Source organism: Pseudomonas sp. PAGU 2196 (assembly GCF_022179005.1).
Lineage (GTDB): Bacteria > Pseudomonadota > Gammaproteobacteria > Pseudomonadales > Pseudomonadaceae > Aquipseudomonas > Aquipseudomonas kermanshahensis.
Genome location: NZ_BNTL01000006.1, coordinates 44289 through 101959 on the forward strand (window position 1 = coordinate 44289; position 57671 = coordinate 101959).

At 63.6% G+C, this 57671-nt stretch carries 45 protein-coding genes (1 of these 45 only partly in view); 25 read left to right on the forward strand and 20 right to left on the reverse strand.

Annotation, left to right across the window (positions count from 1 at the left end; all coding sequences use genetic code 11):
• Nucleotides 1–241: 241 nt before the first annotated feature.
• The 8 genes from MFF34_RS06480 (at nt 242) to MFF34_RS06515 (ending at nt 9734) form a co-directional block, all read left to right on the forward strand.
• Nucleotides 242–1507, forward strand: coding sequence for a cystathionine gamma-synthase family protein (locus tag MFF34_RS06480; RefSeq protein WP_238211390.1), 1266 nt, complete (start codon nt 242–244; stop codon nt 1505–1507).
• Between the two features lie 124 nt (nt 1508–1631).
• A complete protein-coding gene (locus MFF34_RS06485; protein WP_099454475.1) occupies nt 1632–3071 on the forward strand; it encodes an amino acid permease in 1440 nt (479 codons plus the stop codon).
• Nucleotides 3072–3120: 49 nt separating this feature from the next.
• A complete protein-coding gene (locus tag MFF34_RS06490) occupies nt 3121–4011 on the forward strand; it encodes a LysR substrate-binding domain-containing protein (protein WP_027596347.1) in 891 nt (296 codons plus the stop codon).
• A gap of 15 nt (nt 4012–4026) precedes the next feature.
• Nucleotides 4027–5415, forward strand: a complete 1389-nt coding sequence (thrC, locus tag MFF34_RS06495; protein ID WP_238211392.1) for a threonine synthase — start codon at nt 4027–4029, stop codon at nt 5413–5415.
• Nucleotides 5412–5849 carry an Lrp/AsnC family transcriptional regulator gene (locus MFF34_RS06500; protein WP_027596349.1) on the forward strand — a complete coding sequence of 146 codons (438 nt, stop codon included), beginning with the start codon at nt 5412–5414 and terminating at the stop codon, nt 5847–5849. Before thrC ends, MFF34_RS06500 begins: the two co-directional genes overlap by 4 nt.
• A gap of 296 nt (nt 5850–6145) precedes the next feature.
• Complete coding sequence (locus tag MFF34_RS06505) at nt 6146–7186, forward strand: homoserine dehydrogenase (RefSeq protein ID WP_238211395.1); 1041 nt, start codon at nt 6146–6148, stop codon at nt 7184–7186.
• 10 nt (nt 7187–7196) lie between these two features.
• Nucleotides 7197–8615 (forward strand): aldehyde dehydrogenase family protein, encoded by a 1419-nt coding sequence (locus MFF34_RS06510; protein WP_238211397.1) that lies wholly within the window; start codon nt 7197–7199, stop codon nt 8613–8615.
• Nucleotides 8616–8738: 123 nt separating this feature from the next.
• Entirely contained in the window at nt 8739–9734 is a 996-nt protein-coding gene (locus tag MFF34_RS06515) for an Abi family protein (protein WP_238211412.1), read from the forward strand.
• Nucleotides 9735–9758: 24 nt separating this feature from the next.
• Here MFF34_RS06515 and MFF34_RS06520 read toward each other — a convergent pair whose 3' ends face one another.
• A complete protein-coding gene (locus MFF34_RS06520) occupies nt 9759–10166 on the reverse strand; it encodes a cytochrome c (protein ID WP_238211609.1) in 408 nt (135 codons plus the stop codon).
• 142 nt (nt 10167–10308) lie between these two features.
• Nucleotides 10309–10557 carry a CsbD family protein gene (locus MFF34_RS06525; RefSeq protein ID WP_027596354.1) on the reverse strand — a complete coding sequence of 83 codons (249 nt, stop codon included), beginning with the start codon at nt 10555–10557 and terminating at the stop codon, nt 10309–10311.
• Between the two features lie 393 nt (nt 10558–10950).
• Here MFF34_RS06525 and MFF34_RS06530 point away from each other — a divergent pair, with 393 nt between their 5' ends.
• Together MFF34_RS06530 and MFF34_RS06535 are read left to right on the forward strand one after the other, a co-directional pair.
• On the forward strand, nt 10951–12342 hold the full coding sequence (locus tag MFF34_RS06530) for an FAD-dependent oxidoreductase (RefSeq protein WP_308445336.1): 1392 nt from the start codon (nt 10951–10953) through the stop codon (nt 12340–12342).
• 81 nt (nt 12343–12423) lie between these two features.
• Nucleotides 12424–12921 (forward strand): RidA family protein, encoded by a 498-nt coding sequence (locus MFF34_RS06535; RefSeq protein ID WP_033694339.1) that lies wholly within the window; start codon nt 12424–12426, stop codon nt 12919–12921.
• 57 nt (nt 12922–12978) lie between these two features.
• Here the strand turns inward: MFF34_RS06535 and MFF34_RS06540 are convergent, their stop codons facing one another.
• From MFF34_RS06540 to MFF34_RS06555, 4 genes are read right to left on the reverse strand one after another with little or no spacing between them, the layout of a single operon-like run.
• A complete protein-coding gene (locus MFF34_RS06540; RefSeq protein ID WP_238211416.1) occupies nt 12979–14280 on the reverse strand; it encodes an MFS transporter in 1302 nt (433 codons plus the stop codon).
• 32 nt (nt 14281–14312) lie between these two features.
• Nucleotides 14313–15563, reverse strand: a complete 1251-nt coding sequence (locus tag MFF34_RS06545; RefSeq protein ID WP_238211418.1) for an OprD family porin — start codon at nt 15561–15563, stop codon at nt 14313–14315.
• Between the two features lie 46 nt (nt 15564–15609).
• A complete protein-coding gene (locus MFF34_RS06550) occupies nt 15610–16719 on the reverse strand; it encodes an aromatic ring-hydroxylating dioxygenase subunit alpha (protein ID WP_238211427.1) in 1110 nt (369 codons plus the stop codon).
• Between the two features lie 31 nt (nt 16720–16750).
• A complete protein-coding gene (locus MFF34_RS06555; protein ID WP_238211429.1) occupies nt 16751–17701 on the reverse strand; it encodes a PDR/VanB family oxidoreductase in 951 nt (316 codons plus the stop codon).
• Between the two features lie 174 nt (nt 17702–17875).
• Here MFF34_RS06555 and MFF34_RS06560 point away from each other — a divergent pair, with 174 nt between their 5' ends.
• Complete coding sequence (locus MFF34_RS06560) at nt 17876–18637, forward strand: LuxR C-terminal-related transcriptional regulator (RefSeq protein ID WP_099429662.1); 762 nt, start codon at nt 17876–17878, stop codon at nt 18635–18637.
• Nucleotides 18638–18678: 41 nt separating this feature from the next.
• Here MFF34_RS06560 and MFF34_RS06565 read toward each other — a convergent pair whose 3' ends face one another.
• Nucleotides 18679–20370, reverse strand: coding sequence for an NAD(P)H dependent flavin oxidoreductase family protein (locus MFF34_RS06565; RefSeq protein ID WP_238211431.1), 1692 nt, complete (start codon nt 20368–20370; stop codon nt 18679–18681).
• Nucleotides 20371–20461: 91 nt separating this feature from the next.
• On the opposite strand from MFF34_RS06565, the gene MFF34_RS06570 reads away from it, so the two are divergent.
• Nucleotides 20462–21943, forward strand: a complete 1482-nt coding sequence (locus MFF34_RS06570; RefSeq protein WP_238211440.1) for a PLP-dependent aminotransferase family protein — start codon at nt 20462–20464, stop codon at nt 21941–21943.
• Between the two features lie 6 nt (nt 21944–21949).
• Here MFF34_RS06570 and MFF34_RS06575 read toward each other — a convergent pair whose 3' ends face one another.
• Both MFF34_RS06575 and MFF34_RS06580 read right to left on the reverse strand, forming a co-directional pair.
• A complete protein-coding gene (locus MFF34_RS06575) occupies nt 21950–22987 on the reverse strand; it encodes a formylglycine-generating enzyme family protein (protein ID WP_238211443.1) in 1038 nt (345 codons plus the stop codon).
• The gene (locus MFF34_RS06580; protein ID WP_238211445.1) at nt 22984–24648 is read right to left on the reverse strand and encodes an arylsulfatase; all 1665 of its coding nucleotides are present in this window, start codon (nt 24646–24648) and stop codon (nt 22984–22986) included. Before MFF34_RS06580 ends, MFF34_RS06575 begins: the two co-directional genes overlap by 4 nt.
• 283 nt (nt 24649–24931) lie before the next feature.
• Here MFF34_RS06580 and MFF34_RS06585 point away from each other — a divergent pair, with 283 nt between their 5' ends.
• From MFF34_RS06585 to MFF34_RS06640, 12 genes are all read left to right on the forward strand, one after another.
• The gene (locus MFF34_RS06585) at nt 24932–26323 is read left to right on the forward strand and encodes an alginate export family protein (protein WP_238211447.1); all 1392 of its coding nucleotides are present in this window, start codon (nt 24932–24934) and stop codon (nt 26321–26323) included.
• 32 nt (nt 26324–26355) lie between these two features.
• Nucleotides 26356–27588 carry a 3-(3-hydroxy-phenyl)propionate transporter MhpT gene (gene mhpT / locus MFF34_RS06590; protein WP_027596362.1) on the forward strand — a complete coding sequence of 411 codons (1233 nt, stop codon included), beginning with the start codon at nt 26356–26358 and terminating at the stop codon, nt 27586–27588.
• Complete coding sequence (locus MFF34_RS06595; protein ID WP_238211455.1) at nt 27585–28124, forward strand: DUF3237 domain-containing protein; 540 nt, start codon at nt 27585–27587, stop codon at nt 28122–28124. Before mhpT ends, MFF34_RS06595 begins: the two co-directional genes overlap by 4 nt.
• Before the next feature lie 89 nt (nt 28125–28213).
• Nucleotides 28214–29044: a p-hydroxycinnamoyl CoA hydratase/lyase gene (locus MFF34_RS06600; RefSeq protein ID WP_033698578.1), complete on the forward strand. Its 831-nt coding sequence runs from the start codon at nt 28214–28216 to the stop codon at nt 29042–29044.
• A gap of 47 nt (nt 29045–29091) precedes the next feature.
• A complete protein-coding gene (locus MFF34_RS06605; RefSeq protein ID WP_238211463.1) occupies nt 29092–30540 on the forward strand; it encodes an aldehyde dehydrogenase in 1449 nt (482 codons plus the stop codon).
• Nucleotides 30541–30620: 80 nt separating this feature from the next.
• Nucleotides 30621–32480 (forward strand): feruloyl-CoA synthase, encoded by a 1860-nt coding sequence (locus tag MFF34_RS06610; RefSeq protein WP_238211466.1) that lies wholly within the window; start codon nt 30621–30623, stop codon nt 32478–32480.
• On the forward strand, nt 32477–33724 hold the full coding sequence (locus MFF34_RS06615) for a thiolase family protein (RefSeq protein ID WP_238211467.1): 1248 nt from the start codon (nt 32477–32479) through the stop codon (nt 33722–33724). Before MFF34_RS06610 ends, MFF34_RS06615 begins: the two co-directional genes overlap by 4 nt.
• 13 nt (nt 33725–33737) lie before the next feature.
• Entirely contained in the window at nt 33738–35486 is a 1749-nt protein-coding gene (locus tag MFF34_RS06620) for an acyl-CoA dehydrogenase (RefSeq protein WP_238211468.1), read from the forward strand.
• Between the two features lie 334 nt (nt 35487–35820).
• Nucleotides 35821–36840, forward strand: a complete 1020-nt coding sequence (locus tag MFF34_RS06625; protein WP_238211470.1) for a hypothetical protein — start codon at nt 35821–35823, stop codon at nt 36838–36840.
• Nucleotides 36841–36946: 106 nt separating this feature from the next.
• Nucleotides 36947–38452 (forward strand): hypothetical protein, encoded by a 1506-nt coding sequence (locus tag MFF34_RS06630; RefSeq protein ID WP_238211472.1) that lies wholly within the window; start codon nt 36947–36949, stop codon nt 38450–38452.
• A gap of 479 nt (nt 38453–38931) precedes the next feature.
• The gene (locus MFF34_RS06635) at nt 38932–39177 is read left to right on the forward strand and encodes a hypothetical protein (protein WP_099429651.1); all 246 of its coding nucleotides are present in this window, start codon (nt 38932–38934) and stop codon (nt 39175–39177) included.
• Nucleotides 39178–39332: 155 nt separating this feature from the next.
• Nucleotides 39333–39599 (forward strand): DUF3077 domain-containing protein, encoded by a 267-nt coding sequence (locus MFF34_RS06640; protein WP_238211473.1) that lies wholly within the window; start codon nt 39333–39335, stop codon nt 39597–39599.
• Nucleotides 39600–39617: 18 nt separating this feature from the next.
• Here the strand turns inward: MFF34_RS06640 and MFF34_RS06645 are convergent, their stop codons facing one another.
• The 11 genes from MFF34_RS06645 to MFF34_RS28085 form a co-directional block, all read right to left on the reverse strand.
• Entirely contained in the window at nt 39618–40082 is a 465-nt protein-coding gene (locus MFF34_RS06645; protein WP_050580787.1) for a MarR family winged helix-turn-helix transcriptional regulator, read from the reverse strand.
• A 119-nt stretch (nt 40083–40201) separates the two neighbouring features.
• Complete coding sequence (locus tag MFF34_RS06650; RefSeq protein ID WP_099453798.1) at nt 40202–42055, reverse strand: ABC transporter ATP-binding protein; 1854 nt, start codon at nt 42053–42055, stop codon at nt 40202–40204.
• A 127-nt stretch (nt 42056–42182) separates the two neighbouring features.
• Nucleotides 42183–43448 (reverse strand): MFS transporter, encoded by a 1266-nt coding sequence (locus tag MFF34_RS06655; protein WP_238211475.1) that lies wholly within the window; start codon nt 43446–43448, stop codon nt 42183–42185.
• Nucleotides 43449–43481: 33 nt separating this feature from the next.
• Complete coding sequence (locus MFF34_RS06660) at nt 43482–44543, reverse strand: sugar phosphate isomerase/epimerase (RefSeq protein WP_238211477.1); 1062 nt, start codon at nt 44541–44543, stop codon at nt 43482–43484.
• Between the two features lie 113 nt (nt 44544–44656).
• A complete protein-coding gene (locus MFF34_RS06665) occupies nt 44657–46162 on the reverse strand; it encodes a PLP-dependent aminotransferase family protein (RefSeq protein ID WP_238211479.1) in 1506 nt (501 codons plus the stop codon).
• Between the two features lie 83 nt (nt 46163–46245).
• On the reverse strand, nt 46246–47835 hold the full coding sequence (locus MFF34_RS06670; protein WP_238211489.1) for a sigma 54-interacting transcriptional regulator: 1590 nt from the start codon (nt 47833–47835) through the stop codon (nt 46246–46248).
• A 12-nt stretch (nt 47836–47847) separates the two neighbouring features.
• A complete protein-coding gene (locus MFF34_RS06675; protein WP_238211491.1) occupies nt 47848–48621 on the reverse strand; it encodes an SDR family NAD(P)-dependent oxidoreductase in 774 nt (257 codons plus the stop codon).
• A gap of 61 nt (nt 48622–48682) precedes the next feature.
• Nucleotides 48683–49867, reverse strand: coding sequence for an acetyl-CoA C-acyltransferase (locus tag MFF34_RS06680; RefSeq protein WP_238211500.1), 1185 nt, complete (start codon nt 49865–49867; stop codon nt 48683–48685).
• Between the two features lie 34 nt (nt 49868–49901).
• Nucleotides 49902–51995: a 3-hydroxyacyl-CoA dehydrogenase NAD-binding domain-containing protein gene (locus MFF34_RS06685; protein ID WP_238211509.1), complete on the reverse strand. Its 2094-nt coding sequence runs from the start codon at nt 51993–51995 to the stop codon at nt 49902–49904.
• Between the two features lie 114 nt (nt 51996–52109).
• On the reverse strand, nt 52110–53897 hold the full coding sequence (locus MFF34_RS06690) for an acyl-CoA dehydrogenase C-terminal domain-containing protein (protein ID WP_238211512.1): 1788 nt from the start codon (nt 53895–53897) through the stop codon (nt 52110–52112).
• A gap of 112 nt (nt 53898–54009) precedes the next feature.
• Nucleotides 54010–56667 carry a LuxR C-terminal-related transcriptional regulator gene (locus MFF34_RS28085; protein WP_283236614.1) on the reverse strand — a complete coding sequence of 886 codons (2658 nt, stop codon included), beginning with the start codon at nt 56665–56667 and terminating at the stop codon, nt 54010–54012.
• A 315-nt stretch (nt 56668–56982) separates the two neighbouring features.
• On the opposite strand from MFF34_RS28085, the gene MFF34_RS06705 reads away from it, so the two are divergent.
• On the forward strand, nt 56983–57671 hold the 5' portion of the coding sequence (locus MFF34_RS06705; protein WP_238211521.1) for a phosphotransferase family protein. Its footprint extends 361 nt past the window's final position; the window shows 689 of its 1050 coding nt (coding positions 1–689); its start codon is at nt 56983–56985; the stop codon falls past the right edge of the window.

The following is a 57671-nucleotide window of genomic DNA, read 5'->3' on the forward strand; positions in this document are numbered from 1 at the left end:
GAAGAGGCCGGTGCAGGCACAATCAATCTTCGCTGCTATCACTGGCCTCTTCGCAGCACAAGGCTGCTCCGGGTAATGCGTAAAACCCGGATGGCTTGCCCGACGCAGGCGGCTTGGTAAGCCATTAAAATAAGCGCCCCTTAGGGCCCAATTGCATCGTTTTTCATGGGCGCAGGTGCGCTCTATAGTCCTCGCAGACCAGTCGAAACACCGCCGTGTTTCATCGATGCGAGACAATGACATGAATAACCAAGCAAAGGTCGCTAACGGCGTGCAGCCGGGTATCGGGACGCGGGTGGTATGGGAGGGGGAACAAGTCGAGCACCCCTTCAATGCCACCCAAACCCCGATCATCGCCAGTGCCGCCTATGGCTATCAGGATATCGACGCCTGGTACGACATCGCGCTGGGCAAGCAACCGGGCTTCATCTACAGCCGCATGAGCAACCCGACGGTTGCGGTCCTCGAGGACAAGCTCTGCGCACTGGAACACGCCGAGTCAGCCGTGGCCTTCAGCACCGGGATGGCGGCCATCAGCGGTGTGCTGCATACCTTCCTGTGCAATGGCAAACGCGTGGTCTCGACCCGCGACAGCTACGGCGGCACCAACAAGATTTTCGAAGAATTCCTGCCCCGTCAGGGCGTCGAGGTGACGCTGTGCGACACCCTCGACACCGACGCCATGGAGCGTGAAATCGCCCGGGGTTGCGATGTGGTCTACCTGGAGACCCCGAGCAACCCGACGCTGAAAATCCTCGACATCCGCCGCTTGGTGGCCGCAGCAAAGCGTGTGGGCGCCTTGGTCGTTGCCGACAACACTTTCGCCACGCCGCTGAACCAGAACCCGCTGCTGCTGGGTGTCGATGTGGTGGTGCACAGTGCGACCAAGTTCCTTTCCGGTCATGGCGATGTGCTGGGCGGGGTGGTCTGCGGCAGCGAAGCCTTGATGGCGCAGGTGCGTCACTACCGCGAAATCAACGGCGCTTCACTGGACCCGTTTTCCGCGTACCTGATCATCCGCGGCATCAAGACCCTGGCGCTGCGCCTGCGCCAGCAGCAGGCCAGCGCCCAGACCCTGGCTGAGTACCTGTGCAGCGAGCCGTTGGTCGAGTCGGTCAACTACCCCGGGTTGCCTGGGCACCCAGGCCACGCGATCGCCAGTGCGCAGATGCGCGGCTTTGGCGCCATCGTCAGTTTCGTGCTGGTGGGTGGGATGGGCACTGTCGTCAAGTTGCTGCCCAAGCTGCGCTACGCCCACCGCGCCGGCAACCTAGGTGCTGTGGAAACCATCTACGGGCCGGCACGGACAACCAGCCACGTGGAAAACACCCTGGAAGAGCGCCAGGCACTAGGCATCTCAGAAGGCCTGGTGCGGGTGTCGGTCGGCATCGAGGATACCGCCGACCTGCTGGAAGACCTGCGCCAGGCGTTCGCCGCTGTGCAGGTCGAACGCGCGCAGGGGCAGGGCAGCGACACCTGTGGCCGGCACGTCGAAGTGTCCACCTGAGGCGTCGGGCACGCCCTTCATGATTCATGAAAGCCATAACAATAACAGCCGCTGACACAGCGACGGTGGCGGCCTCAGGGTCGCCTGCCGGCTGCTGTGCCAGCCACTTCATGAGAACTCAACTATGTCCACCGAACACTCAAACGCGGCGTCGGGCCACCCGGCCGGGTACAAGAAAGAGATGCACACGCGCCATATCGTCATGCTGGCGCTGGGCGGCGTGATCGGCACTGGCCTGTTTCTGACGTCAGGCTACACGGTCAACCAGGCCGGGCCCTTGGGCGCGGTCATCGCCTATATCGTCGGCGCGGTCATGGTCTACCTGGTGATGGTCTGCCTGGGTGAACTGGCGGTGCAGATGCCCGAAACCGGCTCGTTCAGCAGTTATGCAACCCGCTATTTGGGGCCTGGCACCGGGTACACGGTGGCCTGGCTGTACTGGTTGACCTGGACGGTGGCGATCGGCTCGGAGTTCACCGCGGCGGGTATCCTGATGGTGCGCTGGTTCCCCGACACGCCGGTGTGGATCTGGAGCGCGTTGTTCGCGATCACGGTACTGGTCAGCAACGTGGTGTCGGTACGCCTGTTCGCCGAGACCGAATTCTGGCTGTCGCTGGTCAAGGTGCTGACGGTGATCGCCTTCATCGCCATCGGTGGGGCGGCGATTTTTGGCCTGTTCGATGTGCAGCACGTGCAGGGCATCGGGCTGTCCAACTTCACCCGTGAAGGCTTGTTCCCGACTGGCTTGCTGCCGATCGCGATGACGTTGCTGGCGGTGTCGTTCGCCTTCTCCGGCACCGAACTCATCGGCATTGCCGCCGGTGAGGCAAAAGACCCACAGGACAGCGTGCCCAAGGCGATACGTACTACGGTAGTACGGTTGGCGCTGTTCTTCGTCGGCACCATCATCGTCCTGGCCACTTTGCTGCCACGTGAACAGGCAGGCCTGGTCGAAAGCCCGTTCGTCATGGTCTTCGACCTGATCGGCATTCCGTACTCGGCAGACATCATGAACTTCGTGATCCTCACCGCGCTGCTGTCGGCCGCCAACTCCGGGTTGTACGCGGCCTCGCGGATGCTGTGGACGCTCAGTGATCAGGGCCATATGCCCAAGTGCTTCGCCCGCCTGTCGCCACGCGGCACGCCGGTCAACGCCATCATGCTGAGCATGGCCGGCGCCGCGGCGTCGTTGCTCAGCAGCGTGCTGGCGCCAGACACGGTGTACTTGGCGCTGGTGTCGATTTCCGGCCTGGCGGTGGTGGTGGTGTGGATGAGCATCGCCGCCAGCCAGATGGCCTTCCGCCGACACTATGTGGCCAATGGCGGCCGGGTCGAAGACCTGCACTTCAGGGTGCGCGGCTACCCGTGGGTGCCGCTGGGCGCGATTGCCTGCTGCGTGCTGGCGTGTGTCGGCATTGCCTTCGACCCGGAGCAGCGTGTTGCCCTGTATTTCGGCATTCCGTTCATTGCCTGGTGCTACTTCGTCTACTGGGTAACCCGCAACAAACGTGCACAGCGCCTGGCGGCTGCGGCATCGGCAGGCGCGGGTGTTGGCGCGACCTGAACAAACCGGTTCATGATGCACGGATTCAACTGTGAACGAGGTCGTGTCGATGAAGCAAAAATCCCTGCCGCCGCTCAACTGGCTGCGGTCGTTCGAAGTGTCGGCACGCGCCTTGAACTTTACCCACGCGGCGGAGGAACTGCACCTTACCCAAGGTGCGGTAAGCCAGCAGATTCGGCAACTCGAAAGCCACCTGGGCGTGGCCTTGTTCAAGCGCTTGCCCAGGGGCCTGGGCCTGACCGAAGAAGGGCAGTCATACCTGCCGGTGGTGCAGGATGCGATCAGCCGCCTGGCGGTGGGCACCAACGAGATTTTCGGCCAGCACAAGCGCGGCCCCGTGAAGGTGCGTGGCAGCCTGTCGTTTCTGCAGTACTGGCTTGCCCCGCGGCTGCCGGACTTCAGCCGCCAGCACCCGCACATCGATATCCGCTACATCAGCAACCTCTGGGTCAAGGCGCCCGATGGCGAGGACGACCTGGAAGTGCGCTGGGGCAATGGCGAATGGCCCGGCCTGCATGCCCAACGCTTGACCTGGGACGTGTTGGTGCCGGTGTGTTCGCCGGCACTGATGGCGCGCTCGGCCATTCGCGAACCACGCGACCTCAGGCACCATCCGCTGCTGCATGTGTTGGGCTATGAGGAGGGCTGGGGGTATTGGCTCAAGCGGGTGGGCGCGGACGATGTCGATTATTCGCGCGGGCTGCAGTTCGACACCTTGGTGTCCACCATCCGCATGGCCGAGCTGGGGCAGGGGGTGGCGCTGGCGCGGTCCTCGGTGGTCGAGGACCTGCTCAGGGACGGCCAGTTGGTCGCGCCGTTCAGCCAGCGCATCGAAGCGAGCGAGTCGTTTTACCTGGTACGCGAGCAGGGCCGCCCATTGCCGCCCGATGCCGCGTTGTTTTCTTCCTGGCTGGTGGCACACGCGCACCGGCCTTTGTAACCCTGTGGAGTTTTCATGCACTACGTAAGTACCCGCAACGGTGATGTACGGGCGGACTTCCGTGAGGTGGTGCTGTCGGGGCCTGCCGCTGATGGCGGGCTGTATGTGCCAGCACACTTGCCGGTGATCAGCCCGGAGGAGATCGCCAGTTGGTCATGGCTGCCGTTCGATGAGCTGGTCTGGCGGGTGATCGCGCCTTTTGTCGGCGATGCCATCGATGATCAAGCCTTGCGTGCGCTGCTCAGCGACAGCTACAAGGCCTTCAGCCATCGTGCCATCACGCCACTGCAGCAGATTGGCCATAACGAATGGATCCTGCAGCTGTTTCATGGCCCTACCCACACCTCGAAAGACTTTGCCGCACAGCTTCAGGCGCGGCTGGTCAGCCACTTTCTCGAGCGATCGGGCGAAGCGGCGCTGGTGGTCGGGGCCACCAATGGCGATACCGGTATTGCCGCCATCGAAGCCTTCGCCTCCAGGCCGAAGGTGCGCCTGGCGATTCTCTACCCCCGCAACGAGATCCCGCCAGACCGCCTGGCCGCCTTGCAGGCGGGTGACCCCGCCAGTGTTCAGCTGATACCCGTCGATGGCAGTTTCGATGACTGCCAGACCCTAGTGGCGCGGCTGTTCCGTGCCTGGCCCCTGGAAGGGTTGATACCGGTGTGTTTCAACTCCACCAACTGGGTCGGGGTACTTGCCCAGATCGTGTTCTACTTCCACGCGGCGCTGCAACTGGGGGGCGGCACCCGCCCGGTCGGGTTCAGTGTGCCCGCAGCGAGTTTCGCAGAGATCTACGCCGGCTTCATTGCGCAGAAAATGGGCCTGCCGATCAACCAGGTGATCGTGTCGACCAACAGCAACGATGCCCTCCACCGGTTTCTGCACCGCAATCGCTACGCGCCGCACGCCAGCCAGCGCACATTGTCGCCGGCCATGGACTTCTCGCTCTATTCGAACCTGGAGCGCTTCATCTGGGAGCTGTACGGGCGCAGTGGCAGCAGTGTCGCGTCGCTGATGGCGCAGTTCGAGGCTTGCGGTGAATTAAGCATCGGCAATGCGCAATGGCTTCAGGCGCGGGTGTTGTTCGACTCTTATGCGGTGGATGAGGCCGAGGTGCGCCGCGAAGTCATCAAGCTGCGCACGCAAGCCGCAGCGCTGGTCGACCCGCACACGGCTGTCGGTGCGCTGGCCGGCCGCATGCATCGACGCAGCCTGGGCGCACCGATGGTGACCCTGGGCCAGATCGCGCCGGCCAAGTCGGCTGCGCTGTTGGCGCAGTTGGGCGTGTGGGAGGGTGAGCGTGCACCGCAGCCCGTGGTGCAGGACGGGCCGCCAGCCCTGTGTAGAGGGGACCTTGATGGCTTGTGCAAGGCCCTGCTGGCAGCGCAGTCGAGGCCGGCATGAAACGCATCCTCGACCCGCTGGACGAGCGCATTCTCGCCGAATTGACTGCCAATGCGCGGATCGCCCATGCCGAACTCGGGGCCAAGGTGAACCTCTCGCGCAATGCGGTGCGCCAGCGTATCGAGCGGCTTGAGCGCGATGGCGCGATACAGGGCTACACCGTTCGGCTGGGGGATTCCCGCCGCCCTTCATCGTTGATTAGCGCGGCGATTTTCGTCTATCGCTACGACCGCATGCGCGGGGACGACGTGCTGGCCAAATTGCGCACCCTCCCTGAAGTGATCCAGTGCGAAGTGCTCAGCGGCGAGTTCGACCTGATGCTGAGGGTTGCTGCGGCGACCCCAGAACGGGTCCACGCCGTCTGGAAAGAAATCGCCGGCATGCCGGGTGTTGAAAACACCGTTACCTCGTTTGTGCTCTCCGCTGTCTTCTAACCCCCCATTCTCCCCTGCGCGTGCCCCTTTCTGTAGGAGTGGCCTTGTGTCGCGAAAGGGCTGCAGAGCAGCCCCCACAGTTCAGGCGGCGATGCTGAAACCTGGGGGTCGCTCTGCGACACTTTCGCGACACAAGGCCGCTGCTACAGGGAACGCGAGCTGCCTGTGGCATCCGTAAAGTGGCCATTTCGCGTGTGGGCAGAACGCCCAATAAATACGGCACTTTGGCCTATTCAACTGCCCGGAGCCGGCTCGTACGCTAGGCCCATCAAACAACAGCAAAAAGGAATGCCTTCGTGACTGAATACAACATTACCCTGGTCGGTTTTGGCGGTGTCAACAGAGGCCTGGCCCAGTTGATCGCAACGCATAATGACAGCTGGCAGGCCACCCTCGGCTTCAGCCTGAAGATCGTCGGCGTCACCGACCTGTTCCTCGGTTCGGTGGTCGACCGCAATGGCCTGGACGCTGCCACGCTGGCAGCCTTGCCCGCCGAAAAGGGCGCGCTCGCCCTGATTGCAGGGGGCACTGCCGAGGCGTTCAACGAGACCGTCATCAAGCAGTCCGGCGCCGATATCATCGCCGAGGCTACCTTCACCAACCCGGTCGATGGCGAGCCAGCGGCCACCTTCTGCCGCTGGGCGCTGGAGACCGGCATCCATGTGGTGACCACCAACAAGGGGCCGATTGCATTGCACGGTGCCGAGCTGAAAGCGCTGGCGCGCCGCCACAATGTCGCGTTCGAATACGAAGGCGCGGTCATGAGCGGCACCCCGGTGATCCGCCTGGCCAAGCAGGCCCTGGCAGGTTCGCAAATTCAAGGCTTCGAAGGCATTCTGAACGGCACCTCCAACTACGTGCTGACCCGCATGAAAGACGGCATGTCGTTCGCGGATGCGGTGGCCCAGGCGCAGCAACTGGGGTACGCAGAGGCCGACCCGACGGCGGACGTCGAAGGTTATGACGTGCGCCTGAAGGTGGTGATCCTGGCCAACGAGTTGCTGGATGCGCGCTTGAGCGTCAGCGACGTGATGTGCTCGGGCATCAGCGGCATCAGTGCGTCGGATATCGTCAAGGCGCAGGCCACGGGGCAGTGCTGGAAACTGATCGGCGCTGCCAGCAAGGGTGCTGACGGCACGGTGTCCGCGAGTGTCGAAGCGCGTCTGTTGCCGCTCGATCATCCGCTTGCCGGCATCAACGGCGCGGTCAATGCGGTGTCGTTCAATAGCGCGCTGCTGGGGGCGGTCACGGTGTCCGGGCCGGGCGCAGGGCGTATCGAAACCGCCTATGCCTTGCTCTCTGACATCATCGCCCTGCACACCACCCCGCGCCAGTAACGGAGCCTTTATGAGCGTATCTCGCATGGCCAGTGTTCACGCTGTAGCGCCGAGCCACATCGACGTATTCAGCCCCTTCGACGGCCGTCTGGTGGGGCGTGTGCCCAATCTGGACGCCACGGCCGTGCCCGCCTTGCTGGCACGCGCACGGGCGGGGTGCCTTGAAAGTGCAGCGATGCCACGGCACCGTCGCGCGCGCATTCTTGAAGAAGCTGCGCGGTTGGTCGAAGCCGATGCGGCTGCGTTCGCCAACTTGATCGTGGCCGAAGCCGGTAAAACCCTGCGTCAGGCCCAGAAGGAAGTGAAGCGCTGTGTGAACACGCTGAAGCTGTCCGCCGAAGAAGCCCGGCGCAATGCCGGGGAGGTGGTGCCGTTCGAAGCCTATGAAGGGTCCGAAGCCCGCCAAGGCTGGTTCAGCCGCGAACCGCTGGGCCTGATTGTCGCGATCACGCCCTACAACGACCCGCTGAACCTGGTGGCGCACAAGCTGGGCCCGGCGATTGCCGGGGGCAATGCGGTGATCCTAAAACCGTCCGAGCTGGCGCCGTTGTCGGCGTTGAAGCTGGTCGATTGCCTGGTGCAGGCCGGGCTTGGCGACAACGTGGTGACCACGGCAACCGGTGGTGTCGAACTGGGCAAGGCGCTGGTCGAGCTGCGTGAGGTGCGCATGATTTCGTTCACCGGCGGTTTTGCCACCGGCGAATCGATCGCCCGCAGCGCAGGGCTCAAAAAGCTCGCCATGGACCTGGGCGGCAATGCGCCTGTACTGGTGCTGGAGGACTGTGACCTGGGGCCGACCGTGGAGTCCTGTGTCTCTGGGGCCTTCTGGGCGGCGGGGCAGAACTGCATCGGCACGCAACGGATTCTGGTGCAGCGCGCGGTGTACGAAGCCTTCCGCGAGCAGTTCGTCGCGCAATCCAAGGCTTTGCAGCTGGGTGACCCCGCCAGCCCGGAGACGGATGTCGGCCCGATGGTTACCGAGCAGGCGGCCCGCCGTACCGAGCAACTGGTGGAAGAAGCGCTGGGGCAGGGGGCGACGCTGCTTTGCGGTCATCGCCGGCAAGGTGCTCTGTACGCACCTACGGTACTGGAAACGGTCAGCCACGACAGCCGTATTTGGCTGCAGGAAGTGTTCGCCCCCGTAGTAATCCTGGAGCCGTTCGACACCCTCGACCAGGCCGTTGCCCTGGCCAATGCCCCGGAATACAGCCTGCATGCAGGGGTATTCACCCGAGACCTGTCGACGGCGCTGAAGTTGGCGCGGCGGATCGAGGCCGGTGGCGTGATGATCAACGACTCCTCCGATTACCGCTTCGACGCCATGCCGTTTGGGGGCTTCAAGTACGGCAGCCTGGGCCGCGAAGGGGTGCGGTTTGCCTATGAGGACATGACCCAGCCCAAGGTGGTGTGCATCAACCACCTGGATTGATGGGCGGGTCTGCCTTGACAAAACAGGCGGTGTGGCCGAGTATTTGTAGCAATCGCGCCCAATCCTCTGGTGCTGGCAAGTCCGGCTCTATGGTTGGGCCTTCTCATTTCTGGGACATGGAAGTTGCGACAACTCGCTCCGCCCAAGCCATTTCAGTCCTACAGCAACCTGGCCAAGCTCTTGGTCAGCCGTGGGATGATAGTTGCGTGCCCCCTACGGGCTGAGCGCAAGCTTGCTCAAGTGGGGTACTACCGGCTGAGTGGGTTCTGGTTTCCTGCGCGAGAGTTTGTGCGGGACCAGCGCGGCCAAGTCACCCTCTGCAACATCACCCAAAAGCCGCTTCGCCAAGACACCTTCACGGCGGGCACGTGCTTCGATTCGGCATTCAGTCTGTATCTATTCGACAAAAAGCTTCGCCAGTTGATGCTTGATGCCATCGAGCGCATCGAAATTCATATGCGCTCGATAGTTGCTCATGAGGTTGGCTATCACGATCCGCTGGCTTATCTGGACCCTCGTTTCATCAACCCCAGGCAAACTGCCAACTGGCAGGATCGGCGTGGGAGACAGCGCAACACCTGGAACGAGTGGAAAACTCGGCAAACCGAGCAAATCAACCGCAGCCGCGAAGACTGCATCGAATGGCACAGGCAGAACCATAAAGCCATGCCCTTTTGGGTTGTCGTCGAAGCCTGGGACTTCGGGACGCTCTCCAAATACTTTGAGATCCTGAAGGGAAGCCATCAAAACCGCATTGCAGCTCGACTGGGTATCAGCAATGCCAAGGTCCTGAAGGACTGGCTGCAGGAGATCAACACGCTGCGCAACCGCAGCGCTCACCATACGCGCATTTGGAACCAGGTCGCATCCAACCCGTTACCTGTACTGCCTGCGGAGGCATACTTTAGAAACGTGGCGCTCGATCAGAACGCACTCAGCCGTCTCTACGGGCTGATCGCTGTAATCTGGTACCTGCTACGCAAGATCGGGCCAGGTTCACACTGGCTCCACCAAGTGGCGGACGTGATAGACACGAAGCCCGATTTGCCTGGCTGCCTCTTTGCATCGCTTGGCCTGCCATCCGAGAGTAGATTCCCACGACAGCTGTTCGGTTTCTAAGCCGCTGAGTTCGTCGTCTCGAGATCAACGTGCTCTTGAAATGATACCCGTCATGTATTGATTCAGATCGCGAAAATCCTGAACGCTCCAGGCGTGCGGCGGGATTTTCACACCGTTCTCCTGTAGCGTCTTTGGAATCAAGTTTCCATTTGGCCTAAGTATCACTGACGCCACAATAACGCCTGGATAATCGCTCAGGCGTTTCTTGAAGGCAGCCGTTGTAAGGTCAGGTGCGGGAGGGTTGCTTTTAGTGGCTAACGCCCCGGTTCCCTTGATATCTGCTCCGTGGCATACCGCACATCGTTGCACGTAGAGATTTTTGCCATTGGCGTTTTCTGCGAAGGCGTGGGGTATTTGCGTGAGCGAGAAAACCCCTAGTAAAACGAAGAGCAGTTGTTTTGATGCCAGCTGGTATTGTTGTTGAGCAAGCATCCCACAGTGGTCCGACATTCTTTCTTCCTTGGGTGTCAGTCAGTTAGGGCCTAGGGGGCCGCTGCGATGGGCTGCGCAGCGGCCCCAATTACCGGCAATAACGCCTAACTGACTGGCATTAAAGGCCCGTGAACTCTCATGCTCAACGCCGCAACAGGCGGCTCAGAACTAACGTGATGGCTGCACCAATGGCCAGCGCTGCGATGGGCTTCTCTTTCACAAAAGTAGAAACGTTATTCAATGCGTCACCGTAGCTTTTAGTGAGTTGGCCAGCGACCTGGCGCCCATCACCCTCAGCTTCCAGGGCGGGGTCGTCAATCAGCCGACCCACCGCGCTTTGTGCTTTACCGGTTACCTGCTCTGCAACACCTTCAATCTGTTCACGTTTCATAAATGATCGAACCTTTCTATTGAGTGGCAATGGTCTTGCTGCTCAGGCTTAGGGTGTAGGGTTAACCAATTAGTTCAAAGAAGGTGTGGCCAGCTAATTGCCAACGTGTGGGCAGCGCCACTTACGCAGTCGCCACGTCGCCATATCAACTATTTATGTCCTTTGTGTGAAAGTTACGAAATACATGAACTAAGTATTTGCCCCCAGCGATTCCTCCCGCAGTGCTGCATCACCAGAATAGCCGCCCTCAATTTGAACCGTCAGCCTCACACAATGGCCGCATAGTTGGCCAGGTGGGCTGTCGGCCTTGCATGCGCCCGTTGTTCGGGCTGATGTAACCGATACTGAATGCTAGGAAAGGAAAGTGTCATGGGAATGACCAGGCGTAAGTTTTTGATTGGCGGCGGCGTTGTGGCAGCTGCGGCAGGTGCGGGGATTCTTACCCCTATGCTGACGCGCGAGGGTCGGTTGATCCCCGGCAAACCGCGGTTCGGTTTTGTCGAAGGCACCGAGGGTGTGCTGCCCAAGCAAGCAGACGTGGTCGTCATCGGCGCGGGCATTCTCGGTCTTACCACCGCGATCAACCTGGTCGAGCGTGGCCTGTCGGTCGTCATCGTTGAAAAAGGCGACATTGCTGGCGAGCAGTCCTGCCGGTTCTATGGCCAGGTCATGACCTACAAGATGCCGGATGCGACCTTCCAGTTGCACCACCTTGCCAAGCAACGCTGGCGCGAAATGAATGCCAAGGTTGGTGCTGACACCAGCTACCGCACCCAAGGCCGTGTCGAAGTGCCTTTCGATGAAGAAGACCTGGAAGGCGTCAGAAAGTGGATCGACCTCAAAACCCGTGAGGTTGGCTCCGACATCCCCTTCAAGACCCGCATCATTCAAGGCACTGAACTTGAGCAGCGCCTGCGCGGTGCCTCGTCCAGCTGGAAGATCGCAGGCTTCGAGGAAGACTCGGGCAGCCTGGACGCCGAGCGTGCCTCGTACGTTATGGCCGAGTACGCCAAGAAAATGGGCGTGCGCATCTACACCCACTGCGCCGCGCGTGGACTGGAAACCCAAGCAGGTGCCATCTCCGACGTGGTGACCGAGAAGGGCGCCATCAAGACCTCTCGCGTCGTTGTGGCCGGCGGTGCCTGGTCCAGGCTGTTCATGCAGAACCTGGGGGTCGATGTACCGACCTTGCCTGCCTACCAGTCCCAGCAGATCATCAGCGCCGCACCTCGTGCACCGGGCGGTAACGTTGCGCTGCCAGGGAACATCTACTTCCGCGAGCAGGCTGACGGTACCTACGCCACCTCGCCGCGCGTCGTGGTTGCGCCGGTGGTCAAAGAGTCCTTCATGTATGGCTACAAGTACCTGCCACTGCTGGCCATCCCGGACTTCCCGGTTCACGTCTCGCTCAACAAGCAGTTGATCGACTCGTTCCTTCAGCCAACCAGCTGGAAGCTGGATGAAGTGTCGCCGTTCGAGAAAAACAGGCTGATGACGGCGGCCCCTGATCTTCCAGAGCTCAATGCCTCGCTGGCAAAACTGAAGGTGGAATTCCCAGCCTTCGCCGAGTCGAAACTGATCGATCAGTGGAGCGGCGCCATGGCGATCGCCCCGGACGAAAACCCGATCATCTCGACCGTCAAAGAGTACGCTGGCCTGGTCATCAACACCGCGACCGGTTGGGGCATGACAGAAAGCCCGGTGTCTTCCGAGTTGACGGCCGACCTGCTGCTGGGCAAAGCCCCAGTGCTGGACCCAACACCGTTTAGCCTGTATCGATTCTAAACCCCGCTACGACAATGGAATGACCGTGCATGCCTCGTCGAGGCGTGCACATCACCCGTGGTAATCAACTAGGAGAAACACATGAAGGTCGCTTTCAAGACCGTTGCTGCATTGGCCCTGACAATTGCTGGTGCCGGGAGCGTTCATGCACAGGATGTCGTGCGCCACAGCGCAGGCAGTTTCCCCATTTCGGCAGCTGTCGAAGTACCCGCAGGCAAGACCGTCGTTTACCTGAGCGGCTCCGTTCCGTCGGCTATCCACCCAGAGGCAGCCAAGGATTCGCTGGAATCCTTCGGTGATACCAAAGCACAAACCATCAATGTGCTCGAGAACATCCAGAAGCAGCTCAAAGACCTCGGTCTGGGCCTGAAGGATGTGGTGAAGATGCAGGTATTCCTGGTAGGCGGCCCGGAGAACGGCGGCAAGATGGACTTCGACGGCTTCATGGCCGGCTACACCCAGTTCTTCGGCCCAGACGCCAAGCAGCCAGTCCTGCCTGCACGTTCCGCGTTCCAGATTGCAGGCTTGGCTCACCCAGCCTGGCGTGTTGAGATCGAAGTGACTGCAGTTCGTCCTTAAGAGGGATAGTTGCTGAAGGCAGGCGCGGCCTAGCCACGCCTGCCTGCGTACCTCGCCTCAGCGTGGGTTGACCACCGCAGCCGAGGTACGCAGCACCAGCAGCGCCCCCAAGGCGATCACCAGCGACAACAGGTACAGCGCCAGGCTGGCGCTTTGCGTGTTGTCGCGCATCCAGCCGATCAGGTAAGGCGCCACGAAAGCGGCGACGCTGCCCAGCGAGCTGATCAGCGCCAGCCCCGGCGCCAGTATCGGGCCGGCCAGGTAGGCGGGTGGCAACTGCCAGAACATCGGCAACGCGCTGCTGGCGCCCATGCCGGCAATGGCCAGGCCGGCCATGACCCATAGCGGTGACTGCGGCTGCAGGCCGGTCAGGGTCAAGCCCAACGCGCACATCAGAATCGGCACGCACAAGTGCCAGCGCCGCTCTTTGTGGTGGTCTGAAGAACGCCCCACGGCAATCATGAAGAAGCAGCCCGCCAGATAGGGCAGGGCACTGAGCAGGCCAACCTGGCTATCGTGGGCAACCCCCGAACCGTGGATCAGCGCCGGCATCCAGAAGGCCAGGGTGTTGACCGCCAGCATGACCGCGAAGTAGATCGCCACCAGCAGCCAGACCTGGCCATTGGCAAAGATGCCGCGCCAGGAACTGATCTGTTTGCGCGCTTCTTCGCCGGCCAGCGTTTGCCGCAACGCGTGCTTCTGCGCGTCGCTGAGCCAGCGTGCGTCTTCGATGCGGTCGTCGAGCCGCGCCAGTATCACCAGGCCCAGCGCCACGACTGGCAGGCCTTCGATCAGGAACATCCACTGCCAGCCGCGCAGCCCGGCGGTGTCTTGCATGTGTTCGAGGATCCAGCCCGATACCGGGCCGCCGACTACGCCGGCCATAGGCACCGCCAGGGTGAACAGAGCCGTGATCGACGCCCTGCGCCCAGCCGGAAACCAGCGGTACAGGTAGACCAGAATGCCCGGGAAGAAACCGGCTTCGGCCACCCCGAGGCCGAAACGCAGGGCGTAGAAACCCTGGGCACTTTCAATCAGCAGCATGGCACTGGAGAGCAGCCCCCAGGTCACCATCATCAGGGCGATCCAGCGCCGCGGGCCGAGCTTGTCGAGCACCAGGTTGGCCGGCACGCCAAACATCGCATAGGCGACGAAGAACAGCCCGGCCCCCAGGCCGTACACGGTGTCGGAGAATTGCAGGTCGTTGCTCATCTGCAGTTTGGCGAAGCCGATGTTGATGCGGTCCAGGTGGGCGAACACGTAGCTGATCAGCAGCAGCGGCATGATCCGCCAGCTGACCTGGCGGTGGGTGCTGGCAGTGCTCTGCGTGTGTTGCAGAGTCTCGAAGGTCTGGCTCATGGAAGTACCTCGAAGGGCAGGTGTAGGGGGATTCACCAGAGTTTCAGGGTGTAGCTGAGGATCAGCCGGTTCTCGTCCATGTCGCTGGCGTAGCTGGAGCGATAGGCCGCGTTGCGCCAACGCAGGCCCAGGCCCTGGAAGTAGCCGGCCTGAATCACGTAGGTGAGGTCGGTGTCGCGTTCCCACTCATGGCCGTCGGCAGCGCCGGTGCGGATCTCGTCGCCCCGCACGTAGCGGGTCATGAAGCTCAGCCCCGGTAGCCCAAGGGCGACGAAGTTGTAGTCATAGCGGGCCTGCCAGGAGACCTCGCCGGCACTGGTGAAGGTGCCGATCGTGACCAGGTTGGCGGTGTACGGCGGGGTGTAGCCGTTCAGGGTGGGGAAGGCGTCATTGCCGTACATGCGCTGGTAGCCCACGCCAACCTTGTGCGCGCCAACACTGAAGGTGCTCATCATGTTGAAGTTGCGGTTGTCGACGCTGCCGGCCTTGGCAGTGCCGGCGCTGTTGCTGTCGAAGTAGCGCAGGTCGGTGAGCAGCGACATCCCTGGCCCCAGTGGCAGCGTGTGCACCAGGCCGTAGTAGTCTTGCCGGTAGACGTCGTGCAGTTCGCCGCGAAAGACGCTGGCGATCAAACCGTGGCCCACGTCATAGCTGGCGCCGAGTACATCGAAGGCGCCGCTGTCGAAGTCGGCGCTGCGCCCGGCCAGGTACATGCGGTCGCTGCCTGACGATTCGCGGGTGCGCGAGCGCCAGAGTTGCCCGGCGGTGAGGGTGAGCCGTTCGACGTCCTGCGACTGCAGCAGCGAGCCATCGAACGTCTGGGGCATCAGGCGCATGTCATCACGGAAGACCACGGGCAAGGTCGGGGTGAGGATGCCGACGTCGAGTCGGGTCTTGGCCACGCGCAGCTTGCCGGTAGCCCCCATGTGGCTGAAGTCGTCCACCGGCCGGCCTGATTGCGAGCCAAAAGGCAGCGTGCCGTCGCCGCTGCGGCCACGCCCTGAGTCGAGCTTGACCCCCAGCAGGCCGAGATAATCCAGCCCGAACCCGACAGGCCCGTCGGTGAAACCCGACTGCATTCGGAGCATGAAGGCTTGCGACCAGTTACCGACTTGCGAGGCCTTGGCACCGCTCTGGCGAAAGTCGCGATTCTGGTAGAAGTTGCGCAGCTCCAGGCTGCCCTGGCTGTCGGCGACGAAGTCGGCGCGGGCATGCACTGGCAAAGCCAGTGCTGCCAGCAGGGCCAGGCGCAGGCAGGTAATACCCCGTTCAGGCTTGAACATGTGTTGTCCCTTTTATTGTTGTTATGGACGGCGGCCTGCGCTGCCTTCAGCCGACCTTGCGGCTGGTGTGCAGGCGTTCGGCATCGGCACGTTTCTTCAGGTACATGCGGGTGGCGACGGCCGGCGCGTCACTGGCCACGGAAATCTCGTAGTGGTGGTCGTCACGGTCGTCGAGCGCGGCTTCCAGTGCCCCGAGCCCTTCGACGTCTTCGTTGAAGGCGGCGAACAGCTGCTCGTGCATGTAGTCGCCCAAGGCTTCGTCGTGTTGCGCAAAGTCGCGACCATGGACGATGAAGTAGTGCAGGCTGTTGGCGGTTTCCGGGGTCAGGATGTGCGCGGTACGAATGTGAAACTGCTGGCGTTGCTCGGCCGGTTGCGCGCTGTCGTAGAAGGTCACGCTGACCCGGTGCAGGGCCGGGGAGAGAAACTCCGAGGTGGCAATGCGGGCTGCACTGGCGCAGCCTTCCAGGCCTGTGGTCTTACCCCAGACCGGTGACAGAGTGGTCGGTACCACTTCGCGGATCAGGGTGTAATGACCTTCCTTGAGGTCCAGTTTGTACGGGGCACTGGCGTAGTCGGGGGTGCCGATAGTGTTGGCATGCAGGAAGCTCAGGTGGGTCAGGTCCATGAGGTTCTCATGCAGGCTGACGTAGTTGCCCGGGTGATGGAAATACCCGGAGGTGCAGGCCCAGGCCGGGTCGTCGATCCACGCCTGATGGGGGATTAGCGCCGGGTCGGCGAGGGCTTGCTCGCCCAGCCATATCCACAGCAGCGGCCCCTGGCGCACCAGCGGGTAGCGGCGTACGCCAATGCCGCGCGGGCAGTTTTTCTGGGACGGCACTTCGGTGAGGTCGCCGGCGGCGTCGTAGCGAAAACCGTGGTAGCCACAGACGATGGTGTCGCCTTGCAGGTGGCTGCGCGAAAGCGGGAACGAGCGGTGTGCGCAGCGGTCTTCCAGGGCCACCGGTTCACCCGCTTCTGTGCGGTACATCACCACGCGGCGGCCGAGCAGGCGCCGGGCCAACAAATGCCGGCCGACTTCATCGTCGAAGGCGGCAACGTACCACTCGTTGTAGATGAACGGGGTTTCGCGGTTGGCCATCGGTTCGCTGGCCTTGCGCGCATGCGCGATAAGGTTGCTGCTTGGCAGTGACATGGGGTTGCTCCTTCAAGAAGGGGGGGGCGGTTCAGAGGTCCAGCACCAGGCTGTCGCCGAGGGCACGCGAAACGCAGATCATCAGGCTGCGGCCTTCGGCCTTGTCGGCGTCCGAGAGGATCAGGTCGCGGTGGTCTGGCATGCCTGCGCAGACGCGGGTTTCGCAACTGCCGCATATGCCGGCGCGGCACGAAAACGGCAGCTCGATGCCATGGTGCTCGAGGGCTTCGAGGATGGTTTGCTGGGGCGCGACCCAGAGGCTTCGGTCGCTACGGCTCAGGTGCACGGTGAAGCCGCTGTCGCCCTCGGTGCTGGCCGTCGCGGCGTTGAAGCGTTCGATGTGCAGGCGTTCGGCGCGCGGCCCCGCAGCGGCTTGCAGGGCATCGAGCATTGGCGCCGGCCCGCAGGCGTACAGGTGCTCGTCGTCGCGCAGGGTGTCGAGCAGCCCAGCGGTATTCAGATGGCCGCCCGCTTCGTCGTTGAAGTGCAGGTGCACCCGCGCAGGGTCCAGTTCGCGCAGCGTTTCATAGAACGCGGCGCGTTGCCGGTTGCGGGCGCAGTACACCAACCGCCAGTCTTTGTCGTGCGCCTGGCACCAACGCAGCATCGCCAGTATCGGGGTGATGCCGATGCCGCCTGCTACCAGGCAGTAACGTTGCAGGTGCTCGTCCAGCGGGAAATGGTTGCGGGGCAGGCTGCAAGCGAGGGTGTCGCCCAGGCGCAGTTGCCGATGCAGGAAGCGTGAGCCGCCGCGGCTGTCAGGCACCAGGCCGACAGCGATCAGGTAGCGGTCGTGTTCATGGGGGGCATTGAGCAGTGAGTAGTGGCGTGGCAGCTCGCCGGCGACGAGGATTTCCAGGTGTGCACCCGCGCTGAAGGGCGGAAGTGCTCGGCCATCGGCGGCGCGCAGTTCGATCAGAACGACGTCCTTGGCTTCGGCTGCGTAGCGCGTGACGCGCAGGTCGAGGGGGTGGAGGTCCATGGGTGTTTGCGCTCATTGTCGTTGTCGGGCCAGCTTACGGACGAGCGTCCGGCAGGGCTGTCACCCGTGAGGTGGACAAGGACAATGATTGGCGGCAGACTGATAGTTAATAGGTTAACTATTTATCGGGCCCTGTTCGCTCGATCCAAAAACAATAAATAGCCGAGTGCCGCCATGATTCGTCTCAGCACCCCACAGGCATCGACCTTGCCAGCGGAAATACGCCCATTTAGCGACTTGACCCGTACGCTGGGGACGCCCGGTTTTCCCGGTGCGTTGCTGGACTGCCTGGGCCAATGGGCGGCTTGCCAGCATTTTTCCGTGCTGCGCATGGACGGCGCGCGGCCGCAGCTACTGGCAGCCGGCACCCGCCACCCGGACACCAACCTGGTGCTGCGGTGCGGCCAGGCGTACATCGAGCACTACCATCGCTACGACCCGCTGTTCGAACCCTTGAAGGCGGCCCCTGGGCAAGTCGGCCACCTGGTCGCACAGGACATCCGCCACGGGCCCTACCGCGAGGCGATCTACCAGCGCAACGGCATGATCGAACGGTTGTCCAGTGTGTACCTGGACGAGCAGGCGCGCCCGGTGCAGTTCAACCTCTACCGCCACCACGACCAAGGCTATTTCAACGACCGTGAACTGCAGATGTGCGAAGCGCTCAGCCCAGCGTTGTTGCAGCTCTTGCGTGGGCACCTGGCGCTGAAAGCCCTGAACCCCGTCAAGGACCCTCGGCAGCAGCTGCTCCAGCGCTGCCCCGACCTGACCACGCAAGAGTTGAACATCTGCATCCGCCTGCTTCAGGGCATGACCCACGCCGGCATTGCCGCCGACCTGGGTATCAAGGAGAGCACTGTGAAAACCTACCGCAACCGGGCGTTTGACCGGCTTGGCATTCACTTTCGCAGTCAGTTGTTTGCCTTGTTTTCATGATGTTGGGTCAGGCTAATCGGGCAAGCTGAATCGGCATGTACTTATGACCTCTGTTCATTGATAAGTGGGCTGTTTTGGCCAACCAGAATGTCCTCGAAAAACGCCCCAACCGGCTCGGTGGGGTGGCACAGCTGAATCTCCAGCACCCACACCATCTCACTCGGCACGATGTCCAACTCGGCCAGTTTGTCCTGCCCGAACAGGGCATGCGGGAAGTCGGCAATGCGATGCCCGGCCAGGTTGCGCTCCAGGTGCCAGCCTTTGGCGAGGGCGCTGCGTTCGGCGAAGTCGTACAACTCACGGCCGGTCAGCCCCGCGCACCAGGCTTGGCGCGTTTCTTCGAACACTTCGTGCAGGGCCTTGACGCAGGCGTGATACAGCGGGTGCTCGCCAAACACGAAGGTGTCGCCGTAGTCGCCTTCGTAGCCATCCCACACCGGGCCGAGGTCGACCACGGCGATGTCGCTGGCGCGCAGTTGGCGCTGTGGGTCGATGCCTTGGCGGGGTGTGCGCACGGTGTCGTCGCCAAAGCGGATATAGGTCGGGTGCCAGGTGTGCGACGCGCCCATCGCCTGCAACGTCTCGGCCGCCATCTGCAACGCCTCGGCAGTGGTCATGCCGACTTTCAGTTGGCTGACAATGGCTGCCAGGGCCCGCACCGATTGCTCGCGGGCTGCGAGCATGCCGTCCAACGAGTAACGTGGGCCGACTTTTTCCAGCACCGGGTCCAGCGTGCTCAGCGACGCAGCCGCTGGCGCCGATGCGCCGCTGGCAACGAAAGCCTCGGCGACAAAGCGGTGAGCCTGCACGCCCGCTGCCAGGCACTGTTCGCGGGCCTTGGTGATCATCGCGCTGTTGCCGCAGGCATAGACCTGGGTATCGGCCCACCGGTGGGCATGTGTCAGCGCGACCTGTTGTACGCGGGCTTGGGCCGATAGCACGCGGTGCCAGCGAAAGTGTGGGTGGGCAAGGCTTGCCTGGTCGAGGAAGTCGCCGTCATAGAAGTCGGCCAGCGATGAGCCGCCCCAATACAACGTGACTGGAGCATGGCCAGCAAGGGCCGTCAGTAACAACGGCTTGATGCCGGCATAGCCCGTGCCGGTGGCCAACAGCACGACCGGGCGTTGTTCTTCGTGCTGCCAGGTGCAGGCGCCCACCGGCCCTTCCAACCGCAACGCATCGCCCACCTGCAGCGTGGGCAGCACGCGTTCGGTAAACAGCCCGCCGCTGACCTTGCGCATATGAAACACTAAGCGCCCCTGGTCCTGCGCTGGCAGGTTGGCGATGGAGAAACAGCGGCTGTCGCCATTGTCGAGGCAGAACCTGACGTATTGGCCGGCGCGCACTTCGAGAGGCTGGGTGGGCTGCAGCACCAGTTCGCTGATGTCGACGCTCAGCGCGCGCAGGCTCAGCACATGGGCAGTGATGGCCAGCGTTGGCGTGTCCAGCGACCAGCCGGGGATTTCCAGGCGCATGTCACTGCAGGCATGGCTCTGGCACAGCAGCATCTCGTTGGCGGCCAGCGGGTAGCAGGGCGCGGGCATGTCTGCGCTGCGCTGCTTGTCCCGGTACTGGCCCGACACCACCTTGACCTTGCACGACCCGCATGCCCCGCGGCGGCACGAGAAGGGCACCGCCAGGCCGCTGGCGAGCATGGCGTCGAGCAGCAAGCCTTCTGCGGCTTCGAAGCGTTTGCCCGAGGGCGACAGTTCAATGACATGGCGTTGCTGCATACACACACCTCAGGGCTGAATTGGGGGCGAGAAAGGCCTGATTGTTGCGTTAGACTAGGACCATAAGAACCTCCAGTTCTGGATAATTCACATGGTCCAGCTTCGCAAATGGCGGCCGTTGCTCAAGCTCGACGGGGCTCAGCCGCAGGCTTCGTACAGAAAGATCGTCGAGGGCTTGGTGACCGCGATCGTCGAGGGCCGCCTGCGCCCCGGCACGCTGTTGCCCGGCTCAAGGGAAATGGCGCAACTGCTTGATGTCAACCGCAAGACGGTGATCCTCGCTTACGAAGAGGCGGTTACCAAAGGTTGGCTGGAGAGCGTGCAACGCCGGGGCACCTTTGTCAGCACCCGGCTCGCTGCCGGCACGCTGGCCGCCCACAGCACGCCGCCGTCATTTGCCCTGGCGCTGCACGAGGCGCCTGCCGTTCCCTACTTCACCAACAGCGAGCAGGTGACGGCGCTGCAACATCGGCCTGGCGCGCTGTTTTTCGATAACGGCGCCTGTGACCACCGCCTGTTGCCCCAGGCCGTGCTGCATCGGTATTACCGCAAGGCCTTGCGCAACAGTTTCACCACCAACACCGTGCGCCATGGCTGCGAAAGCAGCAGCCAGTACCTGCGCAGTGCATTGGCCGACATGCTGCGCCACAACCGCAGCCTTAATGTGGGGGCCGAGCATATTTGCCTGACCCAAGGTGTGCAGATGTCGCTGTACCTCACGGCCAGCGCTTTGCTCAAGCCGGGTGACGTGGTGCTGGTCGAGCGCCTGAGCTACCCGCCGGCGTGGGAGATTTTCCGCCAGCTGGGCGCGCGGCTGGTCACCGTCGACCTGGACGAGGAAGGCTGCCGGGTCGATCAGATCGACGCGCTGTGCCGGCTGCACGACGTGCGCATGATGTACCTCACCCCTCATCACCAGTTCCCTACCACGGTCAGCCTGCATGCGGCACGCCGGCAGCAACTGCTGGAGTTGGCGCGGCTGCATGATTTTTGCGTGATCGAAGAAGACTACGACCATGAGTACCATTTTGCCGGGCGCCCTTATCTGCCGCTGGCCAGCGACCGTTCGCAACGCCATGTGATCTACATCGGCTCGTTGTCCAAGTCGTTGGGTAGTACCTTCCGTTGCAGCTTTATCGTGGCGCCACCGAATGTGATCGAGGTGCTTGAGCGCACAGCGGTGCTGACCCTGGGGCAGGGCGATGCGGTGATGCAGCGGATGTTGGCCGACCTGATCAATGACGGCGAATTGAAAAAGCACCTGCGCCGGGTGTCCACGGAGTATCGGCGGCGACGGGAAACCCTGTTGAGTGGCCTGCGCGATGCCTTTGGCGAGCAGATAGCGGTGCAGGAGCCGGAAGGCGGGTTGGCGCTTTGGGTGAAGTTTGCCGACACCCTCGACGTCGACCAGTTGGCGGCCAAGGCGCTGGAGCTGGACCTGGTGGTGCGTGGCGGCGGCCAGTTTTCACCGTTTGGCCACCGCGAGAATGCCTTGCGGCTTGGGTTTGCCTCGTTGGATGTGGATGAAATCCGCCTTGCCACCCAGCGGCTGGCGCAGGCGGCAGCGCTATAGGCAGCTTCATTCGCCCTCTGCTTGCCTCACCGTCCGAAACCCGACATGAGACGTGGCCAGGTACAGTGTCTGCGGTTGCCGTGCCGAAGGCCGATAACGCATGCACGCATCCGCCGAGCACAGGTGTGACCCGCCTTTGATCACCGCCACTGGTGTGCCGGGTTGGGCAGGGTCGTAGCTGTCGTCCAGCGCCGAGCCTTGTGGGTCGAGTGCGGCATCGCGGGCCTGATCATGCCCAGGGCGGTAGCCGCTGCGGGTCAATTCCCAGACATTGCCCCCCGCGTCGAACACGCCAAAGCCATTGGCCACGAAGCAGCCCACCGGGGACGTGCCGGTGAACCCATCGAGCGCTTGATTGTGATACGGGAACTGGCCCTGCCAGGTATTGGCCATGGGTTTGCCTGTGGGCTGCTCGGTAGCGCCCCAACTGAAATCCGCATCCTGCAGGCCACCGCGCATGGCGTATTCCAGCTGGGCCTCGGTGGGCAGTGTGCGGCCGGCCCATTGGGCGTAAGCCTGGGCATCGCGCAGGGTCACTTGCACGACCGGGTGGTTTGCCCGCTCACGCCAGTGGCTATCGGGCCCCAGCGGGTGGCGCCAGCTCGCCCCGGCAACGAACTGCCAGCCCGGCCGTAATACCTCGGCACCCTGTTTGAACACCATCGCCCCCGGCACCCGCAGCGTGCTGGGCAGGTCGGGGGCCGATTGCGCGTCGATACCCTGTTCAGCCTGGGTCACGTAACCGGTGGCCTGCACGAAGCGGGCGAACTGGGCATTTGTGACCGGGTGCACGTCGATCCAGAAGGCCGAAACCTTGGCCGGGTGCGGCGGGCCTTCTTCACTGTAGAAGCGGCTTGAGCCGAAGCTGAAGGTGCCGCCGGGCAGCCGCACCATGCCGTCGCGCCACGGCCCCTCGCGGGGCGCGGGCACACCGCTGTAACCGCTGCACAGCAGCGCCGGTGCAGGGGCTGCGGGCCAAGCCGCATAGGCGGCGGCAAGCACGCCGAGGACGAGTGCCGCGCCCCCGAGCAGCCGGGTTGTCATGGCTTGCTGACCAGCGCGGGGGAAACAGGCCGGCCCTCGGTCGTGATAACGATGTTGTTGCGCTGGGCGTAGCTTCTCCAGTCGCGCAGCAGTTCGGCCACTTGCTGGGGCTGTTGTGCGCCCAGGTCATGGTGCTCGCCTGGGTCCTTGCTCAAATCGAACAAGCGCCACGCCGGGGCTGCGTCGGTGGTGTCGAACAGCAGTTTGAGGTTGCCCTTGCGCAAAGAGGCGTTCCCGTTGATTTCCCAGCCCATGGCCTCGTCGCGGGGGTGGATCTGCGTGTCCCGGCCTTCAAGGTAAGCCAGGGCCGAGGTGCCTTGCGGTGGCACGATGTCGCGGTCGCGGTACTTGATGCCAGGCAGTGAAGCACCGGCCAGTTGCAGCAAGGTCGGCATGATGTCGCGCACGCTGGCCAGTTCTTCGCTGCGCCCGGGTTTTATCGTGGCCGGGTAGTGGACGAAGGCCGGTACGCGGATGCCACCCTGGTAGGTGGTCATTTTGTAGCGGCGGCTGGGCAGGGCGCTGACCTGGGCCCATGCCGAGCCGATCATCAGGAACGAATCAGGCCGGCCGTAGTTGTCCAGGCGGTTATCGAAATTGCGTTTGATCCATTCCGGGTCGACGCGGTTGGCGTTTTCCGGGCCATTGTCAGACATGAACAACACCAGGGTGTTGTCCAGCTCGCCGGTTTCACGCAGGTGGTCCACCAGGCGGCCCACCTCGGCGTCCAGTGCCGCCACCATCGCGGCATACACCTCCATGGTGCGTGCTGACTGTTGCCGTTGCTCCGGGGTCAGCGATGCCCAGCTGGGTACACCTTCGAGTTGTGGCTCCATCGGGAAGTCCGCAGGCACCAGCCCGGCCTTGCGCTGGCGCTGCAGCCGCTCGCGCGCGATCTGTTCGTAGCCTTGGTCATAGCGGCCACGGTACTGCGCCAGGTACGCGTCGGGCGCTTGCAGCGGCCAGTGCGGTGCGGTGTAGGCGGCGAAGGCGAAGAAGGGCTTTTGGCTTGCCTTGCCCTGGTCGATGACGTCGATCAGGCGGTCAGTGAACCAGCGGGTCGAGTAGAAGTCGCTGGGCAGTTCCACCGGCTCGCCGTTGTGGCGGAAGCTCCAGCTGTAGTTGGGCAGCAGGCCCATGTTGGTTTGCTTGAAGTGCGCCGCGCCGCCTTCCAGCAACACGTACGCCTGGTCGAAGCCGCGGTTTTGCGGCTGCTGCGCGGGCGTCATGCCCAGGTGCCACTTGCCGGCGATGTAGGTGCGATAACCGGCATCGCGCAACAACTCGGCGAGCGTGGCCACATTGGCGCCCAGCACCCCTTCATACCCCGGTTGCACCTCGCTGCCCGCCGGCAGGCGCCCACGCGACTCGGCCATCATGCCGACCCCGGACAGGTGCGGGTCGTTGCCGGACATCAGCATGGCGCGGGTGGGCGAGCAGCTGGGTGAGGCATGGAAGTCGAGCATCAGGCGTCCGTCGGCCAGCAGCTTGTCCAGGTGCGGGGTCGCGATCTCGCTGCCCAGCGCAGACAGGTCGGAGAACCCCAGGTCATCCGCGACCACGAGCAAAATGTTGGGTTGTTTAACGGTTGGCGCGGCGAACGCTTGGCTGGCGCCGAGCAGCAGCAAGCTGAAAGCGAGCAAGGGCTTGGAGGGGATCATGGGTTTCTCTTTATTATTGTGGGTTGGATGCACTACATGATTTTTTTATTTAATTATCTTGTCAAGGAATGAAGACCGGCGACGACCCTGGCTGAAACGCTTCTGTCCGGGTTCATCCAGGCAATCCGCCTAAATAGCGGGTTTAAAAACTGTTCGATCAGCGAACAGTGATCGCGCCCCGTTGTATGCGATTAGCGCTGACGGCTATTGACGGCATCATCGTTAAACAAAATAATCGTTAACAGAGTTATCCATTTTCACAACAACAAGAAAGGATATTCTGATGACGAAGCCGCTGACGGGGGCATGTCTGTCCCTGGCGCTGTTATCAATCGCCCAGCTTTCACAAGCGGCGAGCCCCCTGGAAGACAGCCGCCCAGGGCGGCCTGGTGCGCCGCGCTGGGTCGAGGATTACCGTTTTCTGGATGACCCAGGTAAAGCCCGCGATCCTTTCGATGGCCTGCGTTACCATCGCCTGTCCGATAGCGCATGGCTGCAACTGGGCGCGGAAGCGCGCTACCGCGCCGATTCACTGGACAAACCCTTCTTCGGCCTGCGCGGGATCAAAGACGATTCCTACCTGATGCAGCGCCTGCAAGCCCACGCCGACCTGCACCTGTTCGACGATGCGCTACGTGCCTTTGTGCAAGTCGAGAACACCCGCGCGTTCGGCAAGGACCTGTACTCACCGAACGACGAAAGCCGCAACGAAGTGCGCCAGGCCTTTATCGACCTGAACCATGACATTGACGGCGGGCGTTACACGGCCCGTGTCGGCCGCCAGGAGATGGCGTTCGGCAACCAGGTGTTCGTCACCTACCGCGACTCCCCCAACATCCGCCAGACCTTCGACGGCCTGCGCGCCAGCCTCAACCTCAAGGACGGGCGCAAGCTCGATGCCTTTGCGGTACGGCCGGTGAAGACCGGCGAGGACAGCTGGGATGACGGCAGTAACAACGGGGTCAAGTTCTATGGCCTGTACGGCACCCTGCCGTTGACCCAAGCCTGGAACATTGACCTGTTCGCCTTCGGCCTGGAAACCGACGACCGCGCCCTGGCGGGTGAAACCGGTGATGAACAGCGCTACACGTTCGGCACCCGCCTGTTCGGCCGCTTCCAGGCCCTGGACTGGAGTTGGGACTTGGCCGGCCAAAATGGGCATTTGGGCAACGCCTCCATTCGTGCCTGGGCGGTGTCTAGCGACACCGGCTACACCTTCAACCACCCCTGGGCCCCACGCCTGGCCATGCGCCTGGATGCGGCCAGCGGTGACGGCGACCTGGGCGATGGCAAAGTCGGTACCTTCGACCCGTTGTACCCGCGCAACGGCGTGTACGGCGAGGCCAGCCTGACCACCTTGAGCAACATCCTCGTCATTGGCCCCACCTTTGGTTTTTCACCCTGGCGCACCCTGCGTTTCGAACCCGGTATCTTCGAGGTGTGGAAACAGAACACCCACGACGGCGTATACATGCCTGGCATGAGCATCCTCGCCAACACCCGCGACACCGGCCGACACGTGGGCACCATCTACCGCGTCAACACCCGCTGGTTGGCGACGCCTAACCTGACGCTCGACCTGGACCTGAAGTATTACGACATAGGCGCCGCCATCCGCGATGCCGGGGGCGACGACGCCTCGCTGGTGTCGGTACGTGCGACCTTCAGGCTCTGACTCCTATTCGCATAACAACAAGAGGGCTGCACATGAGTGGTTCAATCGCACAATCGCACCGGCCGGTACTGACGATCGGCCTGTGTTTTCTCGTCGCGCTGCTCGAAGGGCTCGACCTGCAAGCCACCGGCATTGCCGCGCCCCACATGGCCAAGGAATTCGCCTTGACCCCCGCCATGCTGGGTTGGGTGTTCAGTGCCGGCTTGCTCGGCCTGTTGCCAGGCGCCTTCGTCGGCGGCTGGCTGGCGGACCGCATGGGGCGTAAACGCATCCTGATCCTGGCCGTGTTGCTGTTCGGGGGGTTCTCGTTGGCCACCGCGCATGCCTGGGACTACCCATCGCTGCTGGTGGCGCGGCTGATGACCGGGCTGGGGCTGGGCGCGGCGCTGCCGATCCTTATCGCCATGGCCAGTGAGGCCGCCCATGAGCGCCTGCGCAGCACGGCGGTCAGCCTGACTTACTGCGGCGTGCCGCTGGGTGGCGCCATCGCTTCGGTGATTGGCATGGCGGGCCTGGGCGAGGGCTGGCGCACGGTGTTCTACGTGGGCGGTTTTGCGCCCATTGCGATTGCCTTCGTGCTGATGGTCTGGCTGCCGGAGTCCCAGGCGTTTCGCGCCCAGGCCGCCGCCAGCGGAACGCAGAACGGGCTGGCAGCTCAACTGTTCGGCCCTGGTCGGGCGAGCCGCACACTGCTGCTGTGGCTGGCATGCTTCTTCACCCTGACCGTGCTGTACATGCTACTGAACTGGCTGCCCTCGCTGCTGATCGGCCAGGGCTATTCGCGGCCGCAGGCCGGCGCGGTGCAAATCCTGTTCAACCTGGGCGGCGCGGCGGGGTCATTCCTGACCGGGCGCATGATGGACCGTGGGCACGCTGGGCGTGCGGTGTTGATCGCCTACGCCGGCATGCTCGCCTCCCTGGCGGGGCTGGGCCTGTCCACCACCTTCGGTTTGATCCTGTTGGCCGGTTTTACCGCCGGCTATTGCGCCATCGGCGGCCAGTTGGTGCTGTATGCACTGGCCCCCACGCTGTACCCGACACACGTGCGTGCCACGGGGGTGGGCGCGTCGGTGGCCGTGGGCCGGCTGGGGTCGATGGCCGGGCCCTTGGCGGCAGGGCAGATCCTTGCCGCTGGCGCCGGGGTAGGGGGCTTGTTGCTGGCGGCCTCGCCGGGCCTGGTGGTAGCGGCTGTGGCGGCGATGGCGCTGCTGGGGCGGCGTGCACCGCACACCGAGGCTGCGGCTTCGCAAGGGGTGGCGCCATGAGCCTGCGTAAAGGGCTTATCGCCCTGTGCTTGAGCAGCTGCGCCGCACTGGCCCAGGCCGCGAGCTATGAACCGCCGCCGCTCAAGCTCGAGCCGCTGGCGCGCTTCAGCGTTGACCTGGTGGCACCGGTCTGGGAATTGGGCGCCACCAGCGGGCAGGGCAAACGGCGAATTATCCCCATCACGGGCGGGCATTTCGAGGGCCCCCGGCTCAAGGGCACCATCCTCAACAATGGCGCGGACTGGCAGGTGGTTACCCCCGAGGGCGTCGCCATCATCGACACCCGTTACCTGCTGCAGACCGACGACGGCGCGTTGATCTACCTGCGTACCGAAGGCTACCGCTTCGGCCCGCCCGAGGTGATGAAAAAAGTCGCCGCCGGCGAGGATGTCGACCCCAGCCTGTACCAGTTCCGCATCACGATGCACTTTGAAACCTCGGCCCCTCAGTACGCCTGGCTCAACCGCACGGTGGGCGTCGGCAGTGCCATGCGCCTGGGCAATGCCGTCGTCTACGACGCCTTCGAAGTTAAATAGATAATTTTGTTAATGATTAATTGACTTAACTAAATGGCCGGGCTAATGTTCGGCCAACCACAACGAACAATCAGTACAAGAGGTGTGTGATGGGCCAATACGACAACCGCTGGCAGACCGTGAAAGTCACCGTCGAGCAAGGCATCGCCTGGGTCAGCTTCAACCGTCCTGAAAAGCGCAATGCCATGAGCCCTACGCTCAACCGTGAAATGCGCGATGTGCTGGAAACCGTCGAGCAGGACGCCGACGCCCGTGTGCTGGTATTGACCGGCGAAGGCAGCGCCTGGACCGCGGGCATGGACCTCAAGGAGTACTTCCGCGAGGTGGACGCCGGCCCGGAGATTCTTCAAGAGCGCATCCGCCGCGATGCCTCCGAATGGCAGTGGAAGCTGCTGCGCTTCTACAGCAAGCCAACCATCGCCATGGTCAACGGCTGGTGCTTCGGCGGCGGTTTCAGCCCGCTGGTCGCCTGCGACTTGGCCATCTGCGCCGATGAGGCCACCTTCGGCCTGTCTGAAATCAACTGGGGCATCCCACCGGGCAACCTGGTCAGCAAAGCCATGGCCGACACCGTGGGCCACCGAGAATCGCTGTACTACATCATGACTGGCAAGACCTTCGACGGGCAGAAAGCCGCGCAGATGGGCCTGGTCAACAAAAGTGTGCCGTTGGCGCAACTGCGTGATGAAGTGGTACTGCTGGCCCAGGACCTGCTGGACAAAAACCCGGTGGTGCTGCGCGCCGCCAAAAACGGCTTCAAGCGCTGCCGCGAGTTGACCTGGGAGCAGAACGAAGACTACCTGTACGCCAAGCTCGACCAGGCGCAACTGCGTGACCCCGAGCACGGGCGTGCGCAGGGCTTGAAGCAGTTCCTTGACGACAAGAGCATCAAGCCTGGCCTGCAAGCCTACAAGCGCTGAGTGATCTTGGCGTTCATTCCCGAATAATCAGAAAAGAGGAATGCCCGATGTTCGAGGTGCCATTGTTAATTGGCGGTAAGGCCCGTGCGGCCAGCGACGGCGGCACGTTCGAACGTCGCCATCCGGTCAGCGGCGAGGTGGTGTCGGTGGTGGCTGCGGCCACCCTGGCCGACGCCGATGCGGCGGTCGAAGCGGCCCAGGCGGCGTTCCCCGCGTGGGCTGCGCTGGGGCCAGGCGAGCGCCGCGCGCGCTTGCTGAAGGCGGCCGATGCGCTGGACGCCCGGCGTGACGAATTCCTGGCCATGGCCGGGGAAACGGGGGCCAAGGCCAACTGGTACGGTTTCAACGTGATGCTGGCGGCCAACATCCTGCGCGAAGCAGCGTCGATGACCACCCAGATCCAGGGCAGCGTCATCCCCTCCGACGTGCCCGGCAGCTTTGCCATGGCCCTGCGTCAACCTTGCGGCGTGGTGCTGGGCATCGCACCGTGGAATGCACCGGTGATTCTGGCCACACGCGCCATCGCCATGCCCTTGGCGTGCGGTAACACCGTGGTACTCAAGGCCTCCGAAGCCAGCCCGGCGGTGCATGGCCTGATCGGCCAGGTGTTGCAGGCGGCCGGTTTGGGGGATGGCGTGGTCAACGTGATCAGCAACGCCCCGCACGATGCGCCGGCGGTGGTCGAGCGGCTGATCGCGCACCCAGCGGTGCGCCGGGTGAACTTCACCGGGTCTACCCATGTAGGGCGCATCGTTGGGCAATTGGCGGCGCGTCACTTGAAGCCCGCGGTGCTCGAACTGGGCGGCAAGGCACCGTTCCTGGTGCTGGCCGATGCCGACCTGGATGCCGCGGTGGATGCCGCAGCGTTTGGCGCCTACTTCAACCAGGGCCAGATCTGCATGTCCACCGAGCGGCTGATCGTCGACCAGGCCGTGGCCGATGCATTCGTCGCCAAGCTCGGTGAAAAAGTCCGCAGCTTGCGCGCAGCGGACCCTGCACAAACCGATGCGCCGCTGGGTTCATTGATCGATGCCGGGGCCGGTGAGCGCATACAGGCGCTGGTTGATGACGCCGTCAGCAAGGGCGCGACCCTGGTGGCGGGCGGTGAGCGCACGGGCAGCGTTATGCAGCCGGTGCTGCTCGACCAGGTCAACGCCGACATGAAGCTGTACCGCGAAGAGTCGTTCGGCCCCGTCGCGGTGGTGCTGCGCGCCAGCGGTGACGAAGCACTGCTGGCCCTGGCCAACGACTCCGAGTTTGGCCTGAGCGCAGCGATTTTCAGCCGTGACACCCAGCGCGCCCTGGCCCTTGCCCAGCGCCTGGAGTCGGGCATCTGCCATATCAATGGCCCGACCGTGCATGACGAGGCGCAGATGCCTTTTGGCGGGGTCAAGGCCAGTGGTTACGGCAGCTTCGGCAGCACGGCGGCGATCGACGCCTTTACCCAGCTGCGCTGGGTCACCGTGCAGCAAGGCGCCCGGCACTACCCGATCTAACCCACGCACTCACAACAACAATAGCGAATGCACCTGGGGGCCTCTCGGCCCTCGGGCGCACTAAGGCAGAGGTAGCCTTCATGGTTTGCGAAACCCTCTCCGTTGCCCAGCGTGCGCCCTTGCGCGCCGTCAAGATCGGGCAGCCTCAGGTACAGGTGCGCCAGCAAGGCGACATCCTCTACCTGGACCCTGTGGAACCACTTGCTGCTTACCCGGCACGGCTGATGGAGCGCTTGCTGCATTGGGCCGAACAGCGCGGCGAGCAAACGTTCGTTGCCCGCCGTGGTGCCGATGGCGAGTGGCAGCACATTACTTACGCCGCTATGTTGCAGCGTGTTCGATGCATCGCCACCTGGTTGCTGGATCAAGGCCTGAGCGCCGAACGCCCGCTGGTGATCCTCTCTGGCAACGACCTTGAGCATGTGCAACTGGCCTCGGCCGCACTGTATGCCGGCATCCCGTATTGCCCGGTATCGCCGGCCTATTCATTGCTGTCCCAGGATTTTGGCAAGCTGCGTCATATCGTCCAGACCCTGCAACCGGGCCTGGTGTTCGCGGCCGACGCAGCCTATGGCAGAGCCATCGATGCGGTGTTCGAGCCCTCGGTGACACTGGTGCTGGGCGAGGGCGAACTGCCAGGCCGGGCGAGCACGCCGTTCGCCGAGGTGCTGGCCACCGCCGCACACCCTTGCGCCGACCAAGCGTTTGCCGCGTTGCGCCCACAAAGCCTTGCCAAGTTCCTGTTCACGTCCGGCTCCACCAAGCTGCCCAAGGCTGTGGTCACCACCCAGGGCATGCTCTGCGCCAACCAGCAGATGCTGTTGCAGACCTTTCCGGAATTCGCCGAAGTGCCACCGGTGCTGGTCGACTGGCTGCCGTGGAACCACACCTTTGGCGGCAGCCACAATGTCGGCATCGTGCTGTACAACGGCGGCACGCTGTATATCGACGATGGCAAGCCGACGCCGCAAGGCTTTGCCCAGACGCTGCACAACCTCAAGGACATTTCCCCCACGGCGTACCTGACCGTGCCCAAGGGCTGGGAAGAACTGGTCAAGGCGCTGGAGCAGGACAGCAGCCTGTGCGAACGCTTTTTCCAGCGCATGAAGCTGTTCTTTTTTGCCGGCGCCGGGTTGTCACAGGCCATCTGGGACCGGCTTGACGCGGTGGCCGTGGCCCATTGTGGCGAACGCATCCGCATGATGGCGGGGTTGGGCATGACCGAGACCTCGCCGTCGTGCACGTTCACCACGGGGCCGCTGTCGGTCGCCGGCTACATTGGCCTGCCGGCCCCGGGGTGCGAGGTCAAGCTGGTGCCGATGGACGGCAAGCTCGAAGCGAGGTTTCGCGGGCCGCATGTGATGCCGGGGTACTGGCGCTCATCCCAGCAAACCGAAGCGGCGTTCGACGACGAAGGGTTCTACCGCAGCGGTGATGCCGTGCGCCTGTGCGACCCCGACAACCCGCAGCTTGGGCTGATGTTCGACGGGCGTATTGCCGAGGACTTCAAGTTGTCCTCCGGGGTGTTCGTCAGCGTCGGGCCCATGCGCACCCAGGTAATCCTGCAGGGTGCCCCTTATGTGCTGGACGTCGTGGTACTGGGCCCTGACCGCGAATGCCTGGGCTTGCTGATCTTCCCGCGGTTGCCAGAGTGCCGGCAGTTGGCCGGGCTTGGCGACCAGGCCAGTGACGCCCAAGTGCTGGCATCGCCTGCCGTGCGGGACTGGCTGTCGAGCCTGTTGGCCAGCCTCAACCGAGGCGCCACGGGCAACGCCAGCTTTATCCAGTTCGCGGGCCTGGCCGACGAAGCGCCGTCCATCGACCGCGGCGAGATCACCGACAAAGGCTCGATCAACCAGCGTGCGGTCCTGCAACTGCGCCAGGGCCTGATCGACAGCTTGTACGCCGGGCAGGGGCCGTTACGTGTAGACGCGCCATGACGGCCCGGGGGCAATTCCGCGCGTTTGCGGCGACCGCGTTGCTCGATGGTATCCGCACGCCGTGGGTCGATCTCAATGGCGCATTCGGGTTGGTCTCGCCGACCGACCTGGGCATCAAGGCCGGCCGCGCAGTGTTGCAGCGCGCTGGGCTGGAGGGGCGCGACGTCGACAGCGTACTGGCCGGCTCCATGGCCCAGGCTGACTTCGACGCCTACATGCTGCCCCGGCATATCGGGTTGTACTGTGGCGTCGACCAGGCGGTGCCGGCGCTGATGGTGCAACGCATCTGCGCGACCGGTTTCGAACTGTTGCGCCAGGCGGGTGAGCAAATCCAGGCGGGGGAGGCGGGCGCGGTGTTATGTGTGGCGGCCGAGTCGATGTCACGTAATCCGATCGTGGCCTACACCCACCGTGGCGGTTTTCGCTTGGGCGGCGAAGTCGGCTTCAAGGACTTTCTCTGGGAAGCCCTGTTCGACCCCGCTGTTGGCATCAGCATGATCCAGACCGCCGAGAACATCGCCCGGCACTGTCACATTCCCCGGGCTGCCGTAGACGCCTGGGCGGCCCAGAGCTTCGCGCGGGCCATGGCTGCGCGGGCGCGAGGGTGGTTTGCCGACGAGTGCGTCAGTGTTGGCAATGAAGTGTTCGAAGCGCCCGGCTTGCAGCCACGCGGCATTCGCCTGCCGCGTGGCGTTGAAGCCGTCTCCGAAGACAGCCACCCGCGCGCGACCGCGTTCGAGCGTTTGCAGCAACTCCCCCCGATTTACCCGCAGGGAGTGCAAACCGCGGGCAATAGCTGTGCGGTGGTGGATGGCGCAGCGGCGGTGCTGATGTGTTCGGCAGACCAGCTGGCTGGGCGCACGCCGATGGCCTGGTTGCGGGCCAGCAGTGTTGTGGGCGTGGCGCCTGAGCTGATGGGGCTGGGCCCGGTGCCGGCCATCCGCTTGCTGCTGGAGCGTGCAGGCCTGGCGCTGGACGCCATCGCCTGCTTTGAAATCAACGAAGCCCAGGGCGCGCAGATTGTAGCGGTGCAGCAATCGCTGGGCATCGCGCCGGAACGGCTGAATGCCTGTGGCGGCGCTATCGCCCTTGGCCACCCGCTGGCCGCAACTGGCCTGCGCCTGGTGATCAGCGTTGCGCGGCAATTGCGCGCCAGTGGCCAGCGCTATGGCGTGGTATCGGCCTGCGTCGGCGGTGGCCAGGGCATGGCCTTGCTGTTGGAAAACCCACTGGCCAAGACCTGAAAAGGAGGTTCACGTGTCTACCTATCGCGCTCCGCTGCAAGACATCCGTTTCGTGATCGATCACTGGCTGCAAGCACCAGCGGCCTGGGCTGAATCCGAGCGGTTTACCGGCGTTGACAGCGCGCTGGCTCTCCAACTGTTGGAGGAGGGCGCGCGCTTTGCAGAACACCAGTTGCTGCCGTTGAACATGAGTGGCGACCGCGAAGGCTGTAGCTTCCACGCCGGCAAAGTGACCACCCCGAAAGGTTTCCGCCAGGCCTACCAGCGTTACGTGGAAGGTGGCTGGCCAGGGTTGACCTGCGCAGTGGAGCACGGCGGCCAGGGCCTGCCGCTGCTGCTCGGCGCGGCGCTGCACGAAGTGATCTACGCCTGTAACCATGGCTGGGCCATGTACAGCGGCATCGCCCATGGCGCCTACGAGTGCCTGCGCACGTTTGGCTCTGCCGAGCTGCGCCAGGCCTGGCTGGGCAAGATCGTCAGCGGTGAATGCCTGCCCACCATGTGCCTGACCGAACCCCAGGCCGGCAGCGATGTGGGGCTGCTACGCACGCAGGCGCGGGTGGCTGAAGCGGGGGCTTATCGACTGACGGGCAACAAAGTGTTCATTTCGGGGGGCGAGCACGACCTCACCGACAATATCGTGCACCTGGTATTGGCCCGGCTGCCAGATGCGCCTGCGGGCAGCCGTGGTCTGTCGTTGTTCCTGGTTCCCAAGTTGACTGAGCACGGCCAGCCCAACGGCGTTCATTGCACCGGCATCGAACACAAGATGGGCATTCACGCCAGCGCCACTTGCAGCCTCAGCTTCGACCAGGCTCAAGGCTGGCTCATCGGCCAGCCCCATTGCGGCTTGGCTGCGTTGTTCGTGATGATGAACAGTGCCCGCACCTACGTCGGGCTGCAGGGCTTGGCCCACGCCGAAAGCGCCGGGCAGCGTGCCTTAGCTTATGCGCAGGCGCGTGTGCAAATGCGTGCGGTGGTGCGCCCTGAAGGTGCTCAAGCTGCTGCAGCGGACCCGGTGGCCTTCCACCCGGCCGTGCGTCAGGTGTTGTGGCAGTCTCGGGCGCTGACCGAAGGCATGCGCGCCATCGGCTATTGGAGTGCCCATCTGCTCGACCTTGCCGAGCAGTCGCAAGGGGCGGCCCGTCACACCCTGGAGGCCCGGATCGGCTTGCTCACGCCCGTGGTCAAAGCCTTTTTCACCGAGCAAGGGTTCCAGCTGGCCAGTGACGCGTTGCAGGTGTTTGGCGGCTACGGCTACGTCACCGAATCGGGCATCGAGCAGACCGTGCGCGACAGCCGCGTGGCCATGATTTACGAGGGCACCAACGAGATCCAGGCCAACGACCTGCTCGTGCGCAAGGTGTTGGGCGACCGTGGCGAGGCGCTGGAAGCGCTGCTCGACCACGTGCTGGAAGATGCGGGCTTGGCGAGTGACGCCGAAGGCAGGCGTTGGGCGCAGCAGTTGCACGTCGCCAGTGAAGGATTACGCGCTTGGGTGCGTGGGCTTGTGCGGCATGATGACAGGGAATATGCCTACCGGGCAGCGGGTGACTTCCTACAAGCATTAGCGATGGTGTTGCTCGGCCATGCCTGGGCCCGGGCGGCACGCTTGGCGTTGATGCAAGTGGAGCAACCGTTCTACCGGCGCAAACGTCAGACGGCGGCGTACTTCTTTGACCACGTGTGGTTGCGTTTTGAGTACCGGTTGCAGTGCCTGCAAATGGCCGAACTACCGCTGCCGTTTGTGGATGAGCTGTAAGAGGCTTACGCATTCCGTGTAGGAGCAGCCTTGTGCTGCGAAGAGGCCCGTGACCAAACCGGGAATTTTCAGGGCTGCTACCGGCCTCTTCGCAGCACAAGGCTGCTCCTACCAGGACCCCGCATGACTGGAGAGTGAGGCAGGGCGAGCAGGTTTCTCGGACCTTTGTACGGAGCCCAGCTCATAATCGATTCGCGTCAACCTATCATTTTTACCAGTAGACGATCATCACTATCCGGTGTGTCATTCAAGGGCGTGCAAAGCGCACAGTGAAGTGCATTCTCTCTTGAGAAATGGAGATTAATAGATGCGTGTACATTGTGTAGGGTTGATAATGCTGGCGATGATCGGGCCTGTACAGGCATGGCCTGAGCTCAATAGATACGGTAAGGAAATAGAGAGAAAAGTTACATTGCGCTATCAAGCTTATGTAGAGTCCTGTCCGAATAATCGCCCGGCTTACGAATGCTCCGGTCTATTGATAAGAGGTGTGGGCGATCCGCGTGGAAAGCATTTTAACGCGTGGGATCCCCCCCGGAAGGGAGCAACGCACGATACCTCGTTTAGTTACGTGCGCATCGGTATATCCTTTGAACGGTTAGCGTATGAATACACCAATGGTTATATTGTGTCACCGCCAGGTCAAGAACAACCAGGTCAATTGAAGTTGCAGCCAACCTGCGTCTATCCCGTTGATGGTGCCTCGGACAAACGCTCAGACAAGGGTTGTGGAGCGTACGAGGACAAGAAGGACAGCAGTGCGCCATGTGTGGTGTCGAGTGACATTGTCACAGGTGCCAAGGCCTGGTTTGAGGCCCATTCACCCATTGATGATAAGGACTACGACACGCGGTGCGCGTTCTCCCTTAAGGGGCCTGATGTAACGGGGGCGTTCATGACGGCACTGGCGGTCGTTGAGCGGGCGTCCGAAAAGACCACCGTGCCTAATGACTTCAAGGTGACCTCGTGGACGGCTGAAACAGCCGGAGCGCTTCCCGTTGAAGCTTTTTTCTATAATGTGAAGGATAAGGAAATTGGGCTACCCATTGCACAATTTAATCAGTGCCGATTCAACCTCGTGACGGGGCGTAAGGTTCCTATTCTGCGTAGGATGGTACTTCAGGCAAATCTCGAACCCTTCGACGACAGGATCGCAAAGGTTAACCCACCGCTGGCTGAAGTGTACCCAGCGCTCAAAAACATGGCCTTTGAACATAGCACGTTGAGGGCGGCAGTCAAAAGCATCGCGCCTAGGGCTGAAGGTTCGACGGCGTATAATTCCTTTTCTTATTATTCGCAAGATCAAGTAGATGATCAGCGCTGCGGCGAGGTGCTGAGTGCTACAGCGGCTTGACGGTGTGCTGACGCTGTGAACGCAGTGGAGCTGTTCGTAAAAAGTTTAGGTGGTGACTGTTGCTAAGGTGGCGAAATCCTTCTTGTGCCAAAGGTGATAGCTTAATATGGACAATCAATCTGCAGAAAATAACCCGCGCTTCGTTCTTCTTAATAGTGCAGTAGGTAACGTGCGCTTGGAGTTTGCGAGCCAACATTCACTCACCCTTGGCAGCGATGGGCCGCTCACCACGCTGTTTCAAGACGCTGAGCCTAAGGACATGCCAGATTACCTTGCTGCTGGCTACAGTGGCACGCTGGACCTTGCCAAGCGCCAATTCAGTGAAGCCTGCGCGCCCACCTTCATGGGTACGAAGCAAACGGCCACCTCCCTGCACATCTACTCGGCGGCCGGCCAGTTGCTCAGCTTCGACGACATTACGGGTACTACCACAACGTTCACCTACGACACCAACCACCGCGTTGTCAGTTCAGCCAGTTCGGCATGCCAGACAACCAGCACCTACAACGACGAAGGCCAGCTCACTCAGGAAACCATCAAGGATGTCTGCAGCGGCGCGTTGATCACGGTGAGTTACGCCTATGACCCGTCAGGCAATGAAACTACGCGCACCTTCTGTGGCGACGGCTTTCCTACGCTGAGCCTTGAACGAACGTTGCTTAGTGATGGGCGGCTGCAGCAGTCTGTGCTAAAGGTCGATGGCAAGGAGTACCGCAGCGACCATTACACGTACGACAGCGATCAGCGTCTGCATAAATGGTACTGCACGGGCGAGAATGCGCCCGTCAGCAGCAGCAACAAAGCCTATACCGAGCAGATATTTACGTACGACACCGATGGCAACGTTGTTTCGCGCAGCCACAAGTCGAGCAAGGGGCCAGGTGTTTCTACTTACGGCTATGACCCAGACCGCCCAGGTGCACTGATCTCATCGAACGGCGAGCCGCAAGTCAACGATCAACGCGGCCGCACCTTGAAACGCAGCAAGCGCAAGCTCGGTTATCACGCCAATGGACAGATCAAGTCATACAGCAGCCAGTCAGGGGGGGAGGGCGCGGATTACCAGTTTGCCTATGACATTCAGGGGCGGATCAGGGAAGTGGTGCTAGGTGAGCAGCGGGAGGTGTATCACTACCGGGAAGGGTCGATCTATGCCGTTCAACAACTGGGCGATCACTTTACCGGCAAGGCAGCGAAACGGCGGATGGTGCTGCTTAATAACAGCCCCTCGTGCTTTTTGCAGCAAATCACAGAGGCCACTGATGACGTGTGGGAATCAACGACCTGCACGTTCGAACTGCGCGATGCTGCGGGCACCGTGTTCGCCAGCCTTAAGCACGGCCAATCTACCGCCCCGGACTATTACAGCTACCTGCCCTATGGGTTCCGCGTTCGCGACTTAGCATCCACTACCTGGCTGGGTTTCAAAGGCGAACCGCTTAACCCTTTGAGCTTGTACCACTTGGGCAATGGTGATCGTTTGTACGATGGGCAGCTGCACCGCTATCAGGTGCCTGAGGGTGCAGGTCTGCTTGCTACTCAAAATGGCTCGTCGTACGTGTACTGCAAGGGCGACCCGATGAATGAGCCGAAGCAGGCGCCGACGAGCTAAAGTTGAACATCCATGCCGAGTGATCAAGCGGCAGCGCGGTACAGGTGGCTGCGGCTCCAGCCTAAGCACAGCTGATGCGTTGTCTAGTCTGGCCTCTTCGCGGGTTAACCCGCTCCTACCCAGACCGCGCATGACCGCTGCGAAGAGGCCCAGCTGTAAAACTTCGGAGAGAGAAAATCAGATTTAACCCCTTCCTTGTAGGGCATTTCCCAAACATACTCCTGCCACCTTTTTTCCGTTGCGGCCCTTCGGGTACCGCTCTAGTCTCGGCCTGTCGTTGCACATCAACGACACAGCTTTGACAGGCTGTGACGGTTAAAAATTGCATGCGGTCAGCCTCTATGGCGGCTGTACGTGCGGGCACGCTTGCGTGCGCCGGAACTTTTGCGATTTTTCCGCCGGTCTGTCAACCCACGTACAGCTGCCACCCTACTGTTTGACAGCAGGCAGGTGGCGGCATCGTTAACGGAAGAATCATCATGTTAAAACTTGTCCCCGATCCACCCCACAACCACCATTCCCTCGAAGACACCCTCATCCAGGCAGCGGACTACGCCCTGTGCGCGCAGTCCGTGGCTAATCAGGCCATTCTCCTACAGCCCAAATCGCCCGTGTCGATCTTGATGATGGCGACGATGCATGAGCTGGAGGCACTGCGTGTGCTGCTTGAATCGGCGTTGATCCAGGTGCAGATGCCGGCGCATCAGCCACGGACCCAGCATTAAGCCACAGGTAATGAGTTGCCTGTTCGGGCCTCTTCGCGGGGCAAGCCCGCTCCCACAGGTATACACGGGCCTTGAGACCTGCGGTGTACCTGTGGGAGCGGGCTTGCCCCGCGAAGAGGCCCGAACAGGCGGTGAAATTTCAGGGAGACCGAACAATGACCACAGACGCCAACAAAGCCTCAACCACGGTCGGCAAGACCAAGTTCTACCAAGGTGAAAAAAAGACCCAGCCGCTGTTCTGCATCGAGCCCGGCATCCCTTGCCAAGACGCCCGTGAGCAAGCCTCAGAACTGATGGGCGTTGTGCGAGACCTGACCATCGCCGGCGTAATGGACGACAACCCGCAGCTGATCTGGGCCTCACATTATCTAAGCGCTTTGGCCAAGGCGCTGATGGATGATGCCGAACTGGGGATGCGTTAAGGCGCAGGCGTACAGGGCCTAATAGACCTTGCGCAGCAGGGCAAGCAACTGCCGCCGCTCGTCATCATCCAAATTGGCCGTAGCGGCACGGTCACTCTCTTCAGCTACCCCATACAGCGTTTTCAGCAGCTTCTCACCCGCTTTGCTCAGGTACAGGCCATAAGAGCGCTTGTCTGCCTTGCTGCGCACGCGCAGGGCCAGGCCCGCTTCTTCAAGCTTGTTGAGCAGCGGCACCACTTGGGGCGGCTCGATGTTCAACGCTTTGGCCAGCTCGGCCTGCGTAGGGCCTGGGTTTTGCGCGATGATGGCCAACGCAGAAAACTGTGCAGGCCGCAGGTCGTAAGGCGTCAGGCACTCGACAAGGTGCTGAAACACCTTCATCTGCACGCGGCGCAAGGCGTAGCCAACCAGATCATTCAGGTCGGTCGGCGCAGTGGCCTCGCTGCTGTCGGCGCCCGGTTGCAGTGCAGGGGATGTGTTCATGCGATCTCGTGTGTCAGCGACGGTAAGGGTAAAAAATGATTAAGAAGTATAACCGATGCTGACCCGATGCAAACAGCGCAGGGCAGGTGGCAGCCGCAACCGGCCGCCAGCCCGCAGGCTCACTCCATGGCCTCCGCTACGCCTTGGTCTTCACCCAAGAAGCCGCCACTCTGGTGCTGCCAAAGCCGTGCATAGGTGCCGTTGCGGGCCAGCAGTTCGGCGTGGGTGCCTTGTTCGATGATGCGCCCTTCATCCATCACGATCAGCCGGTCCATGGCAGCGATTGTGGACAGCCGATGGGCGATGGCGATGACGGTCTTGCCGTGCATCATCTCATTGAGGCTTTCTTGGATGGCGACTTCGACCTCGGAGTCCAGCGCGCTGGTCGCCTCGTCGAGCAGCAGGATCGGGGCGTTCTTGAGCATTACCCGGGCGATGGCAATGCGCTGACGTTGGCCACCGGACAGCTTGATGCCGCGCTCACCCACCAGCGTGTCGTAGCCGCTGTGGCCTTGGCGGTCGCTCAGCTGGTTGATGAACCCGTCGGCCTGGGCATTGGCGGCGGCCTCGCGGATTTGCGCGTCGGTCGCGTCGGGGCGGCCGTAGGCGATGTTGTCGCGAATCGAGCGGTGCAGCAGGGAGGTGTCTTGCGTGACCATGCCGATGGCGCTGCGCAGGCTGTCCTGGGTCACCTGGGCAATGTTTTGCCCATCGATGCGAATGGCGCCGTGGTCCACGTCGTAAAAGCGCAGCAGCAGGTTGATCAGCGTCGACTTGCCCGCCCCGGACCGCCCCACCAGGCCGACTTTCTCACCGGCGCGAATGTTCAGGCTCAGGCCATCGAGCACCTGCCGCTCACCGTTGTAGTTGAAGCTGACATTGTCGAAGCTCACCGCGCCGCCCGACGTCACCAACACCCCGGCATTCGGCGCATCTTGCACCTTGGGGCCACGGGTCAAGGTGGCCATGCCGTCCTGCACGGTGCCGATGTTCTCGAACAGTGAGGTCATCTGCCACATGATCCAGTGCGACATGCCGTTGATGCGCAAGGCCATGGCGGTAATCGCTGCCACCGCACCGGTGCCGACTTCGCCTTGGTGCCACAGCCACAGGGCATAGCCGCCAGCGCCGATGATCAACCCGACCACCAAGGCCTGATTGACGATCTCGAACTGGCTGACCAGGCGCATCTGGCGAAAGCCGGTCTGTTTGAAGTCCTCCATCGCCGCCCGCGCAAAGTGCGCTTCGCGTTTTGAATGCGAAAACAGCTTCACGGTGGTGATGTTGGTGTAGGCGTCCGAGATGCGCCCGGTCATCGATGAGCGCGCATGGGCCTGTTCCTGGCCGACTTTGCCCAGGCGCGGCACGAAGTACAGCAAGGCCAGCCCAAACAGCGCGACCCAGGCAATGAACGGCAGCATCAGCTTCAAGGCAAAACCGCCCGCCAGGGCGATGATGGCGATGAAGTACACGCCGATGCCGGGGGCGATTTCGATCAGGGTGAACAGCACTTCGCGCACGGCCAGTGCGGTCTGCATCACCTTGGTGGTGACACGGCCGGAAAACTCGTCAGAAAAGAAAGAAAGGCTTTGCCGCAGCATCAGCCGATGGAAGTCCCAGCGCAGCCGCAGCGGCAAATTGATCGCCAGTACCTGGTGCTGCACCATCGTGCGCAGCGCCACCAGCCCGATGCTGGTCAGCAATACGATGCCAATGCCCCATAGCACGCGGCTTTCCTGAGCCGCTTCAGCGCCGCCCGTTTGCCAGGTCGAGAGCAGGTCAACGACCTGGCCGAGAAAGGAAAACAGCCAGGCTTCGTAGATCGACACACCGGCGCTGAGCAGCGCCAGCGCCAGTACATAGCCACGCGCGCCGCGCGTGCAGGCCCACAGAAAACGCAGCAGGCCGACCGGTGGCGGCGGGGCCTCGTCGGGTGGGAAGGGGTCTAGCCGTCGTTCAAACACACGGAGCATGGTGGCCTCCTAAAAGGTCCAGTTGTACCCCGTGCTGGCGTCAGGCGCCAGACCGACATGCAAACCTTACCCCTAGGGAACCCTAGGCCAGTCTCCACCGTCGAAGCTGGCCGAGGGTGTTCATGCTTCACGCTTGCGCCGCACTCATCCCGTCTGCAGCCAGGGCATTCTTTCTAACGGCCCGGTACAGCAGGCTGGACACCATGAACCCTGCAACGGCCAGGATACTCATCAAGGTGAAGACCCAGTTGTACCCCTGCTGGCCGGGGAAGTGGTCGAGGATCGCACCGTAGATGACGTAGGCAAACATGCCCGGCGCGTAACCAATCAGGCAGCCGATACCGAAGGCGGAACCGGTGATGTGCTGGGGAATACCGACTTCGCCCATCGGCGCCCAGAACACGCCGCGCATGGAGAACACGATCAACGCAAAGGACAGGGTGGCGGCCATGCCGGCATAGATGAAGGTCGGGCTTTTCGGAATCAGCATGATCACCGCCATCAGCGGCAACAGTGCCAGAAAGGCCCACTTCAGGTAGCGGCTGGTGCTCTTGAACTGCTTGTCGGCAATGAACCCACCGGCAGGCCCGCCCAGAATCTTCAGGAAATACTGGTTGATGATGCCGTAGGCACCCACCAGCGCCACCGGCAAGCCGTACATCTCCTTGAGGTAGGGGATGAAGTAGGTCAGGCCGCAATAGACGATGTAGACCATGAACACGTTCAGGCTGACCAGCCAGATACCCGGCACCTTGATCGCCTCCATCAGGTTGGCCAGGCCATTTTTCGGCTTGGCCAGCGACGGCGCGCTGTCGCCCTTGAGCAGGAACCAGGTGAGGGTGCCGGCCAGCAGGTCGATGATCGAGTAGAACAGGATCGCTGACTTCAAGCCGCTTTCGCCCGAGCCCATGGCCACGAACACCCCCAGTGCGGCAAACGCGACCAGCGTATCGACCACGCCGCGCCCGCCTTCGAGCAGGCCGAACAGGCGCCCTTGTTCCTGGTCGTTACCCAGGTTGCGGATGGCCTTGAGCAGCGATGGCCAGAACAGGCAGTCGGCACACACGGCCAGCAGGCTGAACACGATCAGCAAGCTGCTGAACGGCGGGAAGGTGGCCAGGTACACACCCAGGCAGCCGGTGCCGATCAGGCCCAGGGGGATGAGCCTGCGCGTCTCGAAGCGGTCGGCGAGCATGCCGCCGACCACGAACAGTGCGGTGGCGATAATCGCGTTGGCGCTGAGTAGCAGGCCGATTTCAGTGTGGCTCAGGCCCATGAATTCCTGCATGGGGACGTAGAAGGCATCCTTGAGGTTCGCCAGCTTGTAGACGGTACCGCCGCCAAGGACGAGGATCAGGAATCGGAGCCATTTGGCTTTGTTCTGGGCTGTCATTGTTGTTCTCCGCAGGTAGTCGGGTCGCCAGGTTCAAGCGTTGGCCAAGGTCAGCTCGGCCAGGGTGCGAAACTCGTTCAACAGGCCGCGCACGTAGGCCACCTGGTTGTTCGCCCAACGGTGTTCGTCAGCCAGCATGCGTTCCAGGGTGAAGCCGGCCGGCAGGGGGGTGTCGCTCATTTCCCGATACGCGATGAAGGGGTCGGCCGCTTCTTGCTGTTGGCGGAAGGCCGGGGCCACGTAGTGGTTTTCCTGCTCGAGGATGAAGGCGATCACCTGCGGGGCGGTGTCGCCCAGCATCAGTAGCTCGAACAGCATGCGGGCACTGGGCAGGTCGTCATCGGCGCTGCCTTGCAGCACGCCGTAATGGCCGAAGCCGTTGTGTTCGGCCACGATGCGCACACCCTTGAGGTGGCTTTGGCGGATGTGCGGCGCCAGGTTGTGCAGGGCCTGCAGGGGTTGTTCGCAGGCATTGATCATGTTGCCAAAGTCGAACAGGGCATGCAGGCGAGGGTGGTCGAGGCGCTTGAGCAACTGGGCGATCTCGTCGCTCTTGAGCTCTTCGTGTTGCTCGAAGTCAAAGTACAGGTCGTGGGCGTCGGCCTGCTGCGCCAGGTAGTGCAGGTCGCTCTCGATGATGTCCATGACCCGCGACAGTGTGCCCTCGTAACGCGAGTAGACGCGGATGTTGCGCACCCCCAGGGCCTTGGCGATGGCGATTACCTGGTCAACGTCTTTTTTCAGCGTGCTGCTGATTTCCACATGCACGTCCAGCCCCAGCGCCTTGGCCTTGTCGGCAAATGCCTGAAGCTGGGCGGGTGTCATCTGGCTCAGACTGTTCTGCTCGCCGTCGAGCACGTGCAGGCTCAGGCCTTGCAGCTCGTGGCGATAGGCGAAGTCGAGCAGGTCGGCGGGAGTGACCCGGCCGTGGGTGAGGTTGGTCAGCAGCGGGTAGGCATGAGCAAACAGGCGCAGTTGCCCGAGGCGTTCGAGCAAGCGCTGGGCCAGTGCCTGCGTCAACACGGGGGCTGGCGCCTGTTCCACCACGTTGTGGCTCAGCAAGGCGTTGAAACGTTCCTGGATCTTATTGTTCATTAGCGTCGTTCCTGGTTCAGACGCCGGGGTCTACCGGCGCAACCTTTATCGCGCCAGTGAGGAACGTTCGATAGATCCATTATCCGCCAATCGATAGGACCACTTGCCTGGCCTCAGGCGTTAGTGGGCAGGTACCCCAGTGTGCGCAAGGCCTGGGCCAGTGCCTGGACGCGTGCCGCGGCCTGGTTTTCCGGCGTGCCGGCAAAGCCGATCAGCAGCGCAGGCGGTTGCGCATGCTGGATGCTGTAGTCGCTCAAGGGGTAGGTGTGGATGCCGTGCTCAGCCAGTTGCCGGGCGATGTCGGCATCGTTGAGCTCAGGGGGCAGCCAGGCGATCAGGTGCATGCCCGCATCGGCCGGAGTGAGGGTGAAGAAGCCGCCCATGTGCTGTTCGAGCTGTGCGATCAAGGCCTGTTGGCGTGCCTTGTACAACGCGCGCATGCGGCGGATGTGGCCAATGAAATGGCCTTGCGCCATGAAATCAGCGGTGGTGGCCTGCAGCAGCGTGGGCGGGCTGCGGTCCATGACTGCACGCAGGGTGCAGAAGGGTTCGACCAGCGCCGGCGGCAGGATAACGTAGCCCAGCCGAAGTGACGGAAACAGCACTTTGCTGAAGGTGCCGACATAGATCACCCGGGCCATCTGGTCCAGGGCATACAGGGCGGGCAGCAGGCGGCCACTGTAGCGGAACTCGCTGTCGCAATCGTCTTCGATGATCCAGCTTTGTTGTTGCGCGGCCCAGTCGATCAAGGCCTGGCGCCGCGCGTAACTCAAGGTGACGCCTAATGGGTGCTGGCGCGAGGGGGTGCAGAACACCAACCGGGCCTCAGGGCATTCGCGCAGGCCTTGCTCCACGTCGATCCCGTGTTCATCGACACGCAACGCGGTCACCCGCGCCCCTTGCGCCTGCAAGGCAATGCGCGCGGCGATGTGCCCCGGGTCTTCCATCCATACACTGTCTTGGGGGTTGAGCAGCAACATGCCCAGCAAGTTGAACGCTTGCTGCGCGCCAGACACGATCACCACCTGCCCGGCATCGCAGTCGATGCCACGGGCATCGAACACATACTCGGCAATGGCGCTGCGCAAGGCCTGCAAACCTTGCAGCTCGCCGTAGCCCAGCATCGCCTTGGTGGGCTTCAGCAGGTGCTGGTTCATCAGCCGCCGCCATATCGCCTGGGGGAAGGCTTCGTAGGTGCTGTGGCTGGGCAGGAACGAGGTCGGGGTGGCCGGGTCCCAGTCGGTGTACGAGACGCCGCGAAAATGATCGCTGCGCAGCGACAGCATCGACTGGCTCAGGTCGGACAGGCGCGGCGGCGGCTGGGGCTGCTCGGGCTCGCTGCCGCGGCTTTCCCATTCCGTGCCGACATAGGTGCCGGCGCCGGTGCGCGAGGCCAGGAAGCCTTCGGCAATCAGCTGATCGAACGCATTGAGAATGGTGATCCGCGACAACCCCAGCTCGTTGCTCAAGGTGCGGGTCGAGGGCAGGCGCACGCCACCTTGGATCCTGCCATTGAGTATCTGCTTGCGAATCTGCAGGTACAGCTGGCGGTACAGGGGGATGGCACTGGCACGGTCCAGCTCGATGGCCGACAGCAGCAAACCTGCGGCGGTTTTCATGACATGCTCGTCTGCGCAAAAAGGATTGGGCCCGAAACCGTCAGGCCACCAGAGGCCAAGGGTATCGGGCGCCTCGAGATAAGTCATCCGCAGGATGCGCGCAAACGCCGCCACAGGGTGCTGCGGCTGACACCCAAGCAAAGCGCAGCCTGGTCCATGTTGCCGTCGCAGCTGTCCAGCATGCGCCGGGCGTGCGCCGCCTCGGCGGCCTTGCCCAGGCTGCGCAGGTTATCGCTAGCGGGTAGCGGCTGTGCGGCGGCCTGCACATGCTCGAAAAATTCCGGGAAGAGCGTGGCCAGGCCGATGCCATCGGCGCCCACCAAGGCTTGGGCGCACAGCGCGGCGCGCTCGGCGATGTTGTCGAGCTCGCGGATGTTCCCTGGCCAGCGGTGGCGCAGCAGCAGGGGCAGCAGGGGTTGCAACTGCGGGGTGGCGAGCGGTGTTGCACCGTGCCGTGCGAGCAGCGCCTCGAACAGGGGCAGGATGTCTTGGAGCCGATCGCGCAGGGGCGGCACGGCAAGGCGCAGGATGTTCAGGCGGTAGAACAGGTCGGCGCGAAACTGCCCGTTGGCGATGCGCGCTGGCAAGTCGCAATGGGTGGCGGCAATTACGCGGATGTCCACCGGTGTCGGCGCGCAGCCACCCAGGCGCAGCACCTCGCGCTCCTGCAATACACGCAGTAAACGGGTTTGCAGCGGCGCGGGCATGTCGCCGACTTCGTCGAGGAACAACGTGCCACCGTGCGCCAGCTCGATCAGGCCGGGTTTGCCCCCCTTGCGGGAGCCGGTGAACGCGCCGTCTTCAAAGCCAAACAGCTCGCTCTCGAGCAGCGACTCCGGCAGGGCCGCGCAGTTGATCGCCACGAACGGCCCCTGCTGGCGGGCGCTGGCGTGGTGCAGGCTTTGTGCGAGCAACTCCTTGCCCGTGCCGCTTTCGCCGGTGATCAGTACCGTCGCGTCGGTCGCGGCGTAGCGCTGCGCCAGCTGCACGGTCGCGCGGAACGCCGGGGCATCGCCCAGCAACTGATCGAAACGATAGCGCGTCATGAACGGCTGCGCGGCAGGCGGCTTGCGGCTGCGCCGGGGCTGAATGCGCAGGTTGTCGAACGCATGGCGCAGGCTGTCGCTGTCCAGGGCCAGCACGCCCTGGGCACCGGCCGCGTCGGCCAGCTGGCACACCGTCGGTGACCCGATGATGACCTGGACACCGTCCGCGACCAGCTGCGCGACCTGCGCCCGCGCCTGTTCCAGGCGGGTATAGGTGTGCTCGTGGACCTTGAGGTTAAGCAACGCTTGCATCGCCGCCAGCCCGGGGTGGGGCTGGCTAAAGCTGAGCACGCCGACGCGCCGGGTGCGCGTGTGGGCCAGGGCGAGGGCGCGGATCAGGTCGTGCTCGCCCAGGTGCAGGGCCTGCACCGAGGTCGACAGGTGCTGGCGCAAGTAGTCAGCGGCGGCCCCGGAACACAGGATGACGTCGGCCTGCTGGCGCCTCTCCAGCTCGCGCGCCAGCGGCAGCAGCTTGCCGAGGGTGGTTTCAATCACCTCGACATGGGCCTGCTGCCGGTAGTCGGCGCTGACCTGCTCGATCAGCCGGGCCATGGGGCTGGGTGCTCCAGGGCAGCGCAAGTGGGTGACCAGCGCGACCACGCGGGGCAGGTAAGCGGCGGTGGGCATGCAGGCTCCTTGTTACAACGGGTTGACCAAATGCCCGCCATCCACGGCGAGGACGCTGCCAGTCATGAACGCACCGGCGTCACTGGCCAGCAACAGCAAGGGGCCGTCGAGCTCGCTCAATTGGCCCAGGCGGCGCATCGGCACGTGGTCCTTGATGTAACCCTGGCCGGCCTCGCTGTCGAAATAGGCCTCGTTCATCTCGGTCTTGAAGTAACCGGGGGCGATGGCATTGACGCGGATCCGGTAGCGGGCCAGCTCCAGTGCCATGGCCTTGGTCAACTGCACCACACCGGCCTTGGCCGTGCAGTAGTGGCTCAGCCCGGCCCCTACGCGCAGGCCCAGGATCGAGGCGATGTTGACGATGCTCCCGGCGCGGCCGGCCTTGACCAGGCGCTGGCCAGCACATTGGGCGACATGGAACACGCCATCGAGGTTGGTCGAGAGCATGCGCTGCCAGTCCTGCCCGCTCAGTTCGAGAAAGCGCCCAGGGTCGCCGATGCCGGCGTTGTTGATGACCACATCGACCACACCGAAGCGGGCCTCGGCCTGGTCGAAGGCCTGTTCGACACTGTCGCGTTGAGTGACGTCGAGCGCCACGGCCAACGCTTCGCCGCCCTGGGTTTCAAGTTGCTCGACCAGCGCCTGCAAGCGCTCGACCCGCCGCGCCGCCAGCACCACACGGGCGCCAGCGTCCTGGGCCAAGCGTGCGAAGTGGGCACCCAGGCCGCTGGAGGCGCCGGTTACCAAAACAGTCTTGCCTGCCAGGGAAAAAGGGGTTGCTAGCATGGAGCGTTCCTCATCTTTCAGTGAGTGGGCAGGGGTGAGAGCCCTTGCGGTCCGGTTGTGATCACAGCACTTCAAACAGGCCCGCCGCCCCCATGCCACCGCCCACGCACATAGTCACCACCACATAGCGCACCCGGCGCCGTTTACCTTCGAGCAGCGCATGCCCGACCATCCGCGCGCCGCTCATGCCATAGGGGTGGCCAATGGCGATGGCGCCGCCGTTGACGTTCAGGCGCTCAGGGTCGATGCCCAAGGTGTCGCGGCAATACAACACCTGGCAGGCGAAGGCTTCGTTCAGCTCCCACAGGCCGATATCGTCGACGTTCAGCCCATGCTGCCTGAGCAGGCGCGGCACCGCGTACACCGGGCCGATGCCCATCTCTTCCGGCGCTAGGCCGGCCACGGCGATGCCCCGGTACAGGCCCAGCGGCCTGAGGTTGCGCTGCTCGGCCAGGCGCGCGTCCATCAGCACGCAAGCACTGGCGCCGTCGGACAGTTGGCTGGCGTTGCCGGCGGTGATGCAGCCACCGTCGAGCACCGGCTGCAAGCGCGCCAGGTCGTCCAGGCGGGTCTGCGGGCGGTTGCCCTCGTCCTGCGCCAGGGTTACCTGGCGGTAGCTGATCTCGCCGGTGTGCTTGTCCTTGACCCTTTGCTGCGCGGTTACCGGCACGATCTCGGCCTCGAACAACCCAGCCTGCTGGGCGGCGGCAGTGCGCAGCTGCGATTGCAGCGCATAGGCATCTTGCGCGTCACGGCTGATGCCGTAGCGCCTGGCGACGTGCTCGGCGGTGTGCAGCATCGGCATGTAGGCGTGCGGCACCTGCTGGATAACCGCGTTGTCCTGCTCGCCCAGCGCCCATTCGAGGTTGCGCACTTGTACCGCGCTGATGTTTTCGTGGCCGGCGCCAACGGTGACGTGCATGCCATCGACGATGATTTGCTTGGCGGCGGTGGCGATCGCCATCAGCCCTGAGGCGCACTGGCGGTCGAGGGTCTGGCCGCTGACCGACACAGGCAGCCCGGCCGCCAGCGCGCTCATACGCCCCAGGTTCCAGCCGGCGGTGCCAGAGGGCATGGCGGTGCCCATCACCAGGTCTTCGATTTCGTCGGCCGCGATGCCGGCCCGTGCAACGGCCGCCTGGATGGCATGGGCGGCCAGGCTGGGCGAGCGCAGGTTGTTGAGGGCACCGCGAAAGGCCTTGCCGATCGGGGTGCGGGCGGTGGAGAGAATGACGGCGTCTTTCATGAACGGGGTTCCTTGATGGCCAGAAGAGGGCAGCTCAACGGTGTTGCGCGCGCAGCTTGCCGGTGCTGCTCGCCAGACGCCGCAGCAAGGGGGCTGGCTGCAACCACAGGTGGCCGTAGGCACCCAGGCGATCGCGCAGTTGCTCGATGCCAGCCAGCACGGTGTCCAGGCCGATGTCGCGGGCGTAATGCAGCGGCCCACCACGCCAGCCCGGGAAGCCGTAGCCGTTGACCCACACCAGGTCGATGTCACCACTGCGCAGGGCGATGCCTTCGTCGAGCAATTGCAGGCCTTCGTTGATCAGCATGAACAGGCAGCGGTCGTGGATTTCTGCGTCGCTGATGGTGCGCCGGGTGATGCCCAGCTTGGCGGCCAGTTGCGCCGCGAGCTGCACCACTTCGGGGTCTTCGATGCGTTCGCGGCCCTCGTAGCGGTAGAAGCCGCGCCCGCTCTTCTGCCCGTGGCGGCCCAGCGTGTAGAGTTCGTCGGCCAGGCGGAAGTAGCTCGGGTCGTGGGCGATCTCGCTGCGCCGCGCCTGGCGCACCAGGTAACCGACGTCGATGCCGGCCAGGTCGTACATGGCGAAGACGCCCATGGCCAGGCCGAGGTCGGTCAGCACCTTGTCCACCTGGGCCGGCGAGGCGCCTTCTAGGACCAGGCGGTGGGCCTCGCGGGCATAAGGCTCGAGCATGCGGTTGCCGATGAAGCCGAAGCACACGCCAGACACCACCGGCAGCTTGCCGATGCGCTTGGCGATTTTCAGCGTGGTGGCCAGTACGTCTGGCGCCGTGGCCCGGCCGCGCACCACTTCGAGCAGGCGCATGACATGCGCTGGGCTGAAGAAGTGCAGGCCGACCACGTCCTGCGGGCGGCGGGTGCAGGCGGCGATGCGGTCGACATCCAGGGTCGAGGTGTTGCTGGCCAGGATCGCGCCGGGCTTGCACACCCGGTCGAGGGTGCGGAACACCGACTGTTTGATCGACAGGTCTTCGAACACCGCTTCGATCACCAGGTCAGCGTCAGCCAGGTCGGCGTAGTCGAGGGTGCCTTGCAGCAGGCTCATGCGCTGTTCGAGTTGCTCGGCGGTGAGCTTGCCGCGCTTGATGGCGCTTTCGTAGTGTTTGCGGATCTGCGCCAAGCCGCGGTCCAGGGCCTCGGGCTTGAGCTCCAGCAAGCGCACGGGGAGGCCGGCGTTGATGAAATTCATGGCGATGCCGGCGCCCATGGTGCCGGCGCCGATCACGGCAACCTGGGCGATGTGGCGCAGCGCGGTGGCCGCGTCGATACCGGGAATGCGCAGCGCCTCGCGCTCAGCAAAAAACAGATGACGCAGTGCAGTGGCCTGGGGGTCTTGCAGCGCTTCGCGGAACAGCGCCTGCTCGCGGGCCAGGCCTTCGGCCAACGGCAGTTCGCAGGCCGCGCGCACGGCCGCCAGTACCCGCAGTGGCGCCCGTTGGCCAGGTTTGCGGGCAGCCAGCTGGGCCTCGTGCGTGGCGAACAGGCCCTCGGCTGGGAGCGCGGGTGTAACCCTTGGCGGGGCGGGGTTGGCGAGCTGCTCGCGGGCAAAGGCGCACGCTTGGTCGAGCAGGTCCTGGCCGGGCTCGACCAGGCGGTCTACCAGCCCCAGTGCCAGGCCTTGGCGGGCATCGATCGGTTCGCCGCCGAGCATCAGCTCCAGCGCGGGCGCCACGCCGATCAGCCGTGGCAGGCGCTGGGTACCGCCGGCACCGGGCAGCAGGCCCAGGCGTACCTCCGGCAGGCCCAGGCGGGCAGTGGCGCTGGCAACGCGATGGCTGCAGGCCAGGGCCAGTTCCAGCCCGCCGCCCAGCGCCACACCATCAATGGCGGCGATCAGCGGTTTGGCAATGCTGGTCAGCGTTTCGAGCAATTCGGGCAGGGCGGGTGCCTGCCAGGTGCGTGGGCTGCCGAACTCGCTGATGTCGGCGCCGGCACTGAACGGCAGTGAGCGCCCATGCAGGATGACTGCCTTGACCTCGGGGTCGCTGGCGGCCTGGGTGCAGGCCTGTAGCAGTGCCTGGCGCAGATCGTGGCCCAGGGCATTGACGGGGGCGTGGCACAGGCCGATCAAGGCCAGTTGGTTATCGCGGCGATAGTCGATCAGCGGCATGGGAACCTTCCTGTTGGTGTCCTGAAAAAAAACGAGGCGGCGGCCCGGAGCGTTGGCCACCGCCGAAAAACCCGCTGCCCTGGGGGACTCGGCAGCGGAGCCTGCCAGGCAGGGTCAGCGGGCGAAGGCGGCGTCGCTGATGTTCATCAGGTTGTCACTGCCCGTGCGGATCAGCGTCTCGTGCAGGCTGGCCCGCGGCAGCAGGCGCTGCAGGTAGAAACGCGCGGTCTCGCGCTTGCCCTGGTAGAACGCGACGTCGTCGCTGCCGGCCGCCAGTGCCTGTTCAGCGACGCAGGCGGCGCGCAGCCACAGGTAGCCGATCAGGGTGTAGCCGCAGAGCATCAGGTAGTCGAAGGCGCTGGCGCCGATCAGGTTGGCGTCGGTGCTGCTGGCGTCGCGCAGCCATTCGCTGACGTCGCGCCAGGCGCTGACGCGCTGTTGCAAGGCCTGGGCGAGGTCGGCCGAGGCCGAGGTTTTTTGAATGAATACTTCGATTTCGCCGAGCAGTTCGTCCAGGGCCTCACCGCCATCGGCCAGCACTTTGCGGGTCAGCAGGTCGATACCCTGGATGGTGTTGGTGCCTTCGTAGATCGCAGTGATGCGTACATCGCGGGCGATCTGCTCCATGCCCCATTCGCGGATGAAGCCGTGGCCGCCGAATACCTGGATGCCCAACTGCGCGGCCTCGTTGCCGGTCTCCGTCAAAAAGCCCTTGGCAATCGGCGTAAGCAAGGCCAGCCGGCGTGCCGCGGCCTGGCGCACACCTGGGGTGACGCCGTGGTGCAGCAGGTCGACGCCCTTGGCGCAGGTGTAGGCGAGCATGCGACCGCCTTCGGCATAGGCCTTTTGGGTCAGCAGCATGCGCCGGACATCGGCATGGCCGATGATCGGATCGGCGGGCTGGTCGGCGCGCAGGCGCGGTGTGGCACGCATCTGCACGCGGTCGCGGGCATAGGCCAAGGCCCCCTGGAACGAGGCTTCGGCGTGGGCCTGGGCCTGCTGAGAAACCGCCAGGCGCGATTCGTTGATATAGGTGAACATGGCGTTCAGGCCACGGTTGGCTTCGCCCAGCAGGTAGCCTGTGGCGCTGTCGAAGTTGAGCACGCAGGTGGCGTTGCCGTGGATGCCCATCTTGTGTTCGATAGACCCGCAACTGACGCCGTTGAGGGCGCCCAGGCTGCCATCGGCATCGACCTGGACCTTTGGCACGGCAAACAGCGAAATGCCCTTGACCCCGGCCGGTGCGCCTTCGATGCGCGCCAGCACCAGGTGCACGATGTTTTCCGTCAGGTCGTGCTCACCGGCCGAGATGAAGATCTTGCTGCCGTTGATGCGGTAGCTGCCGTCTGCCTGGGGCCGAGCGCTGGTGCGCAGCAGGCCGAGGTCCGAGCCGCAATGGGCCTCGGTCAGGCACATGGTGCCGCTCCAGCGGCCGGCGATCATTGGCGGTAGAAAACGCTGGCGCAGGGCCTCGTCGGCATGCTCGCTGAGGGTGCTGATGGCGCCGCCGGTGAGGTTGCCGTACATGCCCCAGGCGTGGTTGGCGCTGCAGATCATCTCGTGGTTGACGAAGCCCAGCGAGGGTGGCAAACCCTGGCCGCCGTAGGCTGGGTCTTTGTCCAGGCCCAGCCAGCCGTTGGCGGCGAAGCGCTTGAAGGCCTCGGCGAAGCCCGGCGGGGTGCTGACCTTGCCATCCTGCCATTGGCACCCGTGCTGGTCGCCCACGGCGTTGAGCGGTGCCAGTTCCTGCTCGGCGAACTTGGCGCCTTCCTCGACGATGGCGGCGAAGGTGTCCGCGTCGGGGGCTTCGCAGCCAGACAGCTGTTGATAGTGGCCGCTCAGGTCGAGCAGCTCCTGGGCAACGAAGGTGATATCGCGCAACGGGGCGGTGTAGCTGGGCATGCCGGACTCCTGGCTGGGTGGATTCGGCATGTTGTAGCAGGCAGGCCCCGCGCGCCGCGTCCACCCCCCCGGTGGAATGGGGGGTGGAATCGGCGTGGCGTGCGGGTGGAGGTCAGTTCAGCAATTGCAATTCGCGCGCTGAGCACAAGGCGCTGTCGCGGTCGGCCACGTCGAGTTTGCGGAACAGGTTGTTGATGTGGGTCTTGACCGTGCTCAGGCTGATGAACATCGCCTCGGCAATCTGCCCGTTGCTTTGCCCGCGTGCCATGCGTTGCAGCACCTCCAGTTCACGGCGCGACAGCGGCACGATCAACGCGCTGTCGGTGCTGTCTCGCCCTGCCAGCAGTGGGCGGAACAGGGCATTGAGGCGCTCGCGTGACGGTGGCGGGGCCGCCAGGGCCAGGCGCTCGCGAACCTGTGGCAGCAGCAATGTGCGCAAGGGTTCAAGGCACGCTTCGCCTTCGTATTGCAACAGTTGCCCGAAGCCGTATTCACACGCCAGTTGCAAGGCCTGTTCGAGGCTGTGCAGGGCCTGGTCGTGGGCGCCCCGGTCCTGGTGCAGGGCTGCGTCGAGCAACAGGGTGTCGAGCAACAGGCGGCGGTTGGTGTTCGCTTCGGCCTGGGTGTGCAGTGTCGCCTGGATCTGCCGCGCCTTGTCGCGCTGCCCCAGGTGGCGCTGCACCCAGGCATAGGCCAGCCACTCTTCAGGCAGCAACTGCTGGTCATATTGGCGGCTGCACCAGTGCCACTGGTCAAGCCAGCCGGGCAGGTAGTCGGTGTCGTTGTCACGCAGCGCCAGGCGCGCCAGCCAGGCCCCGGCCTGGCGGTACAGGGTGAACAGGCGGAACTGCAAGGCCAGCCGGCGCACTTCTTGCCAGCGCGCCTTCGCTTGGGCGGTCTCGCCCAGCGCCCAGTGCAGGCAGGCCTGGTGGTGGAACACCCAGGGCAGCGCGGCGCTGTGCGGGAAGCCCAGCGCCAGTACTTCGGCCTGGGCCAGGGCGTGGCGCGCCTGGCTCAGCTGGTTGGCTTGCAGCAGGGCCAGGCCTTTGCCCAAGTGGCGGAACAGCTCATAGAAGCGCCCCGAACTGCCGGCAGCGGGCTGCTCGGCCATGCCTTGCAGGCGTTCCCAGGCCGCTTCGCTGGCGCCTTGGGCCAGTTCGATCTGGCCCAGCAGCAGTTGCAGCAAGTTGGTGTAGCCGCTCAGCCCGAAGCCTTGCAGTTCGACCAGGGCGCGGCTGGCTTCGGCGTGGGCCGGTTGCAGTTCACCCAAGGCCGCCAGGCAGTTGGCCCGGTCGAAATACAGCACCGAGCGCGCAGCGTTGTGCTGCCCAAATTGCTGCAATGCCCGCGCAGCCAAGGCCAGGCCGTGCGCCAGGTTGCCGCCCAGGTAGGCCAGGCGGCTACGCAGGAACATCACTGTCTGCTGCACCCGCTCGGGGTGGCGCGGCACAGCGTGGCGGCGCTGCAGGGCATAGAGCTGGTGCAGGCACTGGCAGGCCTGAGTGATGTCGTTGGTGACCATCACCGTGGAGGCTTCGGTCACGGCCAGGGTGAAGCTGTCGTTGCCGGCATGGCCGGCCACCTCGTCGAGCACATCGACCAGGGTGTTGACCTTGCCTTCGCGTAACAGCTCGAAGCCATGCCGGTCGACGATGCCGAGCACGGCGTCCAGGTCCCTGGCCCGGCCGTACTGGTAGATCGCCTCGGTGAAGCGGCGCTGCGCCAGCAGCCAGTTCGCGGCTTGGCGGTGCAGTTGCCGCAGGCGCTGCGGGTCGCGTTGTTCGAGGCGTTGGTAAAGGCTGTTGCGCAGGGCAGGGTGGTAGCGGTATTCGGCGTGGCTGGCCTGGGGCATTTCGATGATCAGGTCCAGCCGCTGCAATTGGCGCAGCGCCGCCGTCACATCGGTATTGGCGGCCAGTTCACCGGCCAGCCCCGCATCGAACACCTGGGCCACGGCGGTGTGCTCAAGAAAGCCGCGCAAGGCGGTGGGCAAGCGCTGCAGGCGTTCTTCTTCCAGAAACTGCCGGGCATGGGCGTAGGCCTGACGCGTGATCGGGCGCAGGTCGCCGGGCGGCTGGCCGGTGCTCTGCAGCGCTTCGCGGTAGGCCTCGAACCAGAACAGCACGCCGCTGGGCCAGCCCTCGCTGCCGGCGCGCAGTTGGTACAGCGCATCGCTGTCCAGACGGACGTCACGGGCCAGTGCCAGCTGGCGGGTCTCTTCGCTGTCCAGGGCCAGTTCACGCGCGCTTAGCACGGCCAGCCGGCCGTCGCGGCGTAGGTGGGCCAGGGGTAACGCCGGCGGGCCTTCGCTGGCGGCGAGCAGGCGCAGTGCTGGCGGCGGGTCGTGCAGCAGGGTGTCGAGGTACTGCCAGGCCTGGGCGGCGTTGAGCAGGTGCAGGTCGTCGAGCAGCAACGTCACCGGGGCCTGGCGGGCTTCAAGGTCGGCGAGGATGTGGCTCCACAGCTGTTCGGCCTGGAGGGCCTCGCGGTGTGACGCCGGCAGCTGAAGGGCGGCGTGCAGGTGCAGCAGCAGGGCCAAGGGCTGGTTTTCGGCGCGGGTCAGGCGCAGCCATGCAAAGGGGCCGGTGAGGCGGCGGGCGAACTGGCCGAGCAGGGTGCTTTTGCCGTAGCCCAAGGGCGCTTGCAGGAGGATGACAGCGCCGTTGTCCAGCGCGCTGGCCAGGTGGTCGAGCAACCGGGTGCGCTGTAAGGCCCTGGGTGGTTCGGCGGGTGGGCGCAGCTGGTTGGGTTTGAGCGCGGGAAGGTGCATGGCGAGCAGTGCTCCGTCGGGTCAGCCAGGTATCGTAGGGGGTGGTGGGTGTTTGTCACAACATCTTTGGCGCCTGGGAGATCGAGCGCCGCCCGCGCGGCGCTCGATCTCCCAGGCGCTGCAAATGTTGTGGCGAACACATCAGCCCTGAACAACCCGTTCAAATCTGAAACCGCCCCGTTCAAATCCGCCATCGAATCAAACCCAGAAATCGCTATAAACCATTGATTAATAACAAATAATAAAACCAATAAACGACCTGGCAATCATCTTGCAATCGGCTAGTCCACGAACGACAAGCCAATTGGACCCACCATGCCCATCACCCATCCCGCGCTCCCCCCCAGCGCACGCATCGACATCCCAGACGCCCATTCACAGCTCTCTACCTACCTACAACACCAACTCGACAGCCACCCCGTGACCCTCACCCGCAGCGAGCGATTGTCAGGCGGTGCCATCCAGGAAAACTGGCTGCTCGAGGCCGAAGTCGCAGGCCAACCACAGCGTTGGGTACTGCGCACCGACGCCGCTTCCGCAGTAGCCGCCAGCATGACCCGCGAGCAGGAGTTCGCGGTGCTCGACGTGGTCCACCAAGCCGGTGTCAACGTACCCAAGCCCCTTTGGCTGTGCCCGGACCCGCAGGTCATCGGCCGCGACTTTTTCATCATGCAGGCGCTGGCCGGCACTGCCAGTGGCCACCGCCTGACGTCCGCACAAGACGCACCCCAGGGCAACCCGGCATTGTGCCGGCAGTTGGGCGCCAACCTGGCGCGCCTGCATCAGGTACGCCCGCCGCAGCAGGCGCTGGCGTTTCTGCCCGCCGCTGCACCCGACACGGTGCAAGCCAGCGTCGACCAGTACCGCCAGTTTCTGGATGCCCTGCCAGGCAGCCACCCGTTGCTGGAGTGGGGCTTGCGCTGGTGTGAGCTGAACAAGCCTGCGCCCTTGCCCACGTGCCTGCTGCACCGCGACTACCGCACCGGCAACTACATGGTCGAGGC

Excerpts from the sequence above, each read along its gene's own strand:
- MFF34_RS06480 (WP_238211390.1), top strand. The coding sequence starts at position 242 with ATGAATAACCAAGCAAAGGTCGCTAACGGCGTGCAGCCGGGTATCGGG.
- MFF34_RS06485 (WP_099454475.1), top strand. The coding sequence starts at position 1,632 with ATGTCCACCGAACACTCAAACGCGGCGTCGGGCCACCCGGCCGGGTAC.
- MFF34_RS06490 (WP_027596347.1), top strand. The coding sequence starts at position 3,121 with ATGAAGCAAAAATCCCTGCCGCCGCTCAACTGGCTGCGGTCGTTCGAA.
- thrC (WP_238211392.1), top strand. The coding sequence starts at position 4,027 with ATGCACTACGTAAGTACCCGCAACGGTGATGTACGGGCGGACTTCCGT.
- MFF34_RS06500 (WP_027596349.1), top strand. The coding sequence starts at position 5,412 with ATGAAACGCATCCTCGACCCGCTGGACGAGCGCATTCTCGCCGAATTG.
- MFF34_RS06510 (WP_238211397.1), top strand. The coding sequence starts at position 7,197 with ATGAGCGTATCTCGCATGGCCAGTGTTCACGCTGTAGCGCCGAGCCAC.
- MFF34_RS06520 (WP_238211609.1), bottom strand. The coding sequence starts at position 10,166 with ATGCTTGCTCAACAACAATACCAGCTGGCATCAAAACAACTGCTCTTC.
- MFF34_RS06525 (WP_027596354.1), bottom strand. The coding sequence starts at position 10,557 with ATGAAACGTGAACAGATTGAAGGTGTTGCAGAGCAGGTAACCGGTAAA.
- MFF34_RS06535 (WP_033694339.1), top strand. The coding sequence starts at position 12,424 with ATGAAGGTCGCTTTCAAGACCGTTGCTGCATTGGCCCTGACAATTGCT.
- MFF34_RS06540 (WP_238211416.1), bottom strand. The coding sequence starts at position 14,280 with ATGAGCCAGACCTTCGAGACTCTGCAACACACGCAGAGCACTGCCAGC.
- MFF34_RS06545 (WP_238211418.1), bottom strand. The coding sequence starts at position 15,563 with ATGTTCAAGCCTGAACGGGGTATTACCTGCCTGCGCCTGGCCCTGCTG.
- MFF34_RS06550 (WP_238211427.1), bottom strand. The coding sequence starts at position 16,719 with ATGTCACTGCCAAGCAGCAACCTTATCGCGCATGCGCGCAAGGCCAGC.
- MFF34_RS06555 (WP_238211429.1), bottom strand. The coding sequence starts at position 17,701 with ATGGACCTCCACCCCCTCGACCTGCGCGTCACGCGCTACGCAGCCGAA.
- MFF34_RS06560 (WP_099429662.1), top strand. The coding sequence starts at position 17,876 with ATGATTCGTCTCAGCACCCCACAGGCATCGACCTTGCCAGCGGAAATA.
- MFF34_RS06565 (WP_238211431.1), bottom strand. The coding sequence starts at position 20,370 with ATGCAGCAACGCCATGTCATTGAACTGTCGCCCTCGGGCAAACGCTTC.
- MFF34_RS06570 (WP_238211440.1), top strand. The coding sequence starts at position 20,462 with ATGGTCCAGCTTCGCAAATGGCGGCCGTTGCTCAAGCTCGACGGGGCT.
- MFF34_RS06575 (WP_238211443.1), bottom strand. The coding sequence starts at position 22,987 with ATGACAACCCGGCTGCTCGGGGGCGCGGCACTCGTCCTCGGCGTGCTT.
- MFF34_RS06580 (WP_238211445.1), bottom strand. The coding sequence starts at position 24,648 with ATGATCCCCTCCAAGCCCTTGCTCGCTTTCAGCTTGCTGCTGCTCGGC.
- MFF34_RS06585 (WP_238211447.1), top strand. The coding sequence starts at position 24,932 with ATGACGAAGCCGCTGACGGGGGCATGTCTGTCCCTGGCGCTGTTATCA.
- mhpT (WP_027596362.1), top strand. The coding sequence starts at position 26,356 with ATGAGTGGTTCAATCGCACAATCGCACCGGCCGGTACTGACGATCGGC.
- MFF34_RS06595 (WP_238211455.1), top strand. The coding sequence starts at position 27,585 with ATGAGCCTGCGTAAAGGGCTTATCGCCCTGTGCTTGAGCAGCTGCGCC.
- MFF34_RS06600 (WP_033698578.1), top strand. The coding sequence starts at position 28,214 with ATGGGCCAATACGACAACCGCTGGCAGACCGTGAAAGTCACCGTCGAG.
- MFF34_RS06605 (WP_238211463.1), top strand. The coding sequence starts at position 29,092 with ATGTTCGAGGTGCCATTGTTAATTGGCGGTAAGGCCCGTGCGGCCAGC.
- MFF34_RS06610 (WP_238211466.1), top strand. The coding sequence starts at position 30,621 with ATGGTTTGCGAAACCCTCTCCGTTGCCCAGCGTGCGCCCTTGCGCGCC.
- MFF34_RS06615 (WP_238211467.1), top strand. The coding sequence starts at position 32,477 with ATGACGGCCCGGGGGCAATTCCGCGCGTTTGCGGCGACCGCGTTGCTC.
- MFF34_RS06625 (WP_238211470.1), top strand. The coding sequence starts at position 35,821 with ATGCTGGCGATGATCGGGCCTGTACAGGCATGGCCTGAGCTCAATAGA.
- MFF34_RS06630 (WP_238211472.1), top strand. The coding sequence starts at position 36,947 with ATGGACAATCAATCTGCAGAAAATAACCCGCGCTTCGTTCTTCTTAAT.
- MFF34_RS06635 (WP_099429651.1), top strand. The coding sequence starts at position 38,932 with ATGTTAAAACTTGTCCCCGATCCACCCCACAACCACCATTCCCTCGAA.
- MFF34_RS06640 (WP_238211473.1), top strand. The coding sequence starts at position 39,333 with ATGACCACAGACGCCAACAAAGCCTCAACCACGGTCGGCAAGACCAAG.
- MFF34_RS06645 (WP_050580787.1), bottom strand. The coding sequence starts at position 40,082 with ATGAACACATCCCCTGCACTGCAACCGGGCGCCGACAGCAGCGAGGCC.
- MFF34_RS06650 (WP_099453798.1), bottom strand. The coding sequence starts at position 42,055 with ATGCTCCGTGTGTTTGAACGACGGCTAGACCCCTTCCCACCCGACGAG.
- MFF34_RS06655 (WP_238211475.1), bottom strand. The coding sequence starts at position 43,448 with ATGACAGCCCAGAACAAAGCCAAATGGCTCCGATTCCTGATCCTCGTC.
- MFF34_RS06660 (WP_238211477.1), bottom strand. The coding sequence starts at position 44,543 with ATGAACAATAAGATCCAGGAACGTTTCAACGCCTTGCTGAGCCACAAC.
- MFF34_RS06665 (WP_238211479.1), bottom strand. The coding sequence starts at position 46,162 with ATGAAAACCGCCGCAGGTTTGCTGCTGTCGGCCATCGAGCTGGACCGT.
- MFF34_RS06670 (WP_238211489.1), bottom strand. The coding sequence starts at position 47,835 with ATGCCCACCGCCGCTTACCTGCCCCGCGTGGTCGCGCTGGTCACCCAC.
- MFF34_RS06675 (WP_238211491.1), bottom strand. The coding sequence starts at position 48,621 with ATGCTAGCAACCCCTTTTTCCCTGGCAGGCAAGACTGTTTTGGTAACC.
- MFF34_RS06680 (WP_238211500.1), bottom strand. The coding sequence starts at position 49,867 with ATGAAAGACGCCGTCATTCTCTCCACCGCCCGCACCCCGATCGGCAAG.
- MFF34_RS06685 (WP_238211509.1), bottom strand. The coding sequence starts at position 51,995 with ATGCCGCTGATCGACTATCGCCGCGATAACCAACTGGCCTTGATCGGC.
- MFF34_RS06690 (WP_238211512.1), bottom strand. The coding sequence starts at position 53,897 with ATGCCCAGCTACACCGCCCCGTTGCGCGATATCACCTTCGTTGCCCAG.
- MFF34_RS28085 (WP_283236614.1), bottom strand. The coding sequence starts at position 56,667 with ATGCACCTTCCCGCGCTCAAACCCAACCAGCTGCGCCCACCCGCCGAA.